At 70.5% G+C, this 56,353-nt stretch carries 53 protein-coding genes and 3 pseudogenes (1 of these 56 cut by a window edge); 30 read left to right on the top strand and 26 right to left on the bottom strand.

The annotated features are described in order from the left end of the window. On the top strand, nt 1-966 hold the 3' portion of the coding sequence (locus tag IPI43_25310) for a hypothetical protein (protein MBK7777403.1). It extends 477 nt beyond the left edge of the window; 966 of the gene's 1,443 nt are visible here — the last part of the coding sequence; its start codon lies beyond the left edge, outside the window; the stop codon is at nt 964-966. A 12-nt stretch (nt 967-978) separates the two neighbouring features. On the opposite strand, the gene IPI43_25305 is transcribed toward IPI43_25310, so the two are convergent. From IPI43_25305 to IPI43_25290, 4 genes and pseudogenes are all read right to left on the bottom strand, one after another. Next, entirely contained in the window at nt 979-1,872 is an 894-nt protein-coding gene (locus tag IPI43_25305) for a hypothetical protein (protein MBK7777402.1), read from the bottom strand. 14 nt (nt 1,873-1,886) lie between these two features. Further along, entirely contained in the window at nt 1,887-2,744 is an 858-nt protein-coding gene (locus IPI43_25300) for a hypothetical protein (protein ID MBK7777401.1), read from the bottom strand. A gap of 72 nt (nt 2,745-2,816) precedes the next feature. Further along, nucleotides 2,817-3,800, bottom strand: coding sequence for a hypothetical protein (locus IPI43_25295; GenBank protein ID MBK7777400.1), 984 nt, complete (start codon nt 3,798-3,800; stop codon nt 2,817-2,819). 632 nt (nt 3,801-4,432) lie between these two features. Continuing rightward, a pseudogene (locus IPI43_25290) lies at nt 4,433-4,753 on the bottom strand (NAD(+)/NADH kinase). Here IPI43_25290 and IPI43_25285 point away from each other — a divergent pair. The 4 genes from IPI43_25285 to IPI43_25270 all read left to right on the top strand — a co-directional run bounded on the left by IPI43_25285 (nt 4,743) and on the right by IPI43_25270 (nt 8,575). Then, entirely contained in the window at nt 4,743-4,982 is a 240-nt protein-coding gene (locus IPI43_25285) for a hypothetical protein (protein ID MBK7777399.1), read from the top strand. The pseudogene IPI43_25290 and the gene IPI43_25285 overlap by 11 nt on opposite strands. A 170-nt stretch (nt 4,983-5,152) precedes the next feature. Then, complete coding sequence (locus tag IPI43_25280; GenBank protein ID MBK7777398.1) at nt 5,153-5,977, top strand: nucleotidyltransferase family protein; 825 nt, start codon at nt 5,153-5,155, stop codon at nt 5,975-5,977. Between the two features lie 115 nt (nt 5,978-6,092). After that, nucleotides 6,093-6,611 (top strand): hypothetical protein, encoded by a 519-nt coding sequence (locus IPI43_25275; GenBank protein MBK7777397.1) that lies wholly within the window; start codon nt 6,093-6,095, stop codon nt 6,609-6,611. Continuing rightward, a complete protein-coding gene (locus IPI43_25270) occupies nt 6,608-8,575 on the top strand; it encodes a DEAD/DEAH box helicase (protein ID MBK7777396.1) in 1,968 nt (655 codons plus the stop codon). The genes IPI43_25275 and IPI43_25270 overlap by 4 nt, the downstream gene beginning before the upstream one ends. A gap of 34 nt (nt 8,576-8,609) precedes the next feature. On the opposite strand, the gene IPI43_25265 is transcribed toward IPI43_25270, so the two are convergent. The 4 genes from IPI43_25265 to IPI43_25250 form a co-directional block, all read right to left on the bottom strand. Then, nucleotides 8,610-8,960, bottom strand: coding sequence for an FKBP-type peptidyl-prolyl cis-trans isomerase (locus IPI43_25265; GenBank protein ID MBK7777395.1), 351 nt, complete (start codon nt 8,958-8,960; stop codon nt 8,610-8,612). Between the two features lie 115 nt (nt 8,961-9,075). Beyond that, nucleotides 9,076-9,798 (bottom strand): methyltransferase domain-containing protein, encoded by a 723-nt coding sequence (locus tag IPI43_25260; GenBank protein MBK7777394.1) that lies wholly within the window; start codon nt 9,796-9,798, stop codon nt 9,076-9,078. 32 nt (nt 9,799-9,830) lie between these two features. Next, the gene (locus IPI43_25255; protein MBK7777393.1) at nt 9,831-10,943 is read right to left on the bottom strand and encodes a glycosyltransferase family 4 protein; all 1,113 of its coding nucleotides are present in this window, start codon (nt 10,941-10,943) and stop codon (nt 9,831-9,833) included. 69 nt (nt 10,944-11,012) lie between these two features. After that, on the bottom strand, nt 11,013-11,690 hold the full coding sequence (locus IPI43_25250; protein ID MBK7777392.1) for a hypothetical protein: 678 nt from the start codon (nt 11,688-11,690) through the stop codon (nt 11,013-11,015). 463 nt (nt 11,691-12,153) lie between these two features. Here IPI43_25250 and cobA point away from each other — a divergent pair, with 463 nt between their 5' ends. The 4 genes from cobA (at nt 12,154) to IPI43_25230 (ending at nt 17,032) form a co-directional block, all read left to right on the top strand. Continuing rightward, on the top strand, nt 12,154-13,731 hold the full coding sequence (gene cobA / locus IPI43_25245; GenBank protein MBK7777391.1) for a uroporphyrinogen-III C-methyltransferase: 1,578 nt from the start codon (nt 12,154-12,156) through the stop codon (nt 13,729-13,731). Further along, the gene (locus IPI43_25240) at nt 13,728-14,150 is read left to right on the top strand and encodes a hypothetical protein (GenBank protein ID MBK7777390.1); all 423 of its coding nucleotides are present in this window, start codon (nt 13,728-13,730) and stop codon (nt 14,148-14,150) included. The genes cobA and IPI43_25240 overlap by 4 nt, the downstream gene beginning before the upstream one ends. A 5-nt stretch (nt 14,151-14,155) precedes the next feature. Next, nucleotides 14,156-14,635 carry a hypothetical protein gene (locus IPI43_25235; GenBank protein ID MBK7777389.1) on the top strand — a complete coding sequence of 160 codons (480 nt, stop codon included), beginning with the start codon at nt 14,156-14,158 and terminating at the stop codon, nt 14,633-14,635. A 165-nt stretch (nt 14,636-14,800) separates the two neighbouring features. After that, entirely contained in the window at nt 14,801-17,032 is a 2,232-nt protein-coding gene (locus IPI43_25230; GenBank protein ID MBK7777388.1) for a response regulator, read from the top strand. Between the two features lie 39 nt (nt 17,033-17,071). Here the strand turns inward: IPI43_25230 and grxC are convergent, their stop codons facing one another. Beyond that, nucleotides 17,072-17,338 carry a glutaredoxin 3 gene (grxC, locus tag IPI43_25225; GenBank protein MBK7777387.1) on the bottom strand — a complete coding sequence of 89 codons (267 nt, stop codon included), beginning with the start codon at nt 17,336-17,338 and terminating at the stop codon, nt 17,072-17,074. Nucleotides 17,339-17,437: 99 nt separating this feature from the next. Between grxC and IPI43_25220 the strand changes: the two genes are divergently transcribed. Next, entirely contained in the window at nt 17,438-18,646 is a 1,209-nt protein-coding gene (locus IPI43_25220; GenBank protein ID MBK7777386.1) for a hypothetical protein, read from the top strand. On the opposite strand, the gene IPI43_25215 is transcribed toward IPI43_25220, so the two are convergent. Together IPI43_25215 and IPI43_25210 are read right to left on the bottom strand one after the other, a co-directional pair. Then, on the bottom strand, nt 18,536-19,138 hold the full coding sequence (locus tag IPI43_25215) for a hypothetical protein (GenBank protein ID MBK7777385.1): 603 nt from the start codon (nt 19,136-19,138) through the stop codon (nt 18,536-18,538). The two genes, IPI43_25220 and IPI43_25215, sit on opposite strands and share 111 nt — an antisense overlap. A 44-nt stretch (nt 19,139-19,182) precedes the next feature. After that, complete coding sequence (locus tag IPI43_25210; protein MBK7777384.1) at nt 19,183-20,262, bottom strand: MBL fold metallo-hydrolase; 1,080 nt, start codon at nt 20,260-20,262, stop codon at nt 19,183-19,185. A gap of 55 nt (nt 20,263-20,317) precedes the next feature. Here IPI43_25210 and IPI43_25205 point away from each other — a divergent pair, with 55 nt between their 5' ends. From IPI43_25205 to IPI43_25195, 3 genes are read left to right on the top strand one after another with little or no spacing between them, the layout of a single operon-like run. Beyond that, entirely contained in the window at nt 20,318-21,937 is a 1,620-nt protein-coding gene (locus tag IPI43_25205) for an ABC-F family ATP-binding cassette domain-containing protein (protein ID MBK7777383.1), read from the top strand. A 43-nt stretch (nt 21,938-21,980) separates the two neighbouring features. After that, a complete protein-coding gene (locus IPI43_25200) occupies nt 21,981-22,493 on the top strand; it encodes a hypothetical protein (GenBank protein MBK7777382.1) in 513 nt (170 codons plus the stop codon). A 46-nt stretch (nt 22,494-22,539) separates the two neighbouring features. Further along, a complete protein-coding gene (locus IPI43_25195; GenBank protein MBK7777381.1) occupies nt 22,540-23,838 on the top strand; it encodes a hypothetical protein in 1,299 nt (432 codons plus the stop codon). A gap of 7 nt (nt 23,839-23,845) precedes the next feature. Here IPI43_25195 and IPI43_25190 read toward each other — a convergent pair whose 3' ends face one another. Together IPI43_25190 and IPI43_25185 are read right to left on the bottom strand one after the other, a co-directional pair. Next, the gene (locus IPI43_25190) at nt 23,846-24,706 is read right to left on the bottom strand and encodes a hypothetical protein (GenBank protein MBK7777380.1); all 861 of its coding nucleotides are present in this window, start codon (nt 24,704-24,706) and stop codon (nt 23,846-23,848) included. Between the two features lie 35 nt (nt 24,707-24,741). After that, a complete protein-coding gene (locus IPI43_25185) occupies nt 24,742-25,809 on the bottom strand; it encodes a hypothetical protein (protein MBK7777379.1) in 1,068 nt (355 codons plus the stop codon). Nucleotides 25,810-25,919: 110 nt separating this feature from the next. Between IPI43_25185 and IPI43_25180 the strand changes: the two genes are divergently transcribed. The 3 genes from IPI43_25180 to IPI43_25170 are packed head-to-tail and all read left to right on the top strand — an operon-like array spanning nt 25,920 to nt 28,677. Then, nucleotides 25,920-26,525: a hypothetical protein gene (locus IPI43_25180; protein MBK7777378.1), complete on the top strand. Its 606-nt coding sequence runs from the start codon at nt 25,920-25,922 to the stop codon at nt 26,523-26,525. Then, nucleotides 26,525-27,229: a hypothetical protein gene (locus IPI43_25175; GenBank protein MBK7777377.1), complete on the top strand. Its 705-nt coding sequence runs from the start codon at nt 26,525-26,527 to the stop codon at nt 27,227-27,229. The genes IPI43_25180 and IPI43_25175 overlap by 1 nt, the downstream gene beginning before the upstream one ends. Then, nucleotides 27,226-28,677 (top strand): ATP-dependent DNA ligase, encoded by a 1,452-nt coding sequence (locus tag IPI43_25170; GenBank protein MBK7777376.1) that lies wholly within the window; start codon nt 27,226-27,228, stop codon nt 28,675-28,677. The genes IPI43_25175 and IPI43_25170 overlap by 4 nt, the downstream gene beginning before the upstream one ends. A gap of 18 nt (nt 28,678-28,695) precedes the next feature. On the opposite strand, the gene IPI43_25165 is transcribed toward IPI43_25170, so the two are convergent. After that, nucleotides 28,696-29,334, bottom strand: coding sequence for a hypothetical protein (locus IPI43_25165; protein ID MBK7777375.1), 639 nt, complete (start codon nt 29,332-29,334; stop codon nt 28,696-28,698). A gap of 198 nt (nt 29,335-29,532) precedes the next feature. Here IPI43_25165 and IPI43_25160 point away from each other — a divergent pair, with 198 nt between their 5' ends. Further along, nucleotides 29,533-30,459 carry a YegS/Rv2252/BmrU family lipid kinase gene (locus tag IPI43_25160; GenBank protein ID MBK7777374.1) on the top strand — a complete coding sequence of 309 codons (927 nt, stop codon included), beginning with the start codon at nt 29,533-29,535 and terminating at the stop codon, nt 30,457-30,459. A 12-nt stretch (nt 30,460-30,471) separates the two neighbouring features. Here IPI43_25160 and IPI43_25155 read toward each other — a convergent pair whose 3' ends face one another. Both IPI43_25155 and IPI43_25150 read right to left on the bottom strand, forming a co-directional pair. Then, on the bottom strand, nt 30,472-30,999 hold the full coding sequence (locus tag IPI43_25155) for a hypothetical protein (protein MBK7777373.1): 528 nt from the start codon (nt 30,997-30,999) through the stop codon (nt 30,472-30,474). A 52-nt stretch (nt 31,000-31,051) separates the two neighbouring features. Beyond that, nucleotides 31,052-32,446 (bottom strand): hypothetical protein, encoded by a 1,395-nt coding sequence (locus IPI43_25150; protein MBK7777372.1) that lies wholly within the window; start codon nt 32,444-32,446, stop codon nt 31,052-31,054. 162 nt (nt 32,447-32,608) lie between these two features. Here IPI43_25150 and IPI43_25145 point away from each other — a divergent pair, with 162 nt between their 5' ends. The 6 genes from IPI43_25145 to IPI43_25120 are packed head-to-tail and all read left to right on the top strand — an operon-like array spanning nt 32,609 to nt 37,905. Next, on the top strand, nt 32,609-33,679 hold the full coding sequence (locus IPI43_25145) for a type III polyketide synthase (protein ID MBK7777371.1): 1,071 nt from the start codon (nt 32,609-32,611) through the stop codon (nt 33,677-33,679). Between the two features lie 4 nt (nt 33,680-33,683). Continuing rightward, complete coding sequence (locus IPI43_25140) at nt 33,684-34,403, top strand: methyltransferase domain-containing protein (protein MBK7777370.1); 720 nt, start codon at nt 33,684-33,686, stop codon at nt 34,401-34,403. Between the two features lie 5 nt (nt 34,404-34,408). After that, nucleotides 34,409-35,539: an NAD(P)/FAD-dependent oxidoreductase gene (locus IPI43_25135; protein ID MBK7777369.1), complete on the top strand. Its 1,131-nt coding sequence runs from the start codon at nt 34,409-34,411 to the stop codon at nt 35,537-35,539. Then, on the top strand, nt 35,536-36,315 hold the full coding sequence (locus IPI43_25130) for an acyltransferase family protein (protein ID MBK7777368.1): 780 nt from the start codon (nt 35,536-35,538) through the stop codon (nt 36,313-36,315). The genes IPI43_25135 and IPI43_25130 overlap by 4 nt, the downstream gene beginning before the upstream one ends. Next, complete coding sequence (locus IPI43_25125; protein MBK7777367.1) at nt 36,315-37,109, top strand: alpha/beta hydrolase; 795 nt, start codon at nt 36,315-36,317, stop codon at nt 37,107-37,109. The genes IPI43_25130 and IPI43_25125 overlap by 1 nt, the downstream gene beginning before the upstream one ends. Nucleotides 37,110-37,122: 13 nt before the next feature. After that, the gene (locus IPI43_25120) at nt 37,123-37,905 is read left to right on the top strand and encodes an alpha/beta fold hydrolase (protein MBK7777366.1); all 783 of its coding nucleotides are present in this window, start codon (nt 37,123-37,125) and stop codon (nt 37,903-37,905) included. 19 nt (nt 37,906-37,924) lie between these two features. Here IPI43_25120 and IPI43_25115 read toward each other — a convergent pair whose 3' ends face one another. Further along, on the bottom strand, nt 37,925-38,542 hold the full coding sequence (locus IPI43_25115; protein ID MBK7777365.1) for a TetR/AcrR family transcriptional regulator: 618 nt from the start codon (nt 38,540-38,542) through the stop codon (nt 37,925-37,927). Nucleotides 38,543-38,650: 108 nt separating this feature from the next. Here IPI43_25115 and IPI43_25110 point away from each other — a divergent pair, with 108 nt between their 5' ends. Both IPI43_25110 and IPI43_25105 read left to right on the top strand, forming a co-directional pair. Continuing rightward, nucleotides 38,651-40,198, top strand: coding sequence for an NAD(P)/FAD-dependent oxidoreductase (locus tag IPI43_25110; GenBank protein MBK7777364.1), 1,548 nt, complete (start codon nt 38,651-38,653; stop codon nt 40,196-40,198). A gap of 27 nt (nt 40,199-40,225) precedes the next feature. Continuing rightward, nucleotides 40,226-40,561 (top strand): hypothetical protein, encoded by a 336-nt coding sequence (locus tag IPI43_25105; protein MBK7777363.1) that lies wholly within the window; start codon nt 40,226-40,228, stop codon nt 40,559-40,561. A gap of 228 nt (nt 40,562-40,789) precedes the next feature. On the opposite strand, the gene IPI43_25100 is transcribed toward IPI43_25105, so the two are convergent. Further along, nucleotides 40,790-41,944 carry an alpha/beta hydrolase gene (locus IPI43_25100; GenBank protein ID MBK7777362.1) on the bottom strand — a complete coding sequence of 385 codons (1,155 nt, stop codon included), beginning with the start codon at nt 41,942-41,944 and terminating at the stop codon, nt 40,790-40,792. 121 nt (nt 41,945-42,065) lie between these two features. Here IPI43_25100 and IPI43_25095 point away from each other — a divergent pair, with 121 nt between their 5' ends. From IPI43_25095 to IPI43_25080, 4 genes are all read left to right on the top strand, one after another. After that, nucleotides 42,066-42,692: a hypothetical protein gene (locus IPI43_25095; protein ID MBK7777361.1), complete on the top strand. Its 627-nt coding sequence runs from the start codon at nt 42,066-42,068 to the stop codon at nt 42,690-42,692. A gap of 93 nt (nt 42,693-42,785) precedes the next feature. After that, on the top strand, nt 42,786-43,481 hold the full coding sequence (locus tag IPI43_25090) for a response regulator transcription factor (GenBank protein ID MBK7777360.1): 696 nt from the start codon (nt 42,786-42,788) through the stop codon (nt 43,479-43,481). Continuing rightward, nucleotides 43,478-44,710, top strand: coding sequence for a hypothetical protein (locus tag IPI43_25085; protein ID MBK7777359.1), 1,233 nt, complete (start codon nt 43,478-43,480; stop codon nt 44,708-44,710). The genes IPI43_25090 and IPI43_25085 overlap by 4 nt, the downstream gene beginning before the upstream one ends. Before the next feature lie 7 nt (nt 44,711-44,717). Further along, complete coding sequence (locus tag IPI43_25080) at nt 44,718-45,473, top strand: sterol desaturase family protein (GenBank protein ID MBK7777358.1); 756 nt, start codon at nt 44,718-44,720, stop codon at nt 45,471-45,473. Here the strand turns inward: IPI43_25080 and IPI43_25075 are convergent. Then, nucleotides 45,458-46,789 carry an outer membrane protein transport protein gene (locus IPI43_25075; protein ID MBK7777357.1) on the bottom strand — a complete coding sequence of 444 codons (1,332 nt, stop codon included), beginning with the start codon at nt 46,787-46,789 and terminating at the stop codon, nt 45,458-45,460. The two genes, IPI43_25080 and IPI43_25075, sit on opposite strands and share 16 nt — an antisense overlap. Before the next feature lie 39 nt (nt 46,790-46,828). Continuing rightward, entirely contained in the window at nt 46,829-49,561 is a 2,733-nt protein-coding gene (locus IPI43_25070) for a leucine--tRNA ligase (protein ID MBK7777356.1), read from the bottom strand. Nucleotides 49,562-49,637: 76 nt separating this feature from the next. Here IPI43_25070 and IPI43_25065 point away from each other — a divergent pair, with 76 nt between their 5' ends. Beyond that, entirely contained in the window at nt 49,638-50,594 is a 957-nt protein-coding gene (locus IPI43_25065) for a tetratricopeptide repeat protein (protein MBK7777355.1), read from the top strand. Between the two features lie 632 nt (nt 50,595-51,226). Here IPI43_25065 and IPI43_25060 read toward each other — a convergent pair. The 6 genes and pseudogenes from IPI43_25060 to IPI43_25035 form a co-directional block, all read right to left on the bottom strand. Beyond that, nucleotides 51,227-51,490: pseudogene (locus IPI43_25060) on the bottom strand (putative metal-binding motif-containing protein). 114 nt (nt 51,491-51,604) lie between these two features. Continuing rightward, nucleotides 51,605-51,913 (bottom strand): annotated as a pseudogene (locus IPI43_25055) (putative metal-binding motif-containing protein). A gap of 79 nt (nt 51,914-51,992) precedes the next feature. Continuing rightward, the gene (locus IPI43_25050) at nt 51,993-53,315 is read right to left on the bottom strand and encodes an acetate--CoA ligase family protein (protein MBK7777354.1); all 1,323 of its coding nucleotides are present in this window, start codon (nt 53,313-53,315) and stop codon (nt 51,993-51,995) included. Between the two features lie 131 nt (nt 53,316-53,446). After that, nucleotides 53,447-53,590, bottom strand: a complete 144-nt coding sequence (locus tag IPI43_25045; protein ID MBK7777353.1) for a hypothetical protein — start codon at nt 53,588-53,590, stop codon at nt 53,447-53,449. 154 nt (nt 53,591-53,744) lie between these two features. Further along, nucleotides 53,745-54,680: an ATP-binding cassette domain-containing protein gene (locus IPI43_25040; protein MBK7777352.1), complete on the bottom strand. Its 936-nt coding sequence runs from the start codon at nt 54,678-54,680 to the stop codon at nt 53,745-53,747. Next, nucleotides 54,677-56,353 (bottom strand): excinuclease ABC subunit UvrA (locus IPI43_25035; GenBank protein MBK7777351.1); only part of this gene is annotated, 1,677 nt, incomplete at its 5' end. The genes IPI43_25040 and IPI43_25035, both read right to left, overlap by 4 nt.

The following is a 56,353-nucleotide window of genomic DNA, read 5'->3' as shown; positions in this document are numbered from 1 at the left end:
TGCGTGCAGGGCGAGCAGCACCAGCCCACCGTGGTGGCCTACGAGAGCGGGCGCTGTGAAGCCTGGGAAGACGTGAGCGGCTGGACGGGCAAGCGCGTGGGCGAGGGCCAGGTCAGCGAGGCCACCGTGCGCGCTGCTCACGCTGCCGTGGTGGCGCTGGTCAACGCAGTGCAAGCGTCGCGGCGGCCCATGCCCGTGGTGGGCCCAGCCCATGACCCCACCCAGTCGCTGCGCGTGAGCTTCATGCAAGCAGGCCAGTTGGACGAGTGGTCCACGGTGTGGGGCCGCGCCTCGCACAACGACGCGCCGCTCGAGCCGGTGCCGGACGACGTGCCCACGGCGCTGTTCGATGCCGCCGTGATTCCGCTGCGCGCGCTGCGCGACGGGTGCCGCCGGACCATGGGCGCGACACCGCCGCGCTCCTCCACATCGACACCGAGCCTGAGCGACGATCAGCTCAGCGCCCTGCTGGCGCACCTGCCGCCAGCGCCCACCCCTGCGCTCCCTCCGGAGAGCGACCCTCGCGTCCCTTGGCTTTCGGGCCTCCGCGCGCAGCTGGAACAGGGCAACCCGCACGAGACGGTGCTTCGCGCCGTGGAGCAAGCGCCTCCGAACGTCACCGTCTACGGCTGCATCAACGGCGACGACGTGCAGCTGAGCTTCCAGCCGCCCGTGCAGCTCGCCGCGTTCGTGGAGGCCATGGGCATCACCGCGCCACTCGCGCTGGCATCCGATGATGACGGCGACTGCTTCCGCATGGTGACCGTCAGCGAGGGGCGCCACGTGCACCCCTACTCCGCGCCGGAGCTGGGCCCGTGGACGGTGAGCGCCAGCACCAGCAGCTTCCACCAGGGCCGCGCGGTGGCGCGCTGGGCCGAGTGGCCGCTGTATGACGCCACCAGCCTGCCGGACGCCACCGTGCACGGGCTCGTGCTCACGGACACGCGCGTGCGCAGCGCCCCGTGAGCAGGCTGCCGCTCAAGGCGGGTTGGTCGCGTTGGCCACCAAGCCAATGGACAGGTCGGTGCAGTTGGCGCCCATGTCGTAGAGGTTGGCCAAGATGCCCGCCACGTCCTCGAACACGATGTCGTCCTGGATGAGCGGCAGGATGGCCCGCACGGTGGCCTCTAATTCACCCTTCTGCAGGCTGCCGCCGATGATGATGTCCACCACGTTCTGGCCCACCACGCGGCCCGTGATGATCACGCCGCGCATGCGCAGCGGGATCTCCACGGGGCCGTTGGGGGTGGAGTAGCTGAAGGTCAGCGGGAACGACGGCACCACCACGCGGAAGTTGCCGTTGGCGTCCAGCACGCCCACGCCTGGGTTCTCGAACACCTCGCCATCGCCATCCAACAGCGACACCACGGCGCAGAAGTTGCCCGACTCCACGCGGATGCCCAGGTCTAGCGGCCGGCAGCTCGCGCTGCCCAGCACGCACGCCAGCGAGTCGTTGATGGCGTCTTGCAGCACGATGGGCTGGTCCGGGTTGAGGGCGGGCAGCGCGGCGGCCAGGTCCACGAACGCGTTGTCCACGCCGTTGGCGTAGTCCGGGACGTTGCAGCCACCCACCATGCCATCCAGGTTGTGGCCGAGGCCCACCTGCGCCACGCCGTCCACCGGCGGCAACGGGATGAACAGCGAGGCGATGGGGGCCACCACCGGCGCGCCCACGGGGTCGCACTCCGTGATGGCGCCATCCGGCCTCCCGACGTCCGGCGTGCCGTTGTCCGGGAACGGTCCGCCATTGTCGAAGCGCACGTCCCCGTCCAAGCGGCCACCCGGCCCCTCACCCAGCACGTGCGCGTCGAAGCAGCCCGCGAGAGAGGCCACCCCCACCGTGAGCGCCAAGCGCCATCCAAGACCGACCATGATGCGTCCTCCGTTCATTCGCAGCTCTCTCCCTCTACTTCGACCGCGGCGCTGAGCGTCAGCCCCACCGAGACACCATCACACTCACCGCCCGGCTCGAGCCCAATGTCCGAGAGGCGCAGCAACGGCCCCGGGAACTCGAGCTCGGGGGTGCTGGGCAAGAAGCCAGGGATGGCGGCTTCGAACACCGCCAAGGGGATGACCCCGCCCAGCACCGCGTTCGACAGGCCGTTCGCGGTGATGGTGGCCGTGAGCCTAACGTTCACGAGCTGAAAGAAGGGGTCCACGCCGCCCGCGTCCTCGAACGCACGGTCGAGCAAAAGCGTGCCGAACTCCGCGTGCAGCTCACCGCCGGGCCCCACCCCAGCGGTGGCCGCGGTGCCCAACACCTCGCAGGCCGACTCCGTCACGCGGAACACATCCACCTTGGCGCCCCGTCGACACTCTTGCACCCGCGCGCCCACCCACTGCGGCGTGCAGCCCGCGTCCGCGTTGGTGCAGAACAACGCTTGATCCATGAGGTCTTGCATCACGATCGGGTCGTCGGGCGTCAGCTGAGCGACTGCGTGGGCAAGGTCGACGAGCGTGTTGTCCACGCTGCCCACGTAGTCATGGACGTCGCAGGCGTCGTCCACGCCGTCGAGGTCATGGCCCACGGTCGCTCCCGCCGCAGCCTCCGCAGGCGTTGGCACGTGCAGCGCCGTCAGCCGATACACCACAGCCGGGTCGCTGTCGGAGCACCCGTCGGGCGCCACCACCTGCAGCTCACTCGAGCCTGCGCTCTCACACCCGCCCAGCGCCAACACGCACGCCAGGACCACGCGCTTCGCCATGGATGTAATCAATCGCACCTCCTGCGTGATCCCTTGCATGCGCACAACATACCGAGCACTTCGGGTGTCGCCAAGGGTGGGCGCGGTTCTTGGCGATTTACCGCCGCTCCGTCAGCGCACGGCGCCGGCCCGGCGCAGCTGCATGAGCACACGCGGCGCCCCCAAGAACGGATGCTTGCGCTGCCAGTCGTTCAGCTCGATGGCCACCCCCGAGTGGCGCTCCACCTTCCACAGCAGGTAGTCGAGACCGCCCTGGAACGTGAGCGCGCCCTTCACGATGCGCACCACGGAGATGCCCTTGCCGCTGCGCTGCCGCGCGGTGAAGCCACGCTTGGCCAAGGCCCGCGCAGCAGCGTTCACGGTGGGCGTGAGCACGCCACCCGGCCCCACGCTCACGGGGATGTCGAGCGCCTCCCAGGCGTCCTTCAGCAGCGCGTCATAGCGCTCGGCGTGGGCGTCGTAGATGATGGCCGGCCGGTTGTTGCGCTCGGGCCGCAGCTCCGCCGCATAGGTGGCCCCGAACAGCGCGGTCCAGTAGTCACGCGCGGTGCCGGACTTGGGGCCCAGGTAGGCTGCCCAGCGCGCCGCGGTGAGGATGGCCGTCACGATGGCGTGCACCACGCGCTCGCGCGAGGCCTCGTTGGGCGAGTCCAGCAGGACGCTGGGCTGGCAGAAGCGCGCCCAGATGCTGGGGCTCCACGCGTCGAACTCCGACGCCTGCTGGAACTGCTCATCGGTCACCACGGCCACCTTCGCGCGCAGCGCGCCGTGCACGGGGTGCGGGATGGTCCAGAAGTAGATGTTGGGTGGGATGAGCCAGTTCAGCCCGGCCAGCGCCTTGCCCTTGCTGGTGGGCCCGTGGAAGCCCGCATGGCTGCGGCTCAGCAGGTAGACATCCATGATGCCTTCCGGGCTGTCCGCGCGCAGGCACGACCCGTAGAACAGGATGGGCCCGTAGGCGTCGCCGTGCAGCTCCCGCGCATAGCGGGCCACGTCGTGTGCTTCGGGCAGCACGGGCGCGTTCAGCTCTTCGCGCACCCGCGCGGCCAGTCGCTCGCGCGCCCCGACCGTTGGCTCTACGCCGGCAGCCAGCATGGTGGCGCGCCTCAGGGGGCGACGAAGTCCACGGCGGGGTCCGCCGTGACGCGCACACGACCGTTGATGGGGCGGAAGATCTCCCCGTCGATGATCATGGAGCGCGTGAGGTTGAGCTCGAGCGTGTTGGCTGCGCCCGCGTTCCAGCCCGGGCCCGCGAGCCACGGCTTGCGCACCACCATGGAGCTGAGCGCGCGCGTGAGGCCCTTGGCCGGCGCGTCGGTCTCCACGTACTGCAGCTGGTCGTCGCGGTACTCGCCGAAGAACGGCGTGCGCCCCAGCACCAGCCGCTCGCGCAGGGTGCTGACGAGCAGCAGCGAGCGCTTGGCGTTGGGGCCCTTGGTGTCCGGCTTGCCGTCGGCGCACAGGCTGAGCGGCTCGCCCTGGAGCAGGCCGTCCGGGTCGCCCCGGAACAGGATGCGGCCCACCACGCGGGCCACGGTGATGCCCACCGCGGTGCTGTGGCTGGCGCCATCGGCGTGCACCTCGGTCTGGCAGAGCTCGGTGCCGTAGGCGAACGCGGCCGCGCCCATGAGCATGCCGCGCGGGGTCACGGCGTTGCCGTCGGTGTCCACCACGCCCTCGAAGCGCATGACGGGGCGACGGGTGCGGCGCAGCTCGCCGGCCTTGGCCGAGGCCAGGAGGCGCGCCAGCTCGTCGCGGCGACCGCTCGAGCCCACTTCACCGGCGATGAGGTCCGTGCGACCCGCCGCCAAGATGGCGATGGCCGGGTGCGGCTGGCTGCCGTACGCCGCCGGGATGGCGGTCAGCACCTCGCGGATGGTGCCATCGCCGCCGCTCACGACCACGATGTTGACCTCGGCGCGGGCGAAGGTGCGCAGCACGCTGACCAGCTCTTCGCGGGTCTGCGGACGACCGCAGGCCACGCCCACGGCGCGCAGCGGGTCTTTGCCCAGGTTGGCGGCGCTCTTGGGGTTGTAGATGACGCCGATCTTCGGCGTCTCGACGGCTCTTCCGGCGGTCGGTGTCGAGGCGCAGCCGCACGCCCTCGCGCGCCACGCGCTTGGTCACGGGTTGCTTGAGCGCGGTATCACCTGCTCGTGCGATGGCTGGCTTCATGAGCGGCTCCGATCGGCAGTGGTAGAGAACTTCGCTGCGGTCGTAAACTTTTGGGACATGGAGAACCCGGTGCGGGCTGTCGCCCAACCTTCACGCACGTGACGCAAAAAACTCACAGGTGTGAAGGAGGACCACACCTGGCTGGAGAAAGCTCCGTAGTTTTGTGGGGATGCGGGGGTCATGGAGAGCACGGGGGGAGCCTTCTGCAACGGCCGTGCCATGCAACGGCTTGTTGCGGGGCACAGTTGGTGCAGCTAGCTAGGTCCGAACTCATGAGCGACAAGGTCACCCCGCCCTCGAATCCTCGCGGCCCCTATACCGCCCTCCTCATGGCGGGCAGCCGCGGGCCCACGGACCCAGTGGCCAGCTACTGTGGGATCTCCCACAAAGCCATGGCCCCGATCGCCGGCGAGCCCATGGTGCAGCACGTGCTGCGCACGCTGGCGGCCGCACCGGAGGTGGGCAACATCATCGCGGTCATCGAGGCCCCCGAGCTCATCGAGGCCCTGCCGGTGGCCAAGCAGCTGATCGCCGAGGGGCGCCTGACGGTCACGCACGCCGCGCCCTCGCCCAGCCAGAGCGTGACCAAGGTGCTGGACGCCTACTCGCCCTACCCCGCGCTGGTCACCACGGCCGACCACCCGCTGCTGACCACGGCCATGATCGCGGACTTCGTGCAGGGAATCCCGGCGCACGTGGACGTGGCCGCGCTGGTGGCGCGCGAAGACACCATCCGCGCCGAGTACCCCGAGACGCGCCGCACCTACTTCCGCTTCGCGGACGAGGCGATCAGCGGCTGCAACCTGTTTGCCCTGCCCACGCCGCGCGGGCGCAACGCCATGGCGTTCTGGCGGAAGCTCGAGCAGGACCGCAAGAAGCCGTGGAAAATGGCCTACTCGTTGGGCCCGAAGACGCTGCTGAACTTCGCCCTGCGGCGCCTGACGGTGGACATGGCCGCCGACGCGATTGGCCAGCAGGCCGACGTGCGCGCCGCGCTGGTGCGCAGCCGGTTTGCCGAGGCCGCCATCGACGTGGACAAGCCGCACGACCTGCACCTGGTCAATCAGATCCTGGCCCGGCGCGCGCTGCCGGGTTGACCCGGGGCCCGTGGATCGGTACAAAAGGGCACGAATTTCGCGGCTCTCCAGCGCTACCCAGCCGGTCACCGCCTCCACCCTGAAGCTCCCCCGGGAGAAGTAGAAGATCCCCACGATGCCCGCAGAAGCGAGCGGCGCGGCCGGCCAAGAGCCCGACGAGCCCGAGTCCCGTGAGCGCCGACGCAACGTCGGCCTCGGGCGCAAGCTCGTGCTCGCGGTCTGGGGGGTGGGCATCGTCTACATCACGCTGGTGGCCTTCGCCTCCGTCATTCCGCAGGCCCTCTTCCCGGAGCGCGGCCTCGCCGACGGGGGTGCCTCAGCGGCACACTGTGAAGAAACCATGCGCACCATGTACGCCAGCTTGATGGCGCACGCGGCGGCGCAGACCCAATACCCGACGGCAGACGTGTCCGAGGACGCGCACTTCTTTCGGGAATGGGACCGCCAACACACTGCACTCACCGGCCAGTGCGACGAGTCGCTGCACGCGAACCTCGGCCGCCTGCGCCACCGAATCCAAACCAGTCTGCGACGCTACGAACGCGAAGAGGGCCGCCTGGCGCGCTCCCTCGCGGAGCGGCTGGCGGACACCGACGCCGAACGCGCGTCTCCACCTGAAGAGAATCATCCATGACGACTGGCCATGCGCCCTCCGACAGCGGCGAACCCACCGAGCCCGGCACCACCAGTGCCCCCGAGCTGCCCACTTTCGATGTCATCCCCATGCGCGCCGAGGTGCGCCGCGCCATCGACGAGATGGGCTGGAGCAACCCTACCCCGGTGCAGATCCAGGCCTACCCGCTGGCCATCAACGGCCGCGACATCATCGTGCAGTCGCGCACCGGCACCGGCAAGACAGGCGCCTTCGGCCTGCCGCTGGTGGACCGCTTGATCGACGTGAACGGTGGGCCGCAGGCGCTCATCCTGGCGCCCACGCGTGAGCTGGCGCTGCAATCGGCGCGCGAGATCGGCCGCATCGGCGCCACCACCGGCATCCACACCACCGCGGTGTACGGCGGTGCCCCGATGGAGCGTCAGGTCCGCGAGCTGAGCGAGGGCGCGCAGATCATCTCCGGCACGCCGGGCCGCGTGCTCGACCACTTGCGCCGCGGCACCATCAAGGGCGACCGGCTCAAGGTGCTCATCCTGGACGAGGCCGACGAGATGCTGTCCATGGGCTTCGCGGTGGAGCTCAACGCCATCATGGAGCTGCTGCCGGCCACGCGTCAGACGCTGCTCTTCTCCGCCACGGTGGATGGCCCGGTGCACCGTGTGGCCGAGCGCCACATGAAGAACCCCGAGTTCATCACGCTGAGCGGCGACGCCGTGGGCGCGCTGGGCATCGAGCACTTCACGTTCATGGTGTCGGGCATGGCGCGCACGCGCGACCTGGTGCGCATCATCGAGGTGGAAGACCCCGAGAGCGCCATCATCTTCTGCAACACCAAGGTGGACACCGAGCGTGTGGCCACCGAGCTGCAGAACGCCGGCTTCAACGCCGAGTGGCTGAACGGCGACATGGCGCAGAGCGACCGCGAGAAGGTCATGGCGGCCACGCGCGAGGGCAACATCCGCTTCCTGGTGTGCACCGACGTGGCGGCGCGCGGCATCGACATCTCGCACCTCACGCACGTCATCAACTTCGAGATGCCCAACCACCTCGAGCAGTACGTGCACCGCACGGGCCGCACGGGGCGCGCGGGCCGCACCGGCACCGCCATCACGCTGGTGGCGCCGCAGGAGCTGGGGCAGCTCTACTACCTGCGCCTGCAGTACTCCATCTTCCCGGTGGAGCGCTCCATCCCCACCGCCGGCGAAGAGCGCACACGCCGCGAGGCCGACCGCATCCTCATGCTGGCGCGCACTTTCCAGGGCGCCGTGGCGGACCTCGACCGCGCCGTGGCCAAGCGCCTGCTCACGCACCCGGACGCCGAGCACCTCATCGCCGGCCTGCTGGGCTCGTTCTTCGGGGCCTCCACCGAAGAGGTGGTGGACGAACGCGCCGCCGCCGCGCGCCGTGAGCAGCGCCCGCGCCCCGCGCCCAACCCGGAGCGTGAGCGCAGCCCGCGGCCCAGCCAGAAGCCGCCCCGCAGCGCCAGCCCCGCCCCCAGCCCGCGCGTGGCGGCTCCGAAGGATGACTTCGTGGACCTCAACGACACGGACGCCGACAACGACGGCGACACCGACGCCGGAGGCAACGACGAGGAGCGCAGCCGCCGCCGTCGCCGCAAGCGCCGTGGCGAAGGCCAAGGCCGGCCGGGCGCGGGCCAGAGCGAGCTCTCGTTCGACGCCACCGCCACCGGTCAGAGCGCGCCCACCGAGGGCCGCCGCAGCGACGCCGACGACGACACCGCCAACGAGAACGAGGCCAAGCTCTACGTGAGCCTGGGCAAGCGCGACGACGTGAGCGCCGGCGAGCTGAACCGCCTGTTCATCGACGTGGGCGGCGTGCCCGCCGACCAGGTGGGCCGCATCCGCGTGCGCGACCGGCACTCGTTCGTGTTCCTGCCGCGCGAGGTGGCCGACGCCGCCGTGGCCGCGCTGAACGGGACCACGCAACGCGACCGCGAGCTGATCGTGGAATTCGCGCGGAAGTAGCCCCACCCCGGGTGGCCCGGGGCGGAGTGCTGGCTCAGCGCAGCTCGAGCAGCTCGACCTCGAAGAGCAGCGTGGCGTTGGGCGGGATGACCCCGCCCGCACCGCGCCCGCCGTAGCCGAGCTCGGGCGGGATGACGAGCGTGCGTGCGCCGCCCACCTGCATGGTGCCCACCCCTTCGTCCCAGCCCTGGATGACGCGGCCGACGCCGATCGGGAAGATGAAGGGCTGCCCGCGGTCGAGCGAGCTGTCGAACTTCGCGCCCTTCGCGCCGTTCACGTAGAGCCAGCCCGTGTAGTGCATCACGCAGGCCTGGCCCTTCTTGGGCGTGGCGCCGGTGCCAGCGCGCGTGTCTTCGTAGGAGAGCCCCGAAGGGGTGTTGATCATGGTCATGGCGCCGAGCCTAGATCGGGGAACCGATTGGTCAACCATGAGTGAGTCACTTACGATTGACCAACTCGGCCGCCGCGACGACACCCGCGCGCTGTAGTCGCCCGGGGGATCAGTCGACGCGGCGGAGCACGGCGATGAGGAAGCCGCCGAAGTACCGCAGCGGCGAGTCCACCACCATGCTCTCGGCGCGGCGCAGGGCCGGACCCACCACGGGGACGCGGTGCACGAAGGCGGCCGGCGTGAGCACGCGCACGCCGCGGAAGCCCAGCAGCTCCACGTTGGGCGGCAGCAGCTTCGGGATGGTGAAGGGCGAGTCCCAGCGCGTGAACATGTCCGCCTCGGTGCGGGTCTCGCTGATGCGCTGCGGGCCGGCCAGGCGCTTCGCGGCGTAGCGCAGGCTGAGCGGGTTGTAGAACTCGAGCAGCATGTGCCCGCCGGGGCGCGTGACGCGGGCGGCCTCGCTGAGGGCCTGACCAATCTCGGGGATGTGGGCCAGCACCTTGAAGCTGTAGACCAGGTCGAAGCTCTGGTCCGCGAAGGGCAGCTCCGTGACGCTGCCGAGCTGCACGTCCAGGCCGCGCTCCTTGGCCAGCTCGATCATGCCCGGCGAGATGTCCACGCCCTTGGCCGAGCGGGCCTGAGGGGCGAGGCGACGCATGATGAGACCCGTGCCGCAGCCCATCTCGAGGATGTCCTTGCCGCGCGCGAACGGCTCGGCGATGGCGACCTCGATGTCGTCCAGCATGACGTGGTAGCCGCGCGAGCGCTCACGCTCGTACCAACCGCTGAAGTCGTCGTAGTAGGTCTTGGCCTGGGCTGGGTCACTGGACATGGCGCGTTTGTTGAGGCCAAGTGGCCTGCGGGTCAAGCCACCAGTTCGTCATAAAGGGCTTCATAGGCCGCCGCCATGGGGGCGCGGGTGTAGGCGCTCAGCACCCTCTGCCGGCCGCGCTCACCGTGGTCGGCGCGCAGCGAAGCGCTGTCCGTGAGGCGCGTCATGACGTCCAGCACCGCGTCGCGCGAGACCTCGGTGGCGAGCGCCGCGCCCCCCGTGCAGAGCTCCTCGGCGGGTGTGCCGAGGCCCACCACCACCGGCTTCCCGAGCGACATGGCCTCGAGGATGACCAGCGGGTAGTCCATCTTGGCGTAGAGCGTGTCGGTGGGCAGCAGCACCACGTCCACGGCGGCCAGCAGGGTGTGGATGGCGTTGGTCTCGCCGATCCAGACCACCCGCGGTGCGATGCCCAGCTGCTCGGCCTGCGCGCGGAGCTGTTGCTCGGCCTCGCGCGCCCCGGCGGTCTTCGCGCGGCAGGCCATCACCAGAATCGCGTCGCGCTGCGGCATGGCCGCGAACGCCTCGAGCACCGTGAGCGCGCCGCGCCCGAACTCGAGGTCACCGGGGTAGCAGAGCAGCGGGGCCGTGGCGGGCAGGTCGAAGAGCGCGCGCCCGCTCGCCACGGCGGCGGCATCGGGCGGCGTCAGCGGAGCGATGGCGGGCGGGATGCGCACCAGGCGCTCGCGCGGCACGCCAGCCGCCAGCATGCGCGCCTCGGTGTGGGCGCTGAGCACCACGTTCTTGTCCGCGAAGAGCACGCGCGCGGCGGCCTGCTCCTCGCGCGGCGCGCTGCAGATGGTGTGCACCGAGGGCATGCGGCGCAGCGTGGTGGCGAGGCGCCCTGCGGCCGAGCTCTTGGGGTTGGGGGCGAAGAAGAAGTGCACCAGGTCTGGCGCGCGCCCAATCAGCAGGCGGCCCATGACGCGCGCGTTGTCCTTCATGCCGGGTGCAAAGCCGCCGGCGCTCGCCGGATAGATGGGGTCGGCCTCCACCGTGCTGCCGAGCGAGTGGTCCTCCCCTCGCCGCGTCATGACGGCGGGCGTGTAGCGCGTCAGCCCCAGCGCCAGGTCACGCACCAGGTTCTTGGAGCTGTCGTTCCAGGGAGGCGCGACGGGCTTGGAGACATACAGGACACTCGGCATGCGAGGCTCGATAGCCCATTCTCAGCGGGCGCGCCCGCTGGCCTGGGTGGGGCTGCACTGGCGCTGTGCTCACTCCTCGTCGGGCTCGGCCTCGCCGCGCTTGCGCTGCTTGCGGCTCTCGCGCGGCTCCTTGTCCCGCTTGGGGGCCACCTTGGCGCGCACGTCGGGGCGCACGCCGCCGGTGTCGTTGGGGATGAAGCGGATCTCGGTCTTGATCTCGAACGAGAGGCTGGTGAGCGCGCGGTAGAACTCGTCGGCGATGTCCGTGGACTCGAGGAAGTCCCGCACCTCGCGGGCCACCACGCGCACCACCGCGTTCTTGGTCTCGTCCACTTGCGAGAAGAAGACGTTGGCGAACTCCTTGGGGAGCTTGGCGTCCTCCACGGCACCCACGGCCCCGCGAAACGCGCTGTCGGCCTTGGTGAAGGTCTCGACGCCCGCCTCCACGCTCTTCTCCACGGCACGCCGCAGCGTCTCGCGGAACAGGCTCTCGCGCCGGTCACGGCGGTGCTCGCTGGCCGGCTCCCGCGGCGGCTGGCTCGGCCGCGGCGGCGGCTCGTCGTCCCCGCGCGGCGGCACCGAGGGGCGCACGTGCGCGTGCGGTTCGGGTTCGTCGTCGTGCTCGACGGTGCGCGTGTCTTCGCCCCGCGACCGGGTGCTGGCCCGCGCGCGTGGCTTCGGGCGCTCGTCTGCGTCCAGCTCAGCGGCGTCGTCCGACGCGTCATCATCATCGTTCGAGTCGACCATCTCTCATCCCTACTCGCTTTCGGAGCCCCGGGTCAACGGCCGTCGCCGGAGGGCGCCTGGGCCCCAAAGTCAGGACCCGCGACCCGAGCCTGCCCAGCCGTGTCGACGTGGACGTGGACGTGTTGACGTCGTGACGGCGGACCCGCCGGCGGCGGCCGTGACCGGGGCGCCGTCTTCGGCGCAGATCGTGCGGTGTCAGTATAGGGCGCCGGTCGCGCGGAGCTTCTCTGCGCGCCGTCGCCGTCGCCGTCAACGCTCAGGTCACGACCGACGGTCTACGTCGTCGACCTCGCACCAGCTTCGATCACGTCGCCCCGTGCGGCTTCCGCTCCTGCCGAGGCCGGGATGCGCCCCGGATTTCAACCGGGGTGCTATCGACCTTCCAGCTAGCGCGATTGTTCGCACCGCCTTTCGCCGCTCTTCGGCTGATTGATTCTGAGGCCCCCCGCCCTACACTGCGCGCGTGTCGGAAACCTCACAGCGCGGTCGGGTCTTTCTGGTGGGCGCCGGTCCGGGCGACCCAGAGCTGATCACCCTGCGCGCCGTGCGCCACCTGCAGCGGGCCGACCTGGTGCTGTACGACGCGCTGGTGCACCCCGAGCTGCTTCAGCATGTGCCCGCCAGCGCCGAGCGCGTGTTCGTGGGCAAGCGCGGGGGGCGCGTGAGCGAGCGTCAGACCGAGATCAACGAGCGGCTGGTGCGGGCCGCGCTGGCAGGCCGTACCGTGGTGCGCCTGAAGGGTGGTGACCCCTACCTCTTCGGTCGCGGGTCCGAAGAGGCCGAGGCGCTGGCCAAGGCGGGCATCCCGTTCGAGGTGGTGCCCGGTGTGCCCTCGCCGCTCGCGGCCACGGCCTATGCGGGCATCTCGCTGACGCACCGCGACCTCGCGTCCAGCGTGGCGTTCATCACGGCCACCGAGTCGCCGGAGAAGGACGGATCCAGTCACGATTGGGCGCACCTGGCCACGGCCACGCAGACGCTGGTCATCTTCATGGGCCGGCGCCGCCTGGCCAGCATGATGCGCTCGCTGCTGGAGCACGGGCGCTCGCCCGAGACCCCGGTCGCCGTGGTGCAGTGGGCGTCGCTTCCGCGCCAGCGCACCGTGGTGGGCACGGTGGCGGACATCCACCTGCGCGTGGCCGAGGCGGGCATCGGCACGCCGGCGCTCACCATCGTGGGCGAGGTGGTGCGCCTGCGCGAGACGCTGCGCTGGTTCGACGACAAGCCGCTCTTCGGGCGGCGCGTGCTGGTGACGCGCGCGGTGGACCAAGCCGGCGCGCTGGTCACCAAGCTGCGTGAAGCCGGCGCCGACACGCTGAGCGTGCCCACCATCCGCGTGCAGCCCCCGAGCGACCCCGAGCCGCTGCGGCGCGCGGTGACGGACCTCACGGGCTACCGCGTGGTAGTGTTCACGTCGGCCAACGCGGTGCGCAGCTTCTTCGACGCGCTCTACGCCAGCGGCAAGGACGCCCGCGCGCTGGGCCCAGCGCAGGTGGCCGCCATTGGCCCGAAGACGGCCGACGAGCTGCGCGAGCGGGGTGTGTTCGCGGACATCGTGCCGGACGACAGCACCAACGAGGGCATCGTGGCCGCGCTGCTGCAGGTGGTGCGCGCCGGTGACCGCGTCCTCCTGCCGCGCGCTCGCGTGGCGCGCGAGGTGCTGCCGGACACGCTGCGCGCCGCCGGCGTGACGGTGGACGTGGTGACCGCCTACGAGACGCTGGGCCCGGACGACGCCACGCGCGACGTGCTGCGCCACGCGCTGCTGGGCGACCCGGACGACGATACGTTCGCGCCGGTGGACACGGTGGCGTTCACGTCGTCATCCACGGTGCGCAACCTGATCGACGCGCTGACCGCGGCCGGCGAAGATGCGCGCGCGCTACTGGCCACCCGCACGCTGCTGTCCATTGGCCCCATCACGTCGGACACGCTTCGCGCCGCTGGGCTCGAGCCCACGCTCGAGGCCTCCCCGCACACCATCGCCGCGATGGTGGACCTGCTGGAACGAGACGCCCGCACCAGGACCCAACCCGCATGACCATGTCGCACCTGCCACGCCGTTTGGCTTCCCTCCTGCTGCCGCTCGTGCTCGTGGCCGCTCTGCCCCTGGTCCTGTCCGGCTGCGGCGAAGCCGAGGCGCAGATGCCAGAGCAGGTGTCGGCCGCCGACCTGCCCTGCGCCGACTACGACCCCACGCTCGAGGAGTGGGAGTCGGCCGGCTGGTTCGGGGACACCTGCGACTGGGTCGAATTCACGCCCAGCACCTCGTTCGAGGTGGAGCACCCGCTCGGACGGGTTCCGAAGTCCGTGCTGATCTACATATCCTTCACCCCCAACGGCGCCTCCTCCACCCTGGCGTCGGGCGACAGCGGGCTCATCGTGGGCGCCACCGCGGAGACGGTGACCGTGCGCAACAACACGGAGCAGCGCTTCTACCTGCGGGTCGTCGCACGCTGAGCGCGATGCGGCCCCCCTCGCTGCCGCTGACGCTGCCCTACGCCACCCGCGTGGAGCGCGACTTTGCCCGCGCGCGCTTCGTGGCCGCGCTGGTCACGGGCCCGGCGGGGGTGCTCTTGCTCATGGCGTCGGGGGGTGAGCTGGTGCTGGGGGTGCTGGGCCTGGCCTGCGTGCTGGCCGGCATCGGGTGGCTGGTGGCCGCGCGGCGAGGCCTGGGCCGCGCCCGCGAGCGCGCAGCGTGGCAGCTCTCGCTGAGCGAAGAGCGCCTGTCGTTCAGCACCGAGACGGGTGACCAGCACGTGCCGCGTAGCGGCATCGAAGCGCTCGCCCTCGACGAGGACACCCTGCAGGTGGTGGTCACCGCCGAGAACATGGACGAGCTGCGCCTCGAGGCCACGTGGGGGACGCTCGGGGTCGTGGATCTTCATGCGCTCCTGCTGGCTTGGTGGCGCCCCGAGGGGTCGCTCGGAGCGCACGATAACTAGCCAAAACCAGACAGGTTTCCACGCGCACCAATCGTTGACACGCGATTCCGGCGCGAACTATCCTGCGGCTCCCCGTGGCGCCTTTGGGTCCACCCGACCGAGCGCGAGACCCCTCGAGCGCCCGTGCGACGGGGGCGAAGGAGCAGCATGTCGCAGCGGATTCTTGTGTTTGAGAAGGACAGCGCCTTTGCCGAGCAGCTCTCGGCGGGCTTTGGGCAGGTCGGGGCCACCGTCACCGTGGTGGCCGACGGCAAGGCGGGCATCGCGCACGCCGAGGCCACACCGCCCACGCTGATCCTGCTCGCCATCGAGCTCGACGGGATGAACGGGTTCTTGGTCTGCAAGAAGATCAAGAAGGACCCGGCCCTGGCCGAGATCCCGATGGTGATCCTGTCGAGCGACGCGAACGCCGACGAGATCTTCGAGCAGCACAAGAAGCTCCGCACCCGCGCCGACGAGTACGTGAAGAAGCCGGTCTCGTTCGACGGGCTCTTCGACATCTGCGCGCGCCTCGTGCCCCTCGACGCCGACGGCGGCGGGGCGCCTGCGGAAGAAGAGGTGGAGGCCTTCACGGACGACGCCTTCGACTCGCTCCTGCTCGAAGACGACGAGCCCGCCATGGAAGCGGTGGCCGTGGAAGAGGTGGCCGCCGAGGTCAGCGAGTTCGAGGACATGCTGGGCGAGTTGCAGGACGACTCACCCGCCATGGACACGGTGGCGCCCCCCGAGCCCGAGCCCGAGCCCATACGCGCGGTGGCGGCCCCTGCTCCCGTGGCGGCGCCTGCGCCCGCCCCTGCACCTATCGCGGCGCCTGCCGTGGACACGGGCGCCCTGCGCGCCGCCGAAGAGCGCGCTCGCGACGCCGAGGGGCGTGCCCAAGACGCCGACGGCAAGGCACGTGACGCCGAGAGCCGCGCGGCCGAGGCCACCCAGCGTGTGGAGACCCTGGAGTCGCGCTTGGCGGGCCTCGAGCGCGAGCTCACCGCCGCCAAGTCGCAGGCCAACGAAGCCGCCGTGCTCAAGACCGAGGTCTCTGCGCTGCGCGATCAGGCCACCAAGAGCGGCGGCGTGTCGAGCCGTGAGTTCTTGGACCTGCGCGAGGCCCTGAACCGCAAGGACAAGGAGCTGCTGGAGCTGCGCGACCAGATCACGTCGAAGGAGCGCCAGCTGCTCGACCTGAACGACAAGAACCTGGCGGCCGAGCGCAAGGCGGCCGACTACGAAGACAAGCTGCTGGTGCTGGAGCGCGAGAAGGTGCGCTCCGAAGAAGAGATGTCCGCCCTGCGCGCCGACAAGGAAGCCGGCGCGAAGCGGGCCGAGGACCTCAAGCACCGCATCGAGCGGGCCGAGGCCAAGGCCACCAAGGCCGAGTCCGAGCGCGATGAGGCTCGCGCCAAGGGCGAAGAGGCCACCGCGGCTGCCGCTGCCGCCGGGGCCGCTGCGCTCGCCGCGCTGCGCGAGGCCAAGGACGGCGAGTTCGCGGGGCTGCGCGCCACGCAGGCGGCACAGATGGAGGAGGCTGCGGGCAACCACGCCGCCGCCCTCGAGGCCCTGCGCGCCGAGCTGAGCGCCGAGGCCGCCGCGCGCGCCGCCACGCACGCCGACGAGCTGCGCGCCCGCGACGAAGCCCGCGCGAATGCGCTGGCCGAAGCCGAGAGCAACGCCGCGAGCGCACAGGAGTCGGCGCTCTCGGCCCTGCGTGCCGAGCTCGAGGGGCTCATGGCGCAGAACGCGGCTGCAGCAGCCGCCGAGCTCGAGGCCCGCGTGGCCAGCGAGCGCGACACCGCAGCCAGCACGCTCGCAGCACGCGAGGCGGCACTGGCCGGCGAGAAGCAGAGCGCCATCGCCACCGCCGAAGCCGAGCACAGCAAGCAGCTGGCGCTGGTGGGCCGCAAGCTGGCGGAGACCGAGAGCAAGCTGGCCGAGGCGTCTGCCAAGGGCACGGACCTCACCGCGAAGGTGGCGCAGCTCGAGACGGAGCTCGCCACGAAGAGCGCCGAGGCCACTGGCCTCGACGAATCACTCGGCAGCGCGCGGGCACGCATCGCCGCGCTGGAAGAGAGCGAGTCCAGCCTCAACTCGCGGCTGGCCATGACCGAGGAGGAGCGCGATCAGCTGCTCACGGACCTGGGCACGCGCACCAGCGAGCGCGACGAGCTGGAAGCCCAGACCGCCGCGCAGGCCGCCACCATCGCGGCGCTCGAGACGGGCAAGGCCGACGCCGAGAGCCAGGTGGCCAGCCTCACCGCTGCCAACGCCGTGCTCACGGAGCGCGTGGAGCGCGCCACCGCCAAGATCGCGACCGACGAGCAGCTGCTCGAGCGCGCCCGCCGCGCCATGGCCATTGGCCTCGGGCTGCTGGAAGACCAGAAGAACAACGCGCTCGCTGCGGAGTGACGCTGCACCGCTCGCCCCCCCGCCCCGCGCTCCAGTGGCTCAGGCGGGGGGGTGCAGCAAGACGTCCAGCTCACCGCGCCGGTCCAGCGCAGCGATGTCGCTGTAGCCACCCACCGAGCGGCCAGCGATGAAGACCTGCGGGACCGTGCTCTGGCCGGTCTCGTCGCGCAGCCACGCACGCGCCGCGCGGTCACCGTCCACGTCCACGCGCTCGTAGGTCACGCCCTTGTCGTCCAGCAGGCGCAGGGCCGCGTGGCAGTAGGGGCAGTACGCGGTCACGTAGATCTTCACGGGTGCGGCGGTCATGGGGCTTCCTTACGGGTGTCTGTCGAGCGGGGCCCCATCCGCGTTACGGGGCGCACCAGCAGGGTGCACCCCCGCGAGGCGTCTGCTACCCCCCTGCCCGTGGTCCGCACGCTCACGCCGCTCTTCCTCGCGCTCACCGCCTGGCTGGTGCTGGGCGTGGCATCGCGTTCCGAGGCGCAGCTCGTGACGGGCGGCCCGTTGGCGTGGACCGAGACTCAGCGTGGCGGCATCCGCGGGGTGACCATTGGGCCCATCGAGTCCTCGCAGCAGCCGGGGCGCGGCTACGGCACGCCCTACAGCGCGGCGCTCTTGGACCACCTGGCCGAGATGGGCGTGACGTGGGTGTCGCTCACGCCGTTCGGGCGGCTGTGGTCCCTGTCCAGCACGGACATCCAGATGGACTTCGAGGCGCCCTACGAAGACAACCGCGTGGCCGTGCGGCGCATGATTCAGCAGGCCCGCGAGCGCGGCATCCGCGTGCTGGTGATCCCGCACCTGTGGGTGGAGACCGAAGGCTGGCGCGGCGAGGTGGACCCGGGCAGCCCCGAGGGCTGGCTGGCCTACCAAGACAGCTACCGCGCGTTCCTCTTGCGCTGGGCGCAGGACGCCGCCGACGCAGGCGCCGACGCGCTGAGCCTGGGGGTGGAGTGCAAGAGCTGGTCGGGGCGCTTCCCACGCTTCTGGACCGAGCTCATCCGCGACGTGCGCGCCATCTTCCCGGGGCTGCTGACCTACAGCGCCAACTGGGACGAGGTGGAGGACGTGCTGTTCTGGGACCAGCTGGACTTCATCGGCGTCAACGCGTTCTACCCACTGGCGCAAGCCAACGGCGCCACCGACCAGCAGTACCTCGAGGGTGCCATGCAGCGCGCGCGTGACGTGGCCGTGCTGGCCGAGACCATTCAGCGACCCGTGCTGTTCGTGGAGGTGGGCTACACCACGCGCGCCGACGCGGCGGTTGAACCCTGGCTCTGGCCCGACGGCATGGAGGGCGTGGTCATCGACGAGCGCGAGCAAGCGCGTGCGCTCGAGGCCATGTTCCGCGCGTTCCTGGGCGAGCGGTGGTTCGCGGGGTTCTTCGTATGGCGCTACTACGCCAGCCTCGACGATGTGTCGCAGGAGGCCTGGTGGGGCTTCAGCCCGCACACCAAGCTGGCCGAAGACGTGCTGCGCGACGCGTTCGCGGCGCCTTGGGCGTCAGACCCGTCCAGCTTCGTCTTCGACCGCGTCCCGGTCGCCTGGCAGACCCCCCTCTTCCCCGGCGACCCGGTCCGCTACGACGACTTCGCTCGCGGCCCCTGGCGCTGAAGGCCGCCCTTCGACTGACGCTCTGCGGCGGCGCAACGCGGCGACCACGTCGGTGACCACCCAGGACCAGGCCTCCACCACCAGCGCGCCGATGCAGGTCATGCCGATGCCGCCCGCGATGGAGACCGCGAGCAAGCGCCCGAAGATGGTCTCGGTGAAGATCGCGGCGAAGAGCGCGACGAACGCGAGGAAGCCGCCGACGAGCGCGCTCGCCAGGTTGAGCAACGCGCGCTTCCCCACGCTCGCCACGCGCTCGATGCCGATGGGCGCCACCAGCCACACGAGCGCCAGCGCCAGCAGCCAAGCCATGTCGGCGTCGGCGAAGCTCAGGGTGCGAATGGGAGGCAGCAGAGCCACCGGCGTGTCCACGTTGCAACCCTGCGTGCGCACGCCCCACGAGAACCCGATGGTGGGCACCAACATGGCGAAGAGCACGAGCCGACGAAAGCGGCGTGGGGGGAGCTTGAGGCGAGCGAGCAGGTCCTGGCGCATGGCGGGCGGAGTGTAGCCCGCCCGCGCGGTGACCGAGCAGGTTCTCAGTCGAGCTCGTGCTGCCGGATGTCCGTCGAGCCCACCGGGAGCTCGAGGTGCAGGCCATCGAAGCCCAAGACGAGCCCGCCGCCCCGCACCTCCGGCACCCCGCGCAGGAACACGCGCTCCGCCACGAGGTTGGGCGGCGACGGGACGACGTGGCTGTAGACCAGCAGGCGGACCCCCGCCGCGTTGGCGGTCTCGGCCGCCTGCACCGGGGTGGCGTGGTAGCTCAGCGTGTCCCGCACGAGTTGCGCGCGCTGACGGTCGCCTGCCCGCTCCAGCTGGTCCGCCACCGCCAGCATCATGTGCGGTGCGAGCGCCTCGTGGACCATCACGTCCGCGCCCTGACCCACGCGCGCGAGGATGTCTTGCTGGATGGTGTCGCCGCTGAAGATCACCGAGCGGCCCCGGTAGTCCACGCGATAGCCGTAGGCGGGGTGCACCGGGCTGTGGTCCACGGCGAAGGCGCGCACGCGCAGCTCGCCACGCTCGAACACGGTGACCACGTCGTCGGGGCCAGCCACCTGCACCACACGGGCCGTCATGCGCGCCCCAGACGGGGGCATCCACTCCGGGCCGTGGTGCGCGGTGCGGTAGCTCGAGTCGAGCGCGAAGGCGGCCTCGAAGCCCGCGGTGACACTCTCCACCCCGGGGGGCCCATACACCTGCAGCGGCTCGCGGCGCCCGGCAGCCCAGCTCTGGAGCACCACGTCACCGAGCCCTCCGATGTGGTCGCTGTGGAAGTGGGTGAGCAGCACCGTCCCGAGCTGACCCACGGGCGCCCGCATCATGCCCAGGCGCGACGCGGCGCCATCGCCGGCGTCCACCAGCAGGAGCTCTTCCCCCGCGTACACGGCGATGCAGGGCGGCCCGCGACGCCTATCGGGCAAGGGCGACCCCGTGCCGCAGAACACGACGTGGAGCGCGCTCGGGTCGTGCAGGTAGCGGCGCTGGGCGGCCCGGCCTTGGACGACGCGGTTCATGAGCGCGTCTTGTACCGGCTCCGAGAACCAGACGACGCCGGCGAGGACCGCCAGCGAGAGCACGATGAGACCACCGGCCAGGAATCTGCGACGCCGCATGCGGATGATGGTAACCGGGTTGAGTGCACGACCGCGAGCTGTCAGGTTGCGCGCCGTGATCCGCCTAGACTCCGTCAGCAAGCAGCATGGTCGTCAGATCCTCTTCCTCGAAGCCTCGATGGGCGCGTTCGCGGGAGACCGCATCGGCCTCGTGGGCCCGAACGGCGCAGGGAAGTCCACCGTGTTCCGCATGATCGTGGGCGAGGAGCCGCCCGACAGCGGCAACATCGTGGTGGAGAAGGGCGTGACCATCGGCTACTTCAGCCAGAGCGTGGGCGAGATGTCCGGGCGCAGCGTGGTGGCCGAGACGGTGGCCGGGGCGGGCGAAGTGTCCGTGGTGGGCGAGGAGCTGGCGCAGCTCGAGAACGCCATGGCCGACCCGGACCGCATGGACGAGCTGGACGCGCTGGTGGACCGCTTCGGCCACGTGCAGGCGCGCTACGACGAGCTGGGCGGCTACTCGCTCGAGGCGCGCGCGCGCGAGGTGCTCGCGGGCCTCGGCTTCCGCCAAGAGGTCATGGACGGCCCCGTGGACGCGCTCTCCGGCGGCTGGAAGATGCGCGTGGCGCTGGCGCGCATCCTGCTCATGCGGCCCAAGGCGCTGCTGCTGGACGAGCCCACCAACCACCTCGACATCGAGTCCATCATCTGGCTCGAGAGCTACCTGCGGGCGTTCGAGGGGGCGCTGGTGCTCACGTCGCATGACCGCGCGTTCCTCAACGGGCTGGTCACCAAGATCGTGGACATCGACGGTGGCGAGCTGACCACCTACACGGGTAACTACGACTTCTACGAGCAGCAGCGCGCCATCCAGGACGTGCAGCAGGAGGCGCAGTTCGCGCGGCAGCAGGCCCGCCTGGCCAAAGAGCAGGCCTTCATCGACCGGTTCAAGGCGCGCGCCAGCCACGCCGCGCAGGTGCAGAGCCGCGTGAAGAAGCTCGAGAAAATCGAGCTGGTGGAGCCACCGCGGCGCAGCGCGCGCACGCGCTTCGAGTTCAAGAAGCCGCCACGCGGTGGTGACGACGTGATCCGGGTGGACCACATCAGCAAGGGCTACGGGGACCGTCCCATCTACAGCGACTTCGACTTCCTGGTGCGGCGCACCGAGCGCTGGTGCGTGATGGGCGTGAACGGCGCCGGCAAGTCCACGCTGCTCAAGCTCATGGCGGGGCACGGCAAGCCGGACAAGGGCGAGATCGTGCTCGGCGCCAGCATCAAGATGGGCTACTTCGCGCAGCACGCGATGGAGACGCTGGACCCGAACGACACCGTGGTGGAGTCGCTGCAGCGGCCCTTCCCCACCGCCAGCCTCGGGCAGCTTCGCAACCTGGCGGGCGCCTTCGGCTTCTCGGGCGACGAGGGCGACAAGCCCTGCCGCGTGCTCTCGGGTGGTGAGAAGGCGCGCGTGGCGCTGGCGCGCATGCTCTACGATCCGCCCAACCTGCTGATCCTGGACGAGCCCACCAACCACTTGGACATGGGCACCAAGGAGATGCTGGTGGAGTCGCTGCGCGACTTCGACGGGACCATGGTGTTCGTCTCGCACGACCGCGCGTTCCTCTCGGCGCTGAGCAACCGGGTGCTGGAGCTCACGGACGAGGGCCCGCGCGTCTACACCGGCGGCTATGACGAATACGTGGCCCAGTCGGGACACGCAGCTCCAGGGCTGCGCTGAGGTCATGCGCGACGGGGAGCCAGCCACCGCGAACGCAGTGCGCGTGAGCTTGCTGGCCCTGGGCGCAGCGCCGGTGGACCCGCTGGACGCACCGGACGAGGGGGTGCTCCAACACGCGCGGAAGCTCTGGGTGGCGCACGCACACGGCTTCGGCCTGGTCCTGCTGGATGACCACGACCCGCACGTGGCACCCGGGCTCCACGTGGTGCGCACCACCGACCCGCTCGCGCTGACCCGCGTGCAACAGCTCACGCGCTCGTGGGAGGCGTTCGACCGGGCCTTCGAGGCCTGCCCCATGACGCTGGAGCAGGCGCTGTTCGATGCGCGCATCGTGCCCTGCTTCGAGGCGCTGGGCGCACCCCTCGCGCAGCTGGACCTGGCGCGTGACCACCTCTTCGTGATCGACGAGCGCTACGTGGCGTCGTTCCCGGAAGAGCGCTGGGCAGCCCACGTGGCGCGCAGCGCGAACAGCACCGATGCGTCGTCCGAGCACGAGCACGAGCGCGTGCTGCGTGGCCTGCGACTTGTGTGTGCCGCTCCGTGTACGCCGGTGTGAGCGTTGACGAGAGCGCGCGCGTGCCCCAGGGAACCAGTCTTGGATCATGCTTTCGGTCAGCCAACACCGCTTCTTTCGGGCGCACCCCGACCGCCTCGAGCTGGTGCGCACCGCGGTGCCGCTGGCCACGTCGGCCTTCTCCTTCGCGCTCATGTCTGCCGTGGACACGGCGTTCGTCACGGGCTTGGGGGTGGCCGAGCTGGCCGGCGTCGGGCTCGCCGGCACGCTGATCTTCACGGTCATCATCACCACCGGGACCTTGCTGCGGGGCCTCAAGATCTGCATGGCCCAGGCCGAGGGGCGCGGTGAAGCGAGCCTGGGATACCTGGGTGCGGGTCTGCGCCTCGGTGCCCGCGCCATCGTGCCCACGGTGGTGCTGCTGGTGGCCCTCGGGTTCCTGACGCCGGCGCTACTCAGCACTGCCGCATCGGCTGCCGCGGCGAGCGACTACATCTGGGTGCGCACGCTGTCCATCCCCATGCTGTTCCCGCTCATGGCGCTGCGCGAGGCGTTCTACGGCCGTGGCGACACCACCACGCCGCTGCGCGCCATCGTGGCAGCCAACGTGCTGAACCTGGTGCTCAACTGGGTGAGCGTGGAGCTCTTGCACTGGGGCGTGCGCGGCGTGGCCTTCACCACCGTCATGGCCGTGGCGCTTCAGGTGTTCTGGCTGGGCCGCGTGCAGCGCCCGCGTGGCTTCGGGCTGCGCGAGGCCACGCCTGCGCACACCAAGGCGCTGCTCACCATCGGTCTGCCTTTCGCCAGCCAGAAGCTGCTCGAGACGGGCGCGTTCGCCGGCATCGCGGCCATGATCTCGCGCACCGGCGACTCCTCCGCCGCGGCCCATCAGATCGGGCTGCAGCTCTTGCTGCTGGGCAACCTGCCGTCCGTCGCGCTGGGTGAAGCGGTGAGCCTGGTGGCCGGGAGGCTGGCCGGCGCGGGCGAGCACCAGCGGGCGCGCGCGGCAGCCTCGTTCGCGCTGCGCGTGGGCGTGGGCTGGGCCAGCGGCGTGGCGCTCCTGGCGGCCGTGCTGGCGCCCATCCTCGGGCCCCGCTTGGTGCCGGGCGACGACGAGATCGTGGTGGTGCTGTGGGCCTGCGCGGCGCTGCTCGTGCTGGAGTGCACTTCGCTCGTGGCACAGGGCTACCTGCGTGCCACGGGTGACCCGCGCTACCCATCGGTGGTGGTGATGATCAACGCCACCGTGATCAGCCCCGCCCTGGCCGCGCTCGGCATCTTCGGGTTCGGCATGCGCGCCCTCGCCGGATGGCTGTCGTTCTTGGTGGAGGTCAGCGCGTCCAGCGTGCTCTTGTGGCGCCGCATCCAGCAACGCACGGCGCCATGAGCCTGCTTCAGGGGTTGGCGCTGGCCGGAACGCGAACGAGGCCCACGGCGGCCCAGCGTCGCTCACCGCTGGCCAGCTCCACCTGCACGCCGTGTTGCGCGCGCAGCAGCACGGTGCCCGGCAGCCACTCGGGCGCTTGCGGCGCGCGTGTCTCGATGCGCGCACCGACCGCGATGCCTCCGTCGCGCAGCGCGGTCATGGGCAGGTCTTCGCTCGAACCGTCCGCGTAGACCACGCGGCGCAACTCCCCGATGACGTGCCCGACCACGGCCTCGTACCAGTGGCTGTCACCGCTGTAGCGCGCCAAGACGATGGAGCCGACCTGGCCGAAGGGCGCGGGCGGGCTCGGCACGTAGTTGCCCGCAGGCAAGGTCGCGCTCGCCACGCGCACCAGCGCCACCGACGTCCACCAGCGCCGTCCGTCGGTGTGCAAGACACCGAGGGCGTGGCCCACGCGGTGCTCGATGTTGACAGGCACGTAGGTGCCTTCGACCACGGCCTCCCCGGCGAGCGGCGGCATGAGGCGGTCGGGGAGCACGGCGTCCGACCCGAGCGTCTCGGTGTCGCCATCGGCATACAGCACGCTCAGCTGCGACCCGGTCACGGCGGTGACGACGCCCACATAGTAGTTGCCGAGGCCGCGGTAGTTGGCCAACACGATGGTGCCCGGCACGTTGGCGCCCACCACGGGAGCGGGCGGTGCCACGGGAGCCACGGGCGGCGCGGGAGGAGCGACCACCGGTGCAGTGGGTGCTGGGACCGGCGCAGCGGGCACGGGCGCCGAGGGCGCCTCGGACGAACATGCAGCCGAGAGCAGGCTCAGCGCGGACAGCGCGAAGAAGCCGAGGGAGGTGTGACGGTGGGCCATGTGCGGAGGGTACCGCAGCGCGACGAAGAAGGGGCTCAGTCGACGAGACCGGGCTGCTCCACGTCCGTCCAGGCTGCGTCGTGGTTCAGGAACTGGCCCAGCCACGCGAAGATGGCCGTGCTGTCTCCCACGCCCGTGATGGTGCCCGCCACGATGGCGGTGTGGCCCATGCCGTCGATCAAGTAGCGGTGATAGCGGCCGGGATAGCGCTCGCTCAGGATGGCCGTCTCACGCCGCAGCTCCGCCTCGAACCAGTCGATGGGCACACCCAGGAACGTGCCTGCGATGGTGTCGTCACGGGTGTGGCTGATGACCGCCATGCGCAGCGAGGTGTCGCGGGAGAGCACCCAGTCGGCGAACTGGATGGCGTGGCCACCCACGAAACACTGCTCGCAGCTGTCTGGGACGAACTGTGAGGCACCCAGTGACACGAGAAGCTCGTCCACGAACTCCGGCTCGCGCTCGCCGCGCGTGATGCCGATGCCCGAGTCGTTGACCACGAGCACCTCGGCGTCCGGGAAGTAGAGCCGCACCATGGGCGCCGCGAAGAGCGTGGCGAAGCCGCCTGCGCTCACGCCCACCAGCGCGATGCGGGGCGGGTTGGGGAAGCGCGTGGCGATGGCGTCGAGCGCCGCCGTGATGTTCTGGCGGCCCCGCTGGACGTACTCCTCGCCGTCGAGCGTCTGGGTCACGTCGCCCAGGAACAGGCTTCCGTCGCAGTACGGGACGTAGGCCAGGTCGAAGTCGCGGAAGGGCTGGTCGATGGCGCCCGAGAGTATGCCCGAAGGGAGAAACGGGATCCCCTCGCGCTCGCACGCGCCCGCCGTGGAGTCCGCGCAGAGGCCGCCACCCTGCAGGTAGATGATCAGGTCGTCGCTGTCGCGCTCGCGCGTGATGACCTCGAACACCCGCGTCTCCGGGTCACTCGTGCCGATGCAGCGCGGGCCGTTGGGGGTCTCCGGGTCCCAGCGGTAGTTGATGCGGCCGCCGCTGCCCACCACCTCGGGCGGGAACACGCCGCGGTACTGCATGGCGCCGTTCACCAGCATCTCGGCGTAGATCTCTTCGGGGGCGGGCGGGCTCTGCGAGTCGGAGCACGCCACGAGGGCGAGGAGCGTTGTAGCCAGGAATGAACGTATCGGTCGCATCGAGCGCGAGGGTACGCTCGCGGATGGCTCGCGGCCAGCGCCTCGTGTGCGCTACCCTCTGCCGCATGGCCAAGCCCATTCTGCTCCGCCACGAGGGGCAACTCACCAGCCTCGAGCCCACGCGCCTCGAGCGCCGCAAGCTCTATGGCTACCGCAAGCGCACGGCGCTCGACCCGAGCGGCCAGCCGTGCACGCGCGCCTCGCTCACCGAGGACGGTGCCCTGCTCATTCGCGCGGGGATGACGGCCCAGGGCTACTTCGACGAGGGCGGCGAGTGGGTCCCCACGAAGGACCTGGTGGGCCTCGACGAGAGCGGCGCAGCGCTGCCCTTGGTGCCCGCTTCGCTCGGGGAAGAGCGCCCCCTCGAGGGCCCGATCGCGGCGACCGAGCTGCTGGACCAAGCCATCTCGGCGGTCTACGCGCTCACGCCCGTGGAGCTGGACCCGGCCCTGGCCGAGTCGCTGCGCGCCGGCGCCATCTACCGCTTTGCGTTCAACCCGCGCGCCGACTTTCGCGAGGACTTCGCCTACCTGGTGAGCAACCCCGATGGCGCGCTCTTCGCCCTGAGCGGCCAAGCCGTGGCGCCTTCTTGGCTGACGCTGGCTCAAGTCAGCCCCGCCATCGCCGACGACGAAGCGGACGACGACGACCTCGACTTCGAGATGTTCTGATGCGACCCATTCACCTCACCAACGCCGCCGGCCGCGACGCGACCGTTCAGTACGGCAACCTCCCTACCCCGGCTTCCCCGCCGCTGGGTGTGCCGGGCAAGCGTGTGCGCTTCCAGCGCTACCTGGCCACCACCGAAGCGGGCCTGCACGAGTCGTTGGTGGCCTCGCTGGGCGAGGACTACTACCAGGCGCTCGTGGACGGCGACCCGGAGGTGGACCTCGAGCGTGTGGGCCGGCGCATCGGCAACACGCAGCTGGTGTACCTGACCGCGGGTGGTGAGGTGCTGTACGCCGCCCCCGAGGTGCTGGAGGTGGTCTACGCGCCCGATGGCAGCGAGCGTGAGCGCCGCGCGCCGGCCGACGTGACGCCCAACACCAACGTGGAGGAGCCCGTGCGCTACACCGGGCGCCTCTTCACGCGCGCCGACGTGGTGCGCCGCTTCGTGTTCCGCCGCACCATCCAGCTCATCCACAGCGACGGCCTGACGTTCGACTACCTGTTCGACATGGCGCGCGAGCTGGACGGCAAAGACAGCGTGGTGCTGTTGGGAACCGGGCCAAAGGGCATGGCCCCGCTGGTGTTCCAGACCAATGGCTCACCGTACCGGGCGTTCCTCGAGGGGCGCGTGCAGGGCGACGCCTACCAGCTGCTGTTGCATCTCTCCAACATGGAGCTGAAGCTCCCAGAAGGAGCCGGCGCGTGAGCCTCTACAGCACGGACACGGCGTCTTCGCTGGGCGCGGGCCAACGGACGGGCCTCGGCGCTCTGTTGGATGAAGACCTGCGCGCGCTGGTGAGCGGCTACAAGCGCAACATCGCCAGCCGCTACCGCAGCCTCACGCCGGACGAGCCCGAGCTCATCCCCAGTGGGCCGCTGTTTGCCTCGCCCAAGATCGACGGCGAGCTGTGGTTCTTGGTGCTGCGGGACGGTGAGCTCGCGCTGGTGAACCCACGGGGCCGCGTGATGTTCGGCGACCTGCCGCTGCTGGTGGAGGCGCGCGAGACCCTGGGCAAGCGCGCCACGGGCAGCGTGGTGCTGGCCGGTGAGCTGTTCGCGGCGCGCAAGGCGGGGCGGCCGCGCGTGGGCGACGTGGCCGCGGCCGTGTCGGACAACGCCCCCGAGCGGCTCGGCTTCGCGGCCTTCGACGTGCTGCAGACGGATGGCGCCGACGCCTACGGCATGCCGTACGAGGAGCGCCTGCGCCTGCTGCGCGAGTGGCTGGAAGGTGGCAAGCGCACGGCGGCCATCAAGACCGAGATCGTGAACGACCGCGAGAACGCGCTGCGCCTGTTTGGCGAGTGGGCCGCCGAGGGCAAGGGCGAGGGCATCATCTTGCGGCCCACCGACGGGCGCATCTTCAAGCTGAAGCCCTACGTGACGCTGGACGCCGCCGTGATTGGCTTCACCGTGCGTGCCGACGCTCCCGAGCAGGCGCGCTCGCTGTTGCTGGCGCTCATGCGCGAGAACGGGCAGCTGCAGCTGATCGGCTCGTGTGGAAACCTGGGCGAGGAGGAGCAGCGCCGGGTGCTGTACACGCGCCTGGCCAGCACGGTGGTGAGCTCCAACTACCGCTACGCCAGCAGCTCGGGCGCGCTCTTCCGCTTCGTGCGGCCGGAGCTGGTCATCGAGGTGCGCCTCACGGACCTGCAGAGCGCGGACTCGAGCGAGCGCCCGGTAGAGCGCATGGTGCTGGCCTACAGCACCGAGCGTGGCTACGAAGCGCGCCGCCCCATGGAGGGCGTGAGCATTTTGCACCCCGTGCTGGAGCGTGTGCGCGACGACAAGAGCGTGAACCCCACGGATGTGCGCGCCTCGCAGGTGCTGGAGCGCTGCCACGTGGACGCGCTGGACGCCGAGGTGGAGAGCGTGCAGTTGCCGCGCAGCGAGGTCCTGCGCCGCGAGGTCTACATCCAGCACAAGGGCGACAAGCACGGCGTGCGGAAGCTGTTGCTGTTGCAGACCCACAAGGACAGCCTGGACGCGAGCTACCCCGCTTACGTAGTGCACTTCACCGACTACAGCTCGGGCCGCAAGGACCCGCTGCAGCGCGAGGTGCGCCTGGCCAACACGCGCGAACAGGCGGACGCCATCGCCGAGCAGATGCTGGCGGACAACATCAAGCGCGGCTGGACGCGGGTGGAAGCGCCCTAGGAACGGAGCCCCGGGTCCTCACTGCGCCGTGGTCACGCAGTCGCCGCCGTTCGCGCCCTGGGCGCACCCGTGTGGACAAGGCTGTGCTTGCTCCACCCCGGTCCAGCCGCGGCCTGCACGGGGATAGGCGGCAGCACACCTCACCACCGCGCCTCCCTCACAGCGGGTGCGGAAGGTGTTCGCGTCGCACGGCACGTCGGACACGCCGCAGGCCACGAAGTCCGAGGTCTCGATGCAGCGGTTGCCGTTGACGCACGGCCCCTCGGCGTAGACCACGCGATGCTGACCCGCGCGGACGCCCTCGAGCGCGGCGCAGCGCACGGGGCGCCCATCTCGGCAGGCCAGCGCGAAGGTGGCGGGGTCGCACGCTTCATCGAACGGCCCGACACAGTCCCCCTCTGCGCAGATGTTGCCGGAGGCGCAGCGGTCGACCACCACCTCGTACGCCAGTGTGGGGACACCAGGGATGAGGCTCGCGCAGGTGACCACCGCGTTCTCTGCGCAGCGGCGCGGCGCGCCCGGCGAGCACGGCTCAGGATGGACCAGGCAGCGCCGTTCAGCCCCGACTCGACCGCAGTGCTCGGGCGCCGCGCAGGTGTGCTGCACGAGGACGTAGCGTTCCATGAAGGGGTTGCCCGACTCGATCTGACAGTTCACAGCCACCTCCCCGTCGCAGCGCGCCTCGCCTGGGTGGCACTCGTTGAAAGGGTGCCAGTCCGCCGAGCACCCGCTTGCCGAGAGGGAAGCCAGAGCAGCGAACATCACCAACCGTCTCGGGGAATGATTCACGTGTCGTTCCAGTGGGGGTGACGCGGTCAGAGCGCGCGGGTCGTGCAGGGCCTACACTCGCCGTCCATGCAGCGACTCGCGATCATCCACAATCCCGGCGCCGGAAGCCAAGCGAATGAGGAGCTGGACGCGATCGTCGCGCTGTTCGCACCCCACTTCACGGTGACCACGCACGAGGTCTCGGCGGAGCGGGACCCCGTGTCGCTTGCCGAGGCGGCGCTCGCGAGCGGCGTGGACGTGCTGGTGGCCTCGGGCGGCGACGGGACCGTCTCGGCCGCGGCGTCGGTCCTGGTGGGTCGCGACGAGGTGACGCTGGGCGTCATCCCGCGCGGCACGGGCAACTCCATCGCGAAGAGCCTGGGCATCCCCGTGGGGCGCGACCAGGCGTGCGCCGTCATCGTCGCGGGCCACACACGCACCATCGACACCGCCACGGCGGCCGGCCGCACCATGGTGCTGATGGCGTGCGTGGGCCTGCACGCCAACGCCATCACGGAGACCAGCGACGAGGCCAAGGCGATCTTCGGCAAGCTGGCCTACGCGTTCACGGGGCTCACGCTCGGGGCCACGAGCGCGCCGTTCGAGATCTTCCTCGGCACGGACGACGCCGCCATTCGCTGCGAGGCCAGCGCCGTGACCGTGGCGAACCTCGCGCCCGCGACGACGTTCCTGGCACGCGGGCCGGGCGAGCCGCAGGCCGATGATGGGCAGTTGGCCGTCACGCTGGTGGCGGTGGCGGGGCTCGCCGACACGCTGCTCACGGGCATGCACCTGGTCACGCGCGCGCTCGCGGGGCTGCCGGCCGACCGCGACAACGTGGCGCACTTTCGAACCTCGCGCGTCCGCGTGCAGACGTCCGAGCCCATGCCGGTCATGGTGGACGGGGAGCAGGTGGGCACCACACCGTTCGAGGTGGTGTGCGTGCCCAAGAGCCTGCGAGTGCTGGTCCCTGACGTGCCCGACGCAGGGGCGGCGCCCATCCCGCAGACCTGAATCCCGTCTGGCTCACGCCTCGAGGACGGCCCGCACCTTTTTCAGGTACCGGGCCGCGCCTTTGCCAGCGGTGAACACCAGCCGCTGATGGGTCTCCACCGAGAACACGATGAGGAAGTCCGCGTCGTGGTCGAAGAGGCGAACGGCTCTCGAGCCCGAACCAGAGCCGTCGCGGCCGATGACGGGCTCCTCCCAGAAGCTGAGGTGGATGAGCTGCAGGCCGCAGCGGGTGGGCATGTCACCCCACGCATCGGTCTCCGCATCCCAGAAGTCGTACGCCCAGGACGTGCCCATGGACCCGCCCAGGTCGTCGAACTCCGAGGCGTAGCCGTCCAAGGTCGCGGACCCGCGCTGCGTGGGCGTGGGAAACCGAGACGGTGCGCGCCCCCAGAGCGCCTCGCAGAGCCGTGCGGCATCCGACTCCCGAAAGAAGCGCTGCCCCATGAAGTGCCGCTCGAACCCGAGCGCCCGCAGCTCGGTCATCAGCGTTCGCGGGGTGGCCAACAGGTAGGGAGCGAAGCGCAGCGCCTTCGTGGTCATGCCGATGAGCCTGCCCATGCGCAGCGAGAAAGGGAAGAGCAGCCACCGAGCGCTACAGCGTCACGCTGAGGTGGTCGATGAAAAACTGCCGGGTCCCCATGGCGCGACGCATGGCTGGGCCGAGATCGAAGCACCGAAAGTACGCCTCCACCTCGTCGCTGAGCCCCTCGAGATCCGTCATGTGGTCTGCAGAGAGGGTCACCTCCAGCGTGTCCTGGGAGCTGTCGGTGCAGATCTCGAAGACCACGCGTCGGTGACCCACCGGAAGTACGTGGAAGACATCGTTCACGCCGTCTCCCGACACGGCGCCGAAGCAGTACCTCGCGAGCAGCACCCCCGTGCCGTCCGACGCGAGCCAAGCGCTGTCGTCTTGGAAGTTGTAGCAGTGTTGGTGCAGGAACCGGTCGATCTGGAGCCCCGCGCGAGGCAGCTCGGCATCGGGACGCAGCGAGGCGTACAGCCCGAGCGCCGCGCGCTCTCCCCACTCCCGGCGCCACTCGATGGAGGAAAAGTCGTCGAACACGAGCACGCGGGAGCAGCTCCACGGAGCCCGGTCGACCACCCGCCGTCGCAACGCGAAGAACGCAGGCGGCGGCTCCTTCCCGGCTGCGATGGGCGGCTCGCATGGGGGCACGAGTGCCGCAGTCAGCGCGACCCGCAGCTCGCGCTCGACCGCGTCAGGGGCCCCCAGGTCCACGCTCGGCGCACCGCTCCAGACACGCTCGGGCGCGTACTCGGTGAAGCCCATGTCGTGCCCGTACTGATGGCCGGCCAAGACCAATCCGGGCGACAGCTGCACGCTCTTCTCCCCGTCCGAGCGAGTGTCCCACACCCAGAGCTGCGGGGCCAAGAGGGTGTGGTCCAAGTCTGGAAAGCTGTGCTCGGGGCGCAGTGCGTGACCTCTTCGAAGCGCATGGAACAGCCGGTTGCGCAGCGTGGAGCGCGCTTGACGAGGCACGGCCGGAAGCGGTGGACCGTGCACGAAGACGTCGTCCGGCAGGTAGTGGGCGGCCGGCGCATGCATGCTGGCGGGGACGTGTAGCCCGAGCCCGTCGAGGCGGAACGAGTGGCCCACCGGCTCGCGGTCCTGCTGCGGGATGACGAATGCGAACGTCTCGGACTGCACGCGGCGGCGTTCGTAGTGCTCCCAAAAGGCCAAGCGCGTCAGGTCTCGGGAGGTATCGAGGTGACTCGATGGGATGCGAGCTGCCAACGCCTCCACCAGCGCAAATCGAACCTCCGGCGGGAGGCCGGAGATGAGGTGCGGCTCCCTGAAGGCCGCCACCAGCGACCAGCTCACTTCACTCGGTGTGGACAGACCCGACACGAGTGTGACCCCTGCTGCGTCGAGCGTGAGGGTGTGCTCGTACGTTCGCGGCCCCAGGGGCGATGTCCACGTCCAGCGGAGGTCCGCGGCAGGCTGACCGGGTCGGAGCGAGTCCGTCATCCCGTGGACGGTACCCCATCAGAGTGATGCAGCGTGACCCCCCGAAGACCACTCTATCGGGGCTCGTGCGCCTGTCTGCGACGTGGCCCCGAGGAGAAGCGCGCCCACGGGCAAGCGCCAACCGGTCTGGCCTCCGTGTTGCATTGGCCGCGTAGGAAGCCGATGACGACCGCCGCATACATCAATCGCATTGCCACGTCAGTGCCCGAACACGACATCCACGAGGCGTTCGTGCGCTTCGCTCGCGAGTCGCTCGAGAATCCGTCCGACCGCGCGGTCTTCGACCGGATGGCCAACCGCGCTCACATCGACCATCGGTACTCCGTCCTTCGCGCGAACGAGGAGCCCCACGCGACCTCGCTCGATGACCGAGGCCTGTACGAGCGTGGCGCCTTCCCGAGCACGGCCGAGCGCATGAAGCTGTACGAGCGGCACGCCCCCGAGCTGGCCGCGACGGCCCTCGAGAAGCTGGCGCTGGGCGGCGAGATCGCTTGGGTGACGCACCTGATCATCACGTCGTGCACCGGCTTCTATGCGCCGGGGCTGGATCACGCCATCGTGCGGCAGCTCGGGCTCCGCAAGTCGGTCGAGCGCACCATCGTGGGTTTCATGGGCTGTTCGGCGGGCGTGAACGCGCTGAAGCTCGCGCGGCACGTGGTCCTCTCGGAGCCTCGCTCACGAGTGCTGATCGTGAACCTCGAGCTCTGCACCCTGCACCTGCAGGCCGCGGTGGACCTCGAGACCATGCTGTCCTTCCTGCTGTTCAGCGACGGGTGCGCCGCCACCCTGGTGAGCAGCGACCCCGTGGGGCTCGCCATGGACAGCTTCTACGCGACCACCATCCAGAACACCGAAGACCTGATCACGTGGCACATAGGCGACGCCGGCTTCGAGATGCACCTCTCGGGTCGAGTCCCCAACGCCATCGCGGGCGCGCTCGACTCGGAGGCCTTCTCGATCCTGGGTGGAAGTCCACCGAGCGACATCGAGCGTTGGGCCGTGCATCCTGGCGGCCGCTCGGTGCTCGAAGGCGTCGAGCGCGGCCTCGGCCTCGACGCTCTGGCGCTCGCGACCTCCCGGGACGTGCTCCAGCAGTACGGGAACATGTCCTCGGCCACGCTCTCGTTCGTGCTCGACTCCGTGATGCTGGACGCCAGCCGCGGAGAGCGCGGGTGCGCCCTGGCGTTCGGGCCGGGCCTCTGCGCCGAGACCATGTTGTTCCACAAGGTTTGAACCAATGACCGCCCAAGACTTCGCGCAACGCTCCACCGTCGACGAGCTGATGGACACCGAGGCGGTGTCGTTCGAGGACTTCCGCGCTTGCCTGGTGGACCTGGCTGCGGTCAATCGCCTCACGCTCGCGTACCGGCCCACCATCGCCTACCTCGACGCGCTCACGGTGAACCAGCGGCCGAGCGGCAGGCGGCTTCGCATCTTGGACGTGGGCAGCGGCTACGGCGACATGCTGCGGCAGGTCGCGAAGTGGGCGCGGAAGCGAGGCATCCCCGTGGAGCTCACGGGGGTGGACATGAACCCCTGGTCGCGCCGCGCCGCCGTCGAGGCCACGGACCCGGCACTGGACATCCGCTGGGTCACGGCCGACGCGTTCGAGTACGCGCGAGAGGCCGACGTCGACGTCATCTTGAGCTCGCTCTTCACCCACCACCTCTCGGATGGCGCGCTCGTGCGCTTTCTGGTGTTCATGGAGGACTGCGCGCGGGTCGGGTGGTTCGTGAACGACCTGCACCGTCACCGCGTGCCCTACGCGTTCTTCCGCTTGTGGTCGGACCTCGCGGGGTATCACCGCTTCGTCCAGCACGACGGCCCCGTGTCCATCGCGCGGGCCTTCTCGCGTGCTGACTGGGAGCGCTTTCTGCTCGAAGCCGGCGTGCCCAGCGGGGCCGTGAAGATTGCCTGGCAGGTGCCGTTCCGGCTCACGCTCGCGAGGTATCGATGACACCGATGCTCGACGCGCTGGTGGTGGGCGCGGGGCCTGCGGGCTCCCACGTGGCGATCCAGCTCGCTCGCGCGGGGCGCGATGTGGTGCTGGTCGAGCGCGAGAAGCAGCCGGTCGACAAGGTGTGCGGGGAGTTCCTCTCCCACGAAGCCGTGCACTATCTCGCGGCCTGCGGCGTGGACCTCGATGCCCTCGGGGCGGTGCCCATCACCGCGGTGCGGTTCATCGAGCGGAGCGTCCAAGCGGAGATCGCGCTGCCCTTCGAGGCGCGCAGCCTCTCCCGCCGGTTACTGGACGAAGCGATGCTGGCGCGCGCAACGGAGGAAGGGGTGCAGGTGCTCCGTGGGCGCCGCGTCAACGCCTTGGGCCCCACGACGTCCGGCTTCACCGCGCGCCTGGCGGACGCGACCCATCTCGAGAGCCAAGCCGCGTTCCTCGCCACCGGGAAGCATGATCTGCGCGGCCACGCTCGCACGGGCGGGCTGCAGAACGACCTCGTCGCGTTCAAGATGCACTACGTGTTGGCCAAGGCGCAGACGTGCGCCATCGAGCGGCACGTGGAGCTCGTGCTCTTCGACGGCGGCTACGCGGGGTTGCAGCCCATCGAGCACGGGTACGCCAACCTCTGTCTGGTGGTCCGACGCAGCCGCTTCGAGAGCCTCGGCTACCGCTTCGAGAGGCTCCTCACCACCATGCTCGCCGAGTCACCGCACCTCCGCCGGCGCCTCGAGTACGCGGAGGCGTGCTGGGAGAAGCCACTGGCGCTCTCGTCGATTCCCTACGGATACGTCCAGCGGTACTCGGATGGTGTGTTCCAGCTCGGCGACCAAGCGGCCGTGATCCCCTCCTTCGCGGGAGACGGCATCGCCATCGCGCTGCACAGCGCGCGGCTCGCCGCCGAGACTTTCTTGGCGGGGGGTAGCGCCACCGCGTTCCAGCAGCGGCTCGCACGCGACGTCGGGCCGCAGGTGATGCTGGCCACCGCCCTTTCGCAGGCGCTCGTTCGTTCCCCCACGCAGCGTGGCCTCGCGCTCCTGGCCCGCCGGTTCCCCGCGATCATCTCGTCCGTAGCGTTCCGCACCCGCATCCCAGCCTCGGCCCTGCGGCGCAACGGCATGCTCGAGGCGAGCGCATGACGCCGTTCGACCCCGACCGCCTGGATCTGCGGGACCCCGGGCTCATTCGCAGCGCGCTCCCCGCGGTCGAGCGCTTCAACCGCAGCTACCTGCAGCTCCGGCGCGACGGCCTCGAGCACGTCCCGAGCGGCCCGGCGCTCTACGTGTCGAATCACAACGGTGGCATCACCGGTCCGGACCTCCTGTGCACGCTGGGCACGCTGCTGCACGTGCGCGGTGCCGATGCGCCGCTCTACGCGCTGGCCCACGACTTCGTGATGCGCCACGTGCCCCAAGCGGGTCGCCTCCTACAGCGCTTCGGCGCGCTGCGAGCGTGTCCGTCGAACGCGCTGCGGGCGCTCGCGCAGGGAGGCCAGGTGCTGGTCTACCCGGGCGGCGACCTCGAGGCGTACCGGCACAGCCGCGAGCGTGACCGCATCGTGCTGGGCGAGCGCACCGGGTTCGTGCGCGTGGCGCGCGAGGCGGGCGTTCCCATCGTGCCCATCGTGGTGCACGGCGCCCATCGCTCCGCCTACATCTTCAACGATGGTCGCGCCATCGCACGCCGCCTCCAGCTGGCGCGCTGGGGGCGACTCGAGCGCTTTCCGCTGGCGCTGGCCCTCCCCTGGGGCCTCGCGGTGGGTCCGTGGACGCCCTACTTGCCACTGCCCTTTCCGATCCGGCTGCGGGTGCTCCCTCCGATCCGTGTGGGAGCCGACGATGACGCGACGGCGGTGCGTGAGCACGTTCGCGCGCGCATGCAGACCACGCTCGACGCCCTCGCTGCAGGAGCCTGATGGACCTGCTCCTCTCCGACGGCGCGCGGCTCGCCTACCAGGTGCGGGGGAGTGGTCCCTCGATTCTCCTCTTCAGCCCGCTCGGGGGGTCGCTGGTCTCTTGGGACGCGTTCGCCGCGATCCTGTCTCAGAGTCTGCGCGTGATCACCTTCGACCCTCGCGGCGCCGGCGACTCGAGTGACGCACCCTGGGCGTGGACAACGCGTCGGTGCGCGGCCGACGCGCGAGCGCTGCTGGACCACCTGGACGTCCCGCGCTGCCATGTCTACGGGATCTCCATGGGTGGCATGGCCGCGCAGTGGCTCGCCATCGACGAGGCGGCGCGCGTGGACAAGCTGGTGCTCGCCTCGACGGTCCCGTACGGCCTCGAGTTTCGCTACCAGGCGCTCGGCCGCGCGCTCTCGCTCGCGCTGTGCCTCACCAAGAACGCCACGGACGTGGATGCCTGCCTCGCGACGCGGGTGCTGTCTCACGCCTTCCGGGCGGAGCATCCCGACGAGGTGGACCGCATCCGAACGCTCGCGCGCGTGCGTCCCACCACGCGCGCCAACATCGCGCGCATGCTGGTGGCGGCGGCCCGTCACGATGCGCGCAGCTCGCTGGCGCGCATCGCCGCGCCAACGCTGGTGCTCGTGGGCGCGCGTGATCCGTTGCCGACCGGCGCCTCCCAGGCGGAGCTGCTGACCACCATCCCCAACGTCCGAAGAGCGGTGATCGCCGAGGCCGGTCACGACCTCTCGGCGGAGTCGCCAATCCGCACGGCAGAGCACGTGCTCGCTTTCCTCAATGAGTGAGACAATCCAACCCATGACACTTTCATTCTCGTTCATCGACGACGGCGACGCGCAGGCCGTGCCGGTCGTCTTTCTGCACGCCTTTCCCTACCACTCGGGCATGTGGGAGGCGCAGCGGGAGGGGCTGAAGGGGCACGCACGCTTCATCGCGTTCGACGTGCAGGGCGCGGGCACCCGGAGCCAGGACGGCACCGCCTACATGCTGGAGCACGTGGTGGACGACTGGCTCGCGCTGCTGGACCACCTCGAGATCGAGACGTGTGTGCTCGCGGGCCTCTCGATGGGCGGCTACGTGGCGCTGCGCGCGGTGGCGCGTGCTCCCGAGCGCGTGCGTGGGCTGATCCTCGCCAACACCCAAGCGGGGGCGGACTCGGACACCGCGAAGCTCGGGCGCGCGGAGGGCCTGCGCGTGCTGCGGCGTGGTGGTGCCGCGGCGTTCGTTGCGGCGCAGATCGCAAAGCAGCTCTCACCCCACACGCAGGCCACGCTGCCCGCGCTGTCGAAGCAGCTGTTGTCGCTCGCGAGCGGTGCCACCGAAGGCGGTGTGGCGGCGAGCCTGGTGGCCATCGCCACGCGCAGCGATCACACCGCCAGCTTGCGGGACATCGCGGTGCCCACGCTGCTGATCGCGGGCGCCGACGACGTGGTCACGCCGCCCGCGCTGCTGCAGGTGCTGGCAGACCACATTCCGGGAGCCACCCTGCACGTGCTCGCCGGAGCAGGCCACCTCTCCAATCTCGAGGCCGAGGCGGAGTTTACGCGCCTCGTGATCGCGTTCCTGGCGGAGCTGGCGTAGGAGCACGGACAGGGTGCGGTCAGGACGCCGAGGCACCCGAGATGGCCGCCACCAGCGCGCGCGTGACGCGCTCGGCGACACCCGCACCGCCGGCTTCACCCTTGCGTTCGAACGCGCGCAGGTGGCCGTCCAAGTACAGCGACGCCACGCCGTGCACCACCGACCAGGCCAGCAGCGTGATGTCCTCGGTGGACGCGCTGCGCAGCTCGGCCTGCACCGCCTGCGCAGCACGCGGCAGGTGCGCGCCAGCCAGACGAATGGCGTCGGCCAGCTCGGGAGATGCGTCCATGCTGGGCGCGAGCTCACCGAACATCAGGCGGAAGAGCGCGGGTTCGGTCACGGCGAACTCCACGTAGGCCACACCGAGGCACCGCAGCCGCTCGAGGGGTGCCGCGGCGGCCGCGTGCACGTCGGCGGCTCCGAGCGCCGCATGCAGCGCCAAGAACCCGCGCGTGGCCAGCGCGGTGAGCAGCTCGTCCTTGTCCTTGAAGTGCCGGTAGGGCGCGCCCGTGCTGACGCCCGCGCGCCGCGCCGCCTCACGCAGCGAGAGCCCACTCGGCCCCGTCTCGGCCAGCATGCCGGTGGCGGCGTTGAGCAGCGCGTCGCGCAGGTCGCCGTGGTGGTAGCGCTCGGTCATTCGCACTTTCTGTTGCACAGAGCATCAATGTAAGCAATGCTCACGCTTTAAGTATGCGGTGCTTACATGGCGGCGCAGCGAGACGGCAGACAGAGACAGGAGCACGGCATGGTGAAGCGAGCAGTGGTCATCGGTACGGGCGCAGGCGGTCTGACAGCCAGCGTGGCCCTCGCCCAAGAGGGCTTCGAGGTCATCGCGCTCGAGCGTGGGAAGCAGCTGGGCGGGTTCTTGAACCCCTTCGCGCGGCGCCACTATCACTTCGATCCCGGCGTCCACTACGTGGGCCAGGCCGCGCCGGGCCAAGGGCTGCACCGCATCCTGCGCCGCGTGGGCCTGGACGCGTCGGAGCTCTTCTGCCCCATGGATCCAGACGGCTTCGACGTGCTGCGCTTCCCCGACTTCGAGCTGGCCATCCCGGTGGGCCTCGATCGCTTTCGCGACCGCATCGTGGCGCTGTTCCCGGCCGACCAGCGCGAGATCGACGCGTTCATCCAGAAGCTGAGCGCCCTGCACGGGCTCATCAACGGCAGCGGCCGGGACCCACGCAGGCTCATGGGCCTGCCCATCGCGGCGCTCTGGTACCGGCGCACCTTTGGTGAGCTGCTGGCGCAGAGCTTCAGCAACCCGCGCGTGCGCTCCGTCTTCGCGGCGCAGTGCGGCGACTACGGCCTGCCGCCCAGCAAGGCACCCGCCATCTTGGGGGTGGCCGTGTTCCTGCACTTCATCGACGGTTCGTACTTCCCGCGTGGTGGCAGCGGCAGCCTGCGTGACGCGCTGGTAGACCAGGGCAGCGCACACGGTGCGGTCTACCGGCGCCGCGCCGAGGTGGCCCGCATCAACGTGGAGGGGCGCCGCGTGACCGGCGTGACGCTGGCGGATGGCGAGCGCATCGACGCCGAGATCGTGATCTCCGCCGTGGACCCGAAGCTCACCTACGGGAGCTTCCTGCCTTCGTCGGTGCTGCCCAGCAGCATGCGCCGCAAGGTGAAGAAGACCGTGCCGTCGGTGGGCAGCATCTGCCTGTTCCTGGGGCTCGAGCGCGACCTGCGTGACCACGGCATGGGCGCGTTCAACGTGTGGGACTACCCCTCCTGGGACATCGAGGCCGCGTTCGGCCCCGCGCTCGAGGGGCGCCTCTCGGACGACTTCGCGTTCTTCCTGTCGCCCAACTCGCTGAAGGACGACACCGGCACCATGGCCCCCGCGGGCTGCTCCACGCTCGAGGTGGTCACGCTCGCGCCCTTCGCGCCCTTCGCCAAGTGGGCGGACTCGAAGTCCATGAAGCGCCCCGCAGAGTACGAGGCCTTCAAGGACGAGCTGGGCGACAAGCTGCTGGCCTCGGTGGAGCGTCGCTGGCCGGGCCTGGTGGGCGACGTCGCCGTGAAGGACGTGTCCACGCCCGTGACCAACATGCACTTCGCCGGCGCGGTGGACGGCTCCATCTATGGGCCCGCTGCGCTGCCCGAGCAGTTCGCGCTGCACGCCTACAAGCCGAAGGGTCCGCTCGAGGGCCTCTACCACGCGGGCGCAGGCGTGATGGGCCCCGGCGTGGTGCCGTGCCTGGCGAGCGGCGTGGTGGCAGGACGCCTGGCGGCGAAGGAGCACCGCGAGCGCAAGCCCTCTCGCTTCGGGCTGCCGCGGCTGGTCGCGGGCTGAGCCCCCGCACGTGGTACCAATGGAGGCATGGACGAGAAGCAACGCAATCTGGCCGTGCGCATCGTGCAAGCCATCCTGGATCTGGAGCGCCAGCAAGATGCCAACCTCCGCGCGTTGATCACCCCGGGGCTCGAGCAGGACAAGCGGGACTTCGGGCCTGCGCCGGAGGCACCGTCCACCCACCAGGAGCGGGCGAAGGCCACCCTGCTCTTGGCCGCCGAGCAAGTGCTGCGCGACGAGGTGCAGGCCATGCGTCTGTACCGCGACGCCACGGCCGAGGCGCTGTGGGCCGACGACTGGGAGAACGCCGTGTTCGCCTATCGCTCCTGGCGCCGACTGCGACTGCGCACCGAGGCGGGATGACCACAGCCCGTGTCATGCCCAGTTCGCGAACCTGTGCCAGGCCACCAACAACAGCGACCCCGGGCGCACGGGTGACTCCCTCGACGCCGAGGCCCGCTGGATGTGGTTCGATGAGAACGACGAGGACGCCACCAGCGCGTTTCAGTCCAACGGCCAGCCCCGCGGCGACTTCCTGATCTTCCGCCTGCCCATCGACTCGGTCATCATCTTCGAGTGACGGCGCGTCGCTCAAGGAGCGACGAACACACGGCTCAGGAAGTGACGCACGGCGTGCTCGTGGAGCTGCGCGCTCGGTCCTGCCGGGCTCGCCTCGCAGGCGTGCGTGGCCCACGGCAGCGCCAGCAGGTGGTGAGGCACCCGCAGCTCCGTTAGGCGCTGCGCCAGGCGCTCGCTGTGCACCGGCCGCACCAACTCGTCGCGCCCGCCGTGCACCAACAGCGTGGGTGGTGACTCCGCGGTCGCCCAGGCATAGGGCGACGCCTCGCGATACCGCACCGCCAGCTCATCGCTCTCGCTCGGCGCGCCGCCCAGGAACGCGCGCAGCGTGCCGTGCGTGTCCAGCACGCGCGGGTTTGTCGGGTGCGCCCAGCTGTAGGCCAGGTCGGTGGGCGGATAGAGCGCCACCACACCGCGCACGAACGGCGCATGCCAGCGATAGGCGGCCAGCAGCGCGAGGTGACCTCCGGCCGAGCGCCCGTAGAGCACCACGCGCTCGGGGTCGATGCCCAGCTCGGACGCGTGCTCACGCAAGTAGTCCACGGCAGCGCGCACGTCGTCATGGGCCGCCGGGAAGCGGTGGCTGGGAGCCAGGCGGTAGTCGATGGCCGCCACAGCGTAACCCGCCGCTGCCAGCCGCTTCGCCATGGACGGAAGCTGAGTGCGGTCCCCGCTGCGCCAGGAGCCGCCGTGGATGATCAGCACCAGGGGCCGTGGGCCGGCGGCGTCACGGCCCCCGTAGAGGTCGAGGCGCAGCGCACCGCCCTCGGTGGATGTGGCATACGTCAGCGTCTCGCGAGGCACGCTCGGGTCACCGAAGGACAGCAGCTGCGTCCAGCGAAACGGCGCGGCGGCCGGGACGCTGGACTCTCCGAACGCGCGGGAGAGATCCGCGGGCAACGCGCGCGCCACGTCCCCCACGCGGCCGAGCGGGCTCAGCAGCAACACCACCGTGGCCGCACCCACGGCAGCCAGCGCGATGTCCCGCGGCGTGTCCACGCCACCCACGAACGCCGGCAGCGTCAGCAGCGCGAGCAGGTAGCCCGCTTCGGTGGCCGCGACCGTGGCGTAGAAGAGCAGGCCCGTGGGCATGCGGAACACTGCCAGCAGCCCCCACGCCAGCATCAGGAGCACCCACACCATTCGCAGCACCGCGAGCGTTTGCATGGCGCAACGCTACCTCGACTGGTCGCACCGCGGGGTGACGCATCCTGCTCGCGTGCGCCGCTGCGTCTCCCGCCCCTTGGCCCCGCCTCCGCCGCATGGCACGTTCGTTCCCATGAAACATGTGACTCAAAGCATCCGTCGCAGCTCGTTGCGCATCGTCCTGACCGCCGCCGCCCTCGCAACCACCGCGTGCGCGGGGTTCCTATTGCAGCCGACCGAGGCCGAGCCCCACGCCACCGTCGAGATCTTCCACGAGGTGGCGGGCATGACGGGCGACTCGTACGACGCCCGCGTGCTCATCAACGACCGGCTCTACGACACCACCTCGTATCGCGCGAACGAGATCAGCGGCCATCCCGTGCGCCTTCGCCTGCGCCTCGAACAGCAGACCATCACCGTGGGCGCCTCCACCTACCAGGCGGGCACGGGCCCCCAGGCCACCACCGAGGAGCGCCGTGAGGAGTACGCCTGCCAGCGCGAGGAGTGCACCACGGACAGCCCGCCCGTGTGCCGCACGGTGAGCGACACCTGCGTGCGCACCTACAGCGTGCCGCGCATCAGCGGCGGTGAAGCCGGCTCGCGCAGCGCCGAGTGCGTGGCCAGCGTGCAGATCGCGCCAGACGTGCACCGCAACTACGTGATCACCTTCGAGTACACCAGCGAGACGCAGTGCCGCGCAGTCTGCTCGCTGCACACGCCGCGGGCCGACGGAACCTTCGAGCGCACGCCCTGCCCGACCGCGTACTGAAGAACCTGCGGACCCGCAGGCTGCCGTAGGCGCGCCGCCCCTCCCGCGTATTGGGGAGGGCAGGCGCCGCCCACTCTCGGTAGACTGGAGGAAGTGCGCCCTGAGTCCCAGCCTCCGCCCAGCGTGACCCGCGTGGGCATCGTCGACGACGACACCGTCATCGCGCGGGCGCTGGGGGCTGCGGTGAGCGCAGAGCCCGACTTCACGCTGGTGGGGTTGGCCGAGTCGCTGGAGGAAGGGCTGGCGCTGGTGGCGCAGCCCCTCGACGTGCTCTTGGTGGACCTGGGCCTGCCCGACGGAGACGGCCTCGAGCTGCTGCCACGCCTGCGCGCGACACCCCACGGCGAGCGCTGCAAGGTGCTGGTGTTCAGCGTCTTCGGCGACGGCCGCAGCGTGGTACGCGCCATCGAGCAGGGGGCTGACGGCTACGTCCTCAAGGGGGCCGACGGCCGCGAGGCGATTGGCGCCATTCGGGCCGTGCTGGCCGGAGGGGCCCCCATCAGCCCCGCCGTCGCAGGCCACATCCTGTCTCGAGTGCGCGGCGCGGCCCCGCCCCGCCGGCGCGAGTCCAAGCAGCCCGGCACCTTCGCGCTGACGCCGCGCGAGGTCGGCGTCTTGGAGCAGCTGGCCAAGGGGCTCTCGTTCAAGGAGGTGGCCAGCGCCGAGGGCATCTCCTACCACACGGTCACGGACCACGTGAAGGCCATCTACCGCAAGCTCTCGGTGAACTCGCGCGGCGAGGCGGTGTTCGAGGCGCTGCACCACGGCCTCATCGACCTCGGCGAATGATGGACGCCCGTCAGCGCGAGCGGCTCCTCGCGTGGGCCGACCGGTTCCTCCCCGACGAGGGCCCGCACGTGCTCAGCGTGGAGGACGTGCGGCGCGTGCGCCTGGCAGTGGCACAAGCCGCGCTCGGCTTCCTCTCCACGCTGGCCATGTGTGGGCTCTATGCAGCCCTCGGGTCGCCGCTCTCGGCGCTGGCCATCGCGTGCGTGTCCGTGGGGCTCGCGCTGGTGCCCTGGCTGCTGCGGCGCGGCGTGTCGGCCGTCACCGTGGGCAACCTGACCATCGCGCTGGCCTACGGGGCCACGTTGACTGTCGCCTTGCGCTCTGGAGGGCCCGCGTCGCCCGCGGTCGTGTGGAGCTTCCTGCTGCCGCTGGCCGTGTATGCCGTGTCGGGGCGCGCCTCCGCCATGCTGTGGACCGCGCTCGCAGGAGCGCTGCTGGTGGGCCTGCAGCTGGCCTCGCGCGCGGGCGTGGTCTTCGCGCAGGACTTTCAGCCGGGCGCGCTCGTGGTGTTGCGGCTCATTGGGGATGCGGGTGTCTTGGGCGCCACGGTCGCCCTGCTGGTGGCCATCGACAGCGCACGCTCCGCGGCGGTCGAGGCCCAGCGCGCGGCGGAGCTGGCGCTCGACCGGCAGCGCATCCTGGACGACATGCACGACGGCGTGGGGAGTCACGTGCTGGGTCTGCTGGTGCAGTCACGCGCGGGGACGCTGCACGAAGCCGACCTGGTGGCCGGACTCGAGAGCTGCCTCGACGACCTGCGGCTGATCGTGGACTCGCTCGACCCGCAGCACGCATCGCTGAGCATGGCGCTCGGGGCGCTGCGCGCGCGTGTGGCGCCGCGCTGCGAGGGGCTGGGTGTGACGCTCACGTGGGACGTGGACCCGGAGCTGACCGAGCGCTTCACGCCGGCCGCCGGCATGCAGGTCATGCGCGCGCTCCAAGAGCTGCTGAACAACGCCCTGCGTCACGCCCAAGCCCAGACGGTGACGGTGCGCATCGCGGCGCGTGCGGGCGGCACCGGCATGGAGGTGGCCGTGCTGGACGATGGCGTGGGCCTCGCGGGTGAAGGCTCGCCCAAGGGCCGTGGCATGAAGAGCCTGCGCACACGCGCGCGCAAGCTGGGTGGTGCGCTGGTCGTTGCGCCCCGCTCGCCCGGGCTGCGCGTGGCCATCGAGCTGCCCGTGCCCCCCACTTCACGGGATGGTGAAGGAGGCCCGCGCGCGCTCTAGTAGGAGCATGCCGTCAGCCGACTCGCGCTTCCTCGCCCCCCTCTGGGACCTCTGCCTCGAGCACATCGGGGTGGACACCCTGGGACACCCGCTCTTCTTCGTCATCGCCGTGATCACCACGGTGCTCGTGGCGGGCGCCGTGTTCTCGTTCGTGGACGTGTTCATCAGCGGGAAGCTGCCGTTCAAGCAGACCGCGCTGTACCTGGCCATCACGTTGCCGGGCTACCTGCTGGTGTTCGTGCTGCTGCGCTACCTGCCCATCGAGTTCCGCTTCGACGTGCCGTTGCTCGCGCCCAGCCTGCTGGAGCTCGCGCGCGACCTGGTCATCTGCATGGTGGTGGGCGACGTGCTCTCCTACTGGTGGCATCGGCTCGAGCACGGCAGCCCCTTCGTGTTCCGCCACGTTCACTACGTGCACCACAACGTGTCGTCACCGCTCACCGTGTGGAGTGGCTTCTACGTGCACCCCGTGGAGTCGTTCTGCGTGTTCATCACGTTCTACATCTACCCGTTCGTGATGCAGGTGCACCCGCTGGTCTTCGTGACCTACGCGGCGCTCAACACGTTCATCACGATGGTGACCCACTGCGGCTACGACATGCGCTTCTACCCGAAGCAGCTGTTCGCGTCCGCACCCATGCACGAGCACCACCACGGGCGGCGTGTGCCCACGAACTTCTCGGTGCTGCTCAACCTGAGCGACCGCCTGTTCGGGACGTACACGCCGTTTCAAGAGCAGCCCGACGCTCAGTCCCAGTCGTAGGAGAAGTCGAGGTAGAGGCCGTTGAGCGTGATCTCGTAATCGCCGGGCGCGCCGCACAGGTCGCAGGTCTCGAGGCCCTGCGCGATGCGCTCCGCGTTGCCCGCGTCGATGTTGGCCTGGGTCACGGTGGCCGAGCCCATGCGGCGTGCGTACGCGATGTTGAGCTCCCACGGGCCTGCGTCGTAGCCGCCGCCCACGGTCATGATGTGGGTGGCCGCAGCGGGCGTGCCGAACGCGGTGGGGAAGCGCGGGTTGCTGGTCTTCCCGTCGTACGAGTAGCCCAGGCGCAGCGGCATGCGCCTGTCCAGGATGCGGTACTCGCCGCCCATGCGCATGGTGATGCCGTTGGTCCAGTCGAAGACCTGCACCAGCTCGATGCCGCCGATGCGGAAGCCGCTGGCGTCGTTCTGCGAGTTGAACGCGTAGATGAAGTCGAACGCCGCGCCGCCCGCGTAGTGGCCTTCGGAGTTGGCGGTGCCGAAGTCGTAGCGCGCACCCAGCTCGAGGCGCGAGGGCAAGACGAAATTCGAAGAGGCCTCGACGTCCCCGAGGGGCAGGCCCAGGGCATACACCGGCCCGGAGCTCTCCACCGTGGTGGTGGTCTTGTGCCGGTAGTTCAGGCCCAGCTGCAGGTTGGGGTGCTGCGGCGGCTGGTACTGGACGCCCAGGCGGAAGCCCAGGAAGTCCATGCCCGACGCGTTGATCTCCAGGTTGGGGCGCTGCGGATCCGCCTGGGGGTTGGGGATGCGGGCGCGCTCCAGCTGCACGTACGTGATGCGGTAGCTCGCGCCGATGCGCAGGCCGATCTCGTCGATGTTGACCGCGATGGCCGGCGTGAACTCGAAGAAGTTGAGCGACGTGCGGTCTACCACGGGGGCGCTGCCCCCAGGCTGGGTGTAGCGGTACTCGCCGCCGGCGGCCGCCACGGGGAACACGCCCACGCCGAGCGTCACGCGCTCGTGCACACGGAACGCCGCGCCCACCAGGAAGGCCGGTGCCACGGTGCGCTCGGACGTGATGTTCTCGGCCCCCACCACGGGAGAAGCCTGGAGGTCACCGACCAGCAGCGACACATCCAAGAGCAGGTGGTAGCGCCCAATCTGGGCCAGGCCCGCCGGGTTGTGGAACAACGCCGAGGCGTCCCCCACGTAGCCCACGGCGGCACCACCCATGCCCATGTGCCGGGACGAGTAGAGCATGGGCGTGTCGTAGCCACCGGCTCGCGCCCCAGCGGGCAGCAGCAGCGCCGCGAGCGCCACCAGCGCAGAGATCAGTCGAGGGCCACGGGACCGAGTCCGAGGGTTGAGCAGCGTCATGCGGTCAGCGTGGCAAACAAGCTGCCCGCATACAAGGACCTACACGACGATGAGGTTTAGGATCTTGCCGGCCACCCAGACCACCTTCTTGATGCCCTTGCCCTCGCACAGCGCGGCGATGGCGGGATCGGCCTTGGCCAGCACCACCGCGTCGTCTTCGCTCACCTCGGCCGGCATGGTCACGCGCGCGCGCACCTTGCCGTTGACCTGCACGGGCACCACCACGCTCTCGGCCACCAGGCGGGCTTCGTCGTGCTCGGGCCAGGGCGCGCGCTGCACGCTGCCCGCGTTGCCGAGCAGCTCCCAGCCCTCTTCCGCGATGTGCGGCGCGAAGGGGTGCAGCAGCTGCGTGAGCGTCTGGACGGCCGCGCGCGGCGGCAACTCGTAGGCGGTCAGGTCGTTCACCAACACCATCATCTGGCTGATGGCCGTGTTGAAGCGCAGGCCCTCGATGTCGTCGGTGACCTTCTTGATGGTCTGGTGCAGCAAGCGCTCGGTGTCGTCGGACGCGCTCACCGTGCTGGCCGCCTCGCTCACGCGGATGGCGAGCGTGAAGTAGCGGTCCAGGAAGCGCCGCACGCCGCCGATGGACGCGCTGTTCCAGGGCTTCACGGCCTCGAGCGGGCCCATGAACATCTCGTAGAGGCGCATGGAGTCGGCGCCGAACTCCTTGGTGATGACGTCCGGGTTCACGACGTTGCCGCGCGACTTGCTCATCTTGTGAGCGCGCGCGTTCACGGCGATCTCGGGCTTGTCGGCGAACACGAAGTTGCCGGACTTGCCCTTCTTGAGATCCTCGAAGGGCACCTTCCGCTCCGCCACCAGCGCCCCGTCCGAGGCGCGCACGAAGCTGCCCGCGTCGGGCCCTTTGCGCACGTCGCTGGACGACACCAACTCGCCGGTTCCGTCTTCGCCCAGGCGGAACGCGGTGTACTCCACCTCGCCCAGGATCATGCCCTGGTGCACCAGCTTGGTGAAGGGCTCGGCCACCGGCACGACGCCCGCGTCGAACAGCACCTTGTGCCAGAAGCGGCTGTAGAGCAGGTGCAGCACCGCGTGCTCGGCGCCGCCCACGTAGAGGTCCACCGGCAGCCAGCGCTTGGCGGCCTCCATGCTGAACGCGGCCTGGTCGTTGTGCGGGTCCACGAAGCGCAGGAAGTACCAGCACGAGCCGGCCCACTGCGGCATGGTGTTGGTCTCGCGCGCGAACCACTGGCCGTCACGCTGGAAGAAGCGCCAGTCGAGGGCGCGGGTGAGCACGCCCTGCGGGTCGTCGCCCGGGCGGTAGTCCTCGAGGTCGGGCAAGCGCAGCGGCAGCTCGCTCTGCTCGAGCGGGATGGGCTGGTCGTAGCGGATGGTGCACGGCGCCCCAGTACGGGGGTCCACACCCGGCTCGATGTCCACGGGGAAGTAGATGGGGATGGGTTCACCCCAGTAGCGCTGCCGCGAGAAGATCCAGTCGCGCAGCTTGTACTCGATGCGCCGCTTGCCCTGCCCCTTCGCCTCGAGGTCGGCGGTGATGCGCTGCTTGAACTCGGCGGTCTCGAGCCCGTTGTAGGCGCCGCTGTTCACGGCCTTGCCGTGCTGGGTCATCGCCGCGTCGAGTGGCGCGGCGGACGGCTCACCCGTCAGGCTGACCACCTCGATGATGGCGATGCCGTGCGCCTTGGCGAACTCGAAGTCGCGCTCGTCGTGGGCGGGCACCGCCATGATCGCGCCCGTGCCGTAGCCGTAGAGCACGTAGTCCGCGATGTAGACCGGCACCTCGGCGCCGTTCACCGGGTTGAGCGCGAAGCCCCCGGTGAAGACGCCGCTCTTGTCCTTGCTCTGCATGCGGTCGCGGTCGCTCTTGTTGCGTGCGGCCGCCACGTAGGCGGTCACGGCAGCGCGCTGCGCGTCCGTGGTGAGCGTGGCCACCAACGGGTGCTCGGGCGCCAGCACCATGAAGGTGGCCCCGAAGAGCGTGTCGGGCCGCGTGGTGAACACGGTCACCGTCTCGTCCGACGAGCCCTGGATGGCGAAGCGCACCTCGGCGCCCTCGGAGCGGCCGATCCACTCGGTCTGCATGGTGCGCGTGCTCGTGGGCCAGTCGAGGTCGGTGAGCCCCTCCAGCAGCTTGTCCGCGTACTGCGTGATCTTCAGCACCCACTGGCGCAGCGGGCGGCGCTCGACCGGGAACCCGCCCACCTCGCTGAGGCCGTCGACCACCTCTTCGTTGGCCAGCACCGTGCCGAGCTGCGGGCACCAGTTCACCGCCACCTCGCTCTGCGCCGCGAGGCCACGCCGGTACAGCTCGAGGAAGATCCACTGCGTCCACTTCACGTAGCCCGGGTCGGTGGAGTTGACCTCGCGCGTCCAGTCGTAGCTGAAGCCCAGCTCCTTGAGCTGCCGCTTGAAGGTGGCGACGTTGGCCTCGGTGGTGGCCGCGGGGTGCGTGCCCGTGCGCACCGCGTGCTGCTCGGCGGGGAGCCCGAACGCGTCCCAGCCCATGGGGTGCAGCACCGCGAAGCCCTGCGCCCGCTTGGCGCGCGCGATGATGTCGGTGGCGGTGTAGCCCTCCGGGTGCCCCACATGCAGGCCCGAGCCCGAGGGGTAGGGGAACATGTCGAGGATGTAGGCCTTCGGGCGCGCGTCGTCGTCGGCCGGCGTGAGGAACGTCTGGTCCTCGTCCCAGAACCGCTGCCACTTGGGCTCGATGCTCGCGGGGTCGTAGCGGCGCTCGCGCGGCGCGTCGGCATCTGGGGAGGCGTGGCCCTCGGTCGGCTCGGTCATGCGCGCGGTTTAGCACAACTACGACTTGCACAAACGGGCGACGGCGACGTCCGCCCTGATGTATCCTCGCGGTGAAGTGACCCGCGCGCACACCCCCTCGAAGCCCACCCTTCAGCGCTCCGCTTGGTTCGGGGCCTGGCTCGCCCTGGGGCTCGTGCTCGCCAGCGCTCCGGCCGTCGAGGCTCAGCGCGGCTCGCGCCCAGCCACGGGCACTCCCGAGAACGCAGACGCCTCACGCCAGGCCCGCGAGCACTTCATTCGGGGGCAGCAACACTTCGACGCTGGCCAGTTCGAGGAGGCAGTGGCCGCGTTCGAGCAAGCTGCTGCGCTCGTCCCCTCCGCGGACCTCTGGTACAACATTGCCCGCGCGCACGAGGAGCTCCGCCACTACGAGCAGGCGGTGGAGTACTACCGGCGCTACCTGCGCGACCGGGTGGACCCGCCGGACCGCGCGCGCATCGAAGAGCACATCACCCGGCTCGAAGCCGAGGCGGAAGCCCGGCGCCTGGCCGAGCACGCGGCGCCCACCACGGGCACGCTCGAGATCCGCGTGGACCAAGCTGGCGCCGACGTGTCGGTGGATGGCACGAGCGTCGGGGTCTCCCCGCTGTCCGTTCCACTGACCCTCGACCCCGGCCTGCATGCGCTCTCGGTGGACCTCGACGGCTACATCCCGTTCCGCAGCGAGGTGCGCCTGAGCGCGGGCCTCGCCGCGCTGGCCACGGTGCAGCTCCAGCCTCTGACCAGCTACCGCAGCGTGCGTGGTCGCCGGCTGTTCACGTGGATCGTGGGCGCGCTCGCCGTGGGCGCGCTGGGCACCAGCCTGGGCCTCGGCATCCGCGCGCAGCGGCTCGAGAACCAGGGCCGCCTGGATGACGCCCGCGACTTCGCCCGTTACAGCGACATCATGCTGGGGTCCGGCATCGTGCTCGGCGTGGGCAGCATCACGCTGTACTTCGTGGAGGGCCGTGCGGTCTCCACCGAGCGCGTGTCGGGCCCGCAGCCGAGCGACTCCGAAGACGAAACGGACTGAGCCGGCGTCGCTTGGCGCTCCGCTCTCAGCGTGCCCCTTCGCTTCAAGGCGCAGCTCAGCGGCAACGAGCGGTGGAGGTCTCGGCGGCGGTCGATGGATGGACGGCAACCGTTGGTCCCTTCATAGAAGCAGAGATTGGCGAAAGTCGTGTATCGCGTTCCGCCGCACGGCGGCGAGCTGCCCCCTTCCGGGATCGCGAGCGCCCCCAGTATGGTCTCGCACTGCGCCGCGGTAGCCGCTGCACAGTGCGCTTCCCAGGACGCGAAGGAACTCACAGGGTCGCTCGGGAACTCCCGGCTGACCAGGCCGTCACAGTCGAGGTCCCAGCTGCCGTTCGGCGCGGGCGCAGCCTCGAAGCTGGAAACGGGGTCGCCCTGGACACAGGTGCCGCAGCGACGGCACGCCCCCATGCCCACACAGGTGGCCATCCCAACGTCGTCGACCCCGCCGGCGCAGTCGTCGTCTCGCCCGTTGCACAGCTCGCTCGCGTCGGGGTTGACCGCGCCGATCCCGTCGTCGCAGTCGCCCGACACGGCCACGAAGTCCGTCGGCGCCGCGCACGCGGAGACCGCACCGGTGTTCGCGCCGAACCCATCGTCGTCCGTGTCGGGGTAGTACAGCGTGGTGACGAACTCGTCGGTCGCCTGGTCGCAGTCGTTGTTCGCCCCATCGCACAGCTCCGTGGCACCGGGGTAGATCGCGACGTCCCCGTCGTTGCAGTCCGTGGACGCCGTGGCGAAGCCGCTCGTCCCTGCGCAGCGCAAGGACGCGGTGTTGGCAGCGCCGAAGCCATCCCCATCCACGTCGGCATACAAGGTCACGAGCGACCCCTCGTCGATCGCGGTGTCGCAGTCTTCGTCGACCCCGTTGCAGACCTCCGTGAGGTTGGGGTGGATGCCCGCGAGCGTGTCGGCGCAGTCCGTCCCGCAGGTCCGAGTCGCGCCCTCATTGCAGCACGCGGCGTCGACGTACCCATCACCGTCGACGTCGGTCGTACCGAACGTCGCGAGATTGCAGTCCTCATCGACATCGTCGGGATCGCAGACCTCGATGGCCCCAGGGTAGCGTGCGTCGTTCGCGTCGTCGCAGTCGCTTCCGCCACAGGCCACGGCGTCATGTCCATCGCCGTCGGCGTCGGGGGTCACGCAGGACACGACCGCGGTGTCCAAGGGCTCCTGAGCATCCGTGGACACCCGGGCATCCACCACACCTGCGTCCTCGTTGCTACTGCCTCCGCACCCGCTAAAAGCGGCCAGCCCGGCCACCAGGACCGCACATCTCAGATTGGTGGATTCTGCCCTCACGTTGCGAAACGCCATGCCGCAGGTTGCACGCACACTGTCGGTTGGCAAGGCGCGGAGGCGACGACTGCGACTGCGACAGGGCCGCCTCGGGGCCTCAGCCCAGCTCGCGCAGCATGCTGCGCTCGAACGCGTCGCCCACCACCACGCAGGCCTCGCGCACCTCGACCTCGCCTCCCACGAGCACCGCCAGCGGGCTGATCTCCACCTCGCGGACGTGCTCACGGAACGCGTGCACGAAGGCCGCGAGGCGCATCAGCACGTCGCCCACTTCGTCCACGACTACGCGGCGATCGGCGTCGTCCGGGTACAGCAGCGCTCGGCCACGCAGGCCATCGAGCACGCGGCCAATGCCCTCGCGACTGCGTGGCAGGAAGGTGCGCACGCCATCGTCGGACGCGAGTCCGTGCGGGTCCGCGAAGGCCAACTCGCAGCGCACCAGCCCCGCGGGCATGGGCACCAGCTTCACGCGGAGCAGCGCGCGCGCCTGGGTGGCGGCGCTGACCGTCACGCCCAGCAGGCGCTCCTCGGGGGCGCGCGTCTTGGCCAGCGCCATGATCTGCCGGAACGCGTCGCGCGTGTGCGTGGCCGAGTCCACCCCGTCCACGGCGAGGTCCGGATGCTCCCAGATGCGCAGGTCGGGGGACGCCAGCGCCACGCGCACTGGAAACCCGATGCGCTGCGCCTCTGCCGCGGCGCGCGATGCGCTGGCGCACAGCTCCTCGATGGGCAGGGGCAGATCGTAGTAGGCGAGCGCGGCCTTGCTGGCCGGGTCCGAGAGCGAACGCGCCGGGCCGAAGATGACGTCCAGCACCGCGGCGGTGTCCACGCCTTCCACAGCGGGCGGGCTCAAGCGCTCGCCGTGCTCGGCTCCGCGGTAGGCGTCGAGCGCTGCGGCGATGTCCCGTGGCTCCCCCGCGCGCGCGAGCTCGCCGGACTCGGTCTCGTAGGCGAGCAGGCCGCCCTCTTGGCGCGTGAAGCGCCCTGCCCCGCGATGACCCGGAGACAGCCGCAGCTGCGCTCGGTCTGCCCGCCCCAGCCCACGCGCCGACGCGAGCCACGGCTTGTGGGTGCGGAACGGGACAAGCGCGGCAGCCGCCAGCGCAGCGCGCACACCCACCACCGCCACGGCACCCAGATCGCGGGCGAGCTGCAGTGTGGAGCTCGGCTCGAGCAACCCGAGGATCACCACGTTGCCCTGGGCCCTCGCGAGGTCGGCCAGGGTCACGACGTCTGCGTCACTCGGGGTGTGAGCCAGGGTCAGAACGCAGGATTCTCCGCGCGCGAGCGCTTCGCGTGCGCTGACCATCACCTCGGGCGGGACCTCGGGCGCGATCGCAAGCCCCAGCGCGGCGGCCACCACGGCAGCGTCCACGGCGAGCTCAGCCTCATCACAGAGCACACGCAGGGCACGCACCATGCGCGAGAGGATACCCGGGAAACACCCCCACACTGCAAATTCGGCGGTAGGGCGGACGCCCAGACGAGCGTTCTGGGGCGTAAACGCAAGCGGGGCGCCGAAGCGCCCCACCGCAGTTCAGCGAACCTGGCTCACTCGCCTGCGGGAGCGGCGGTTTCGGCGCTAAAGCCGCGTTGCTCGGTGACGCCGCCTTCCGGCTCGCCGTCGAACACCCCGGCCCACAAGAGAACGGAGCCGATGATCCCGATGACGCCCACGACGAGGGCACCCTTCACGGGGGAACTAAGGTCTTCCCAAAATGACATGCGATGGCCTCCTGTAAGCCAAAATGGGCCCATAGCCCGTTGGAGATGTCCCAGAATAGACGCCGTTTCGTGATCGGGTCAACCTATTTGTTGGCAGGTCACTGGAAACTTTCACTCTCGGCGCTCAACCACGGACGGCCAGCGCACGCCCCGTGAGCGAGGCGGCGCACTCACGAAGTGCAATGGGAGTCCCCGCAAACACCACCCGCCCTCCGTCTCGCCCGCCCCCCGGTCCCAGGTCCAGCACGTGGTCTGCCGCTGCCAACATGCGCAAGTCGTGCTCGATGACGATTACGCTGTTGCCTGCCTCCACCAGCTCGCGCAGCAGGCCCAGCAGCACGTCCACGTCGTGGAAGTGGAGGCCCGTGGTCGGCTCGTCCAGCACGTAGAGCGTGCGGCCCGTCGAGCGCCGCGCCAGCTCGCGCGCCAGCTTGACCCGCTGGGCCTCGCCGCCGCTGAGTGTGGTGGCGCTGCGGCCCAGGGCCAGGTGCGAGAGCCCGATGCGCCGCATGGTCTCGAGCGCGGGCGCGATCCGCGGGTGCGCCGCGAAGAACTCGGCGGCGGCGCCCACGTCCATGGCAAGCACGTCAGCGAAGCTGAAGCCCCGATAGCGCACCTCGAGGGTCTCGCGGTTGAAGCGCGACCCTGCGCAGACGGAGCAGGTGACCTCGACGTCGGGCAGGAAGTGCATCCCCACGCGCGTCACGCCCTCGCCCGAGCACGCGTCGCAGCGGCCGCCCTTGGTGTTGAAGCTGAAGCGCGCGCTGGCATAGCCGCGGGCCCGTGCCTCGGGGAGCCCTGCGAAGAGGTCGCGCAGCTCACCGAGGATGCCCACGTAGCTGGCCGGACTGGAGCGAGGCGTGCGGCCAATCGGCGACTGATCGATCTGCACCAGCTTGTCGAGGTGGTGCAGCCCGCTGATCTCGGCTTCCACGTGCACCGGGTGTCCGCCGTTGAGCACCTCGCGCGCCTTCGGCACCAGGGTGTGCGTGATGAGCGAGCTCTTGCCGCTGCCCGACACCCCGCTCACACACACCAGGCGCCCGAGGGGGAGGCTCACGTCGAGATCCACGAGATTGTGCAAGCGGGCGTGGCGCAGGCGCAGCTCCCCGGGTGGCGGGCTCTTGTGATGCACCGGGTCTTCGCTGCGCCCAGCAGCCAGCGCTCGACCGGTGGGCGAGAGGGGGTCCGCCAGCAGCTGGGCGAGCGTCCCGGACGAGAGCACACGCCCCCTGCGCGGCCCGCTCCGGGGCCCATGTCCACGATGTGGTCGGCGGCGCGCATGACGGCCTCGTCATGCTCCACCAGCAACACGGTGTTGCCCCGATCGCGCAGCGCGGTGAGCGTCTCGAGCAGGCGGCCCACGTCGCTCGCGTGGAGACCCACCGTGGGCTCGTCCAGCACGTAGAGCACGCCCGCGAGCGACGCCCCAATCTGCGTGGCCAGCCTCACGCGCTGGGCCTCGCCGCCGCTCAGCGTGGCCATGGAGCGCGAGAGCGAGAGGTAGCCGAGCCCCACCTGGTCCAAGAACGCGAGTCGAGCACGCAGCTCGCCGAGGAGACGATCGACGATCACGCGGGCGTGCTCGCCCAGGTCCAGGGTCTCGAGGTGCTCCCGCGCATCGCGCACGCTCATGTCCTGGAGCGTGGCGATCCCCACCCCCGCCACGCGCACGGCACGCGCCTCCGGGCGCAAGCGCGCGCCGCCGCAGTCGGGGCACGGCTGCTCGGTGGCGAAGCGCCCCAGCTCGCGCTCCAGGTACTCGAAGATGCGGTCGGGATCCCCACCCTCGGCCGACTTACGGGACATGTAGTCCCGCGTGCGACGCGCCAGGCTGGGCAGAACGCCCTCATAGCCCGCGCGCTTGGGGCCGGGGGCCACGCCCTCGAGGACAGCTGCGCGCGCCTTGTCGCTCAGCTTCGCGAAGGGCTTGTCGGGGTCCACGCCGCGAAGCTCGGCGATCTGCTCGAGCTGCTCCCGGTGGAGAGCACCGCCTGGCTTCCCCCATGCGGCGATGGCGCCCTCCCGCAGGGACAGCGTGGCATCGGGGACCACCAGCGCGGCATCCCAGTGCTGCACGCGACCGAGCCCATCGCACGTGGGGCACGCTCCGTCGGGGCTGTTGAACGAAAAGAGCTGGGGCGTGAGCGCTGGCACCGACGGATGCCCGTGGGAGCACGTGAGCGCTTCGTGGAAGACGGTGCGCAAGTCGCCCTGCTCCACCTCGACGAAGCCACCGGCCAGCGTGTAGGCCAGCTCCACCGCTTCGTTCACGCGCGCTCGCACGCCGCTCTTCACGACCACACGGTCCACCACCACGGCCAGCTCGCGCGGCGCGCTGGTGCCAGGCGCGCGGGCCGTGTCGCCCAGCTCGCCCAGCTCCGTGAGCGCCCCGTCCAGGCGTACGCGCACGTAGCCCTCTCGGCGCAGCCGCTCGAGCCACGCGGCGAGCTCCGTGTCCGTGCCGCCGCGCAGCACCGGCGCCAGCAGCGTGAGCCGCGTGCCCTCCGGGGCAGCGAGCAGACTGTCCACCACGTTCTGCGCCGTGGACGACGTGAGCGGCTCATCGCAGACCGGGCAGTGCGGTGTCCCGGCGCGCGCGTACAGCACGCGCAGGTGGTCGCTGATCTCCGTGGCCGTGGCGATGGTGGAGCGCGGGTTCCGCCCGGGTGCGCGCTGCGGCACGGACAGCGCAGGCCGCAAACCCTCGATGAGGTCCACGTCCGGCGGGCA

Source organism: Sandaracinaceae bacterium (genome assembly GCA_016706685.1).
GTDB lineage: Bacteria > Myxococcota_A > Polyangia > Polyangiales > Houyiibacteriaceae > JADJJE01.
The sequence above is the reverse complement of the archived record's forward strand: the minus strand, read 5'-3'. Positions and strand labels throughout refer to the sequence as shown.

Bases quoted from the DNA above. Each gene is read 5' to 3' on its own strand.
- IPI43_25120 (MBK7777366.1), top strand. From the start codon at position 37,123: ATGACACTTTCATTCTCGTTCATCGACGACGGCGACGCGCAGGCCGTG.
- IPI43_25250 (MBK7777392.1), bottom strand. From the start codon at position 11,690: ATGGTCGACTCGAACGATGATGATGACGCGTCGGACGACGCCGCTGAG.
- IPI43_25130 (MBK7777368.1), top strand. From the start codon at position 35,536: ATGACGCCGTTCGACCCCGACCGCCTGGATCTGCGGGACCCCGGGCTC.
- IPI43_25105 (MBK7777363.1), top strand. From the start codon at position 40,226: ATGGACGAGAAGCAACGCAATCTGGCCGTGCGCATCGTGCAAGCCATC.
- IPI43_25180 (MBK7777378.1), top strand. From the start codon at position 25,920: ATGGCCAAGCCCATTCTGCTCCGCCACGAGGGGCAACTCACCAGCCTC.
- IPI43_25255 (MBK7777393.1), bottom strand. From the start codon at position 10,943: ATGCCGAGTGTCCTGTATGTCTCCAAGCCCGTCGCGCCTCCCTGGAAC.
- IPI43_25155 (MBK7777373.1), bottom strand. From the start codon at position 30,999: ATGACCACGAAGGCGCTGCGCTTCGCTCCCTACCTGTTGGCCACCCCG.
- IPI43_25125 (MBK7777367.1), top strand. From the start codon at position 36,315: ATGGACCTGCTCCTCTCCGACGGCGCGCGGCTCGCCTACCAGGTGCGG.
- IPI43_25070 (MBK7777356.1), bottom strand. From the start codon at position 49,561: ATGACCGAGCCGACCGAGGGCCACGCCTCCCCAGATGCCGACGCGCCG.
- IPI43_25300 (MBK7777401.1), bottom strand. From the start codon at position 2,744: ATGCAAGGGATCACGCAGGAGGTGCGATTGATTACATCCATGGCGAAG.
- IPI43_25145 (MBK7777371.1), top strand. From the start codon at position 32,609: ATGACGACCGCCGCATACATCAATCGCATTGCCACGTCAGTGCCCGAA.
- IPI43_25150 (MBK7777372.1), bottom strand. From the start codon at position 32,446: ATGACGGACTCGCTCCGACCCGGTCAGCCTGCCGCGGACCTCCGCTGG.
- IPI43_25075 (MBK7777357.1), bottom strand. From the start codon at position 46,789: ATGACGCTGCTCAACCCTCGGACTCGGTCCCGTGGCCCTCGACTGATC.
- IPI43_25160 (MBK7777374.1), top strand. From the start codon at position 29,533: ATGCAGCGACTCGCGATCATCCACAATCCCGGCGCCGGAAGCCAAGCG.
- IPI43_25240 (MBK7777390.1), top strand. From the start codon at position 13,728: ATGACCATGTCGCACCTGCCACGCCGTTTGGCTTCCCTCCTGCTGCCG.
- IPI43_25115 (MBK7777365.1), bottom strand. From the start codon at position 38,542: ATGACCGAGCGCTACCACCACGGCGACCTGCGCGACGCGCTGCTCAAC.
- IPI43_25050 (MBK7777354.1), bottom strand. From the start codon at position 53,315: ATGGTGCGTGCCCTGCGTGTGCTCTGTGATGAGGCTGAGCTCGCCGTG.
- IPI43_25080 (MBK7777358.1), top strand. From the start codon at position 44,718: ATGCCGTCAGCCGACTCGCGCTTCCTCGCCCCCCTCTGGGACCTCTGC.
- IPI43_25275 (MBK7777397.1), top strand. From the start codon at position 6,093: ATGCCCGCAGAAGCGAGCGGCGCGGCCGGCCAAGAGCCCGACGAGCCC.
- grxC (MBK7777387.1), bottom strand. From the start codon at position 17,338: ATGACCGCCGCACCCGTGAAGATCTACGTGACCGCGTACTGCCCCTAC.
- IPI43_25215 (MBK7777385.1), bottom strand. From the start codon at position 19,138: ATGCGCCAGGACCTGCTCGCTCGCCTCAAGCTCCCCCCACGCCGCTTT.
- IPI43_25210 (MBK7777384.1), bottom strand. From the start codon at position 20,262: ATGCGGCGTCGCAGATTCCTGGCCGGTGGTCTCATCGTGCTCTCGCTG.
- IPI43_25100 (MBK7777362.1), bottom strand. From the start codon at position 41,944: ATGCAAACGCTCGCGGTGCTGCGAATGGTGTGGGTGCTCCTGATGCTG.
- IPI43_25175 (MBK7777377.1), top strand. From the start codon at position 26,525: ATGCGACCCATTCACCTCACCAACGCCGCCGGCCGCGACGCGACCGTT.
- IPI43_25085 (MBK7777359.1), top strand. From the start codon at position 43,478: ATGATGGACGCCCGTCAGCGCGAGCGGCTCCTCGCGTGGGCCGACCGG.
- IPI43_25195 (MBK7777381.1), top strand. From the start codon at position 22,540: ATGCTTTCGGTCAGCCAACACCGCTTCTTTCGGGCGCACCCCGACCGC.
- IPI43_25260 (MBK7777394.1), bottom strand. From the start codon at position 9,798: ATGTCCAGTGACCCAGCCCAGGCCAAGACCTACTACGACGACTTCAGC.
- IPI43_25110 (MBK7777364.1), top strand. From the start codon at position 38,651: ATGGTGAAGCGAGCAGTGGTCATCGGTACGGGCGCAGGCGGTCTGACA.
- IPI43_25280 (MBK7777398.1), top strand. From the start codon at position 5,153: ATGAGCGACAAGGTCACCCCGCCCTCGAATCCTCGCGGCCCCTATACC.
- IPI43_25140 (MBK7777370.1), top strand. From the start codon at position 33,684: ATGACCGCCCAAGACTTCGCGCAACGCTCCACCGTCGACGAGCTGATG.
- IPI43_25270 (MBK7777396.1), top strand. From the start codon at position 6,608: ATGACGACTGGCCATGCGCCCTCCGACAGCGGCGAACCCACCGAGCCC.
- IPI43_25305 (MBK7777402.1), bottom strand. From the start codon at position 1,872: ATGGTCGGTCTTGGATGGCGCTTGGCGCTCACGGTGGGGGTGGCCTCT.
- IPI43_25265 (MBK7777395.1), bottom strand. From the start codon at position 8,960: ATGATCAACACCCCTTCGGGGCTCTCCTACGAAGACACGCGCGCTGGC.
- IPI43_25235 (MBK7777389.1), top strand. From the start codon at position 14,156: ATGCGGCCCCCCTCGCTGCCGCTGACGCTGCCCTACGCCACCCGCGTG.
- IPI43_25135 (MBK7777369.1), top strand. From the start codon at position 34,409: ATGCTCGACGCGCTGGTGGTGGGCGCGGGGCCTGCGGGCTCCCACGTG.
- IPI43_25285 (MBK7777399.1), top strand. From the start codon at position 4,743: ATGACGCCGATCTTCGGCGTCTCGACGGCTCTTCCGGCGGTCGGTGTC.
- IPI43_25295 (MBK7777400.1), bottom strand. From the start codon at position 3,800: ATGCTGGCTGCCGGCGTAGAGCCAACGGTCGGGGCGCGCGAGCGACTG.
- IPI43_25190 (MBK7777380.1), bottom strand. From the start codon at position 24,706: ATGGCCCACCGTCACACCTCCCTCGGCTTCTTCGCGCTGTCCGCGCTG.